We start from the raw sequence: 57,671 nt of genomic DNA on the forward strand, positions 1-57,671 counted from the left end.
TTTTTCTCCATAATCCCACATTTTTACCAAAGGATAAGTTTTTCTTGTAAAAAGAAAGAATGCTTTTCTATTGGTCTATTACACCCATATAAATTTTATGTTATTAATTTCAGTTGCAGGATGGATGCTTATTTCTCTACCTATATCATTATAGAACTTGAATTTCATTGAGTTCACTCCTTAGAATTAAGTCTATCAACTACATTGAATTAAACAATTTATTTTTTCATTCCTTATACTACTAAACTGCAATTTTGTTCTAGACCAGATATAAATCCTTAGAAACTGCTATTCATTGGTAAAAATATCCTTTCTCTAACTAACACATCAATTGATATGATTCTTTTAAAAGAACTAAAAACTCTTGATTTAGATCGTCTACACTATGGAATCTAAAATTATTGTGAAATCGATTTTTGGAAACTTGTTCAATTTTAGTAATCTTTTCGTGTTCAATTTGGTGGTTTGTAACTAAATTAAAATCTAACCATTTCTTTTTTGGATGAACTCCTCCAAAAGAAGATTTATTCAAAAGATGAATAGAGGTCTTTTTAAACTCAATTTCAAATGCACCTATTTCTTTCAATAAATCGAGGATTTTTGAATATATTTCATAAACATTAGATGCCTTATTTGAGAATAATTCATCTTCTGACATATTGTCATCTCCTTATTTCTTCGTACCATAGAAGATAGTATTAACAGTTATTTTGCCTCTTTTTACATCTAAAATCAACAATATATCTTAACAGAGCCTAAAAAAACGCTATCTCATAATGAAGATAACGTTTTAGACTGATTTCAACTTTGTTCATTTAAAACTTGTGCCAACCCGGTAAAAAACTTTAATGAATCCGGATTAGCCATTGAACCTTGATTGACAACTTTTTCAGGAGAAAACCCTAATAATATTTTACGTATTGGAACTTCTAATTTTTTGCCACTTAATGTTTTTGGAATTTGTTCAACTTCATAAATTTCATTAGGTACAAATCGCGGTGAAACCTTCTGTTTAATTTCTACTTTTATTTTTTCCTTTAATTCATTTGTCAAAACAACCCCATGTTTAAGTACAACAAATAATGGCATAAATGACTGACGGCCTAGTAGTTCTAAATCGATTACTAAACCTTCCATTATCTCATCAAGTGACTCAACAACTCGATAGATTTCGCTTGTACCTAGACGTACTCCATGTCTATTTATTGTTGAATCTGATCTCCCATAAATGACACAACTACCTTTTTCATCAATTTTAATCCAATCTCCATGTCTCCAAATCCCTGGATAAACTTCAAAATAACTTTCAAGATAACGCTCATTATACAAATCACCCCAGAAATAAAGCGGCATGGACGGCATAGGAGAAGTAATTACTAGTTCTCCCACCTCATTAATAACTGATTTTCCCTCATCATTAAATGATTGTACATGAGCACCTAATGAACGAGCTTGAATCTCTCCAGCATAAACAGGAAGAATCGGTGAGCCTCCAACAAAAGCTGTGCAAACATCAGTACCTCCACTAGTTGAAACAAGCCAGATGTCATCTCTTATATTTTCATATACCCAGGAAAATCCTTCGACTGATAGTGGGGATCCCGTTGAACAAATAGACTTTAATTTAGAAAAACTATGTCTATCTTTTAGCTTTATTGCGTGCTTCTCACACACACTTAAGAATCCTGCACTTGTGCCAAAAAATGTTACACCTACTTCTTCTGCAAGGTCCCATAAAACATGTAGACTAGGATAAGTTGGGCTTCCATCAAACAATAATATCGTACTGCCAGATAACAAGCCTCCTACTAATTGATTCCACATCATCCAGCCAGTAGTAGTAAACCAAAAAATGACATCATCTTGATTTATTCCTTGTTCAACTACTAATGTCTTAAGTTGCTCAACTAATATTCCACCTTGACTTTGTACAATTGGTTTAGGCAACCCTGTTGTCCCCGATGAAAATAGAATCCATAGTGGATGATCAAAAGGAACACTTTCAAAAGTAAGTTCACTGCTTCCCACTAATAATTCATTCCAAAAAACTGTTTCAACTTCCATTTTCGATTCATCAAAATTTACATAAGGCACTAAAATTGTCTTCTTTAATGTAGGTAATTCAGACTGTAGCTCGTCAACGCTTGATAGCCTATTTTGAACTTTTCCATTATAAGAATAACCATCCACTGCAAATAAAATAGTCGGTTCGATTTGTTTAAATCGGTCAATTACACTACTCGTTCCAAAGTCTGGTGAACAGCTAGACCAAATCGCTCCAATGCTTGCACAAGCTAAAAAGGCAATGATCGTTTCAGGGATATTAGGCATATATGCCACAACTCGATCCCCAGATTTAACACCTAATTCCCTTAAAGAATTTGCGACCAAGCCTGTCTTTTCCTTAAGCTCTTTCCAACTTATTTCTGTTTTTGGAGTAATTTCTGATTGAAAAATTAATGCAGGTTGGTCTCCTTTATCATTTCGAAATACATGTTCTGCATAATTAATTTTAGAGCCGGTAAACCATTTTGCGCCTGGCATTTTTCGCTCTTCAAGAACATGATCGTATGGTGCATGTGAAATTACATTACAATATTTCCAAACGCTTTCCCAAAAGGACTCTAATTCATCGACTGACCATTTCCATAACTCACTTTGTGTATTGAAAAATAGATTTTTTTCATTTTCGAGCCAGTTCATAAAATGGCTAACCCCAGCATTTTCAATTTGCTGCCTAGTTGGTTCCCATAATAAAGCACCTTCAGTAATCGCTTTCATTATTACTCCTCCTAAATTTGCAATCTATTTATTTTAAGGACACAGTAACTGCGTATAACTCAAACCTTTTGATGAAACTCACTATAATCTTTCCATTATGTATAAGCCAAATCTATTTTTCTAAAAATACTTAATATTTAAAAATTAACTATTATACTATTACACACTAAATTCACTGTCAATATCGAAAATGAATCATCGCTCAACTAAATGCACCTTTATAAATTGAGCTTTCATATAGCGTTCTAGTTAAATTAACCCAAAAAACTTCATACTTTATCCTCATATAGACACTGTTGATATTTAATTTGATTGAATGTAATATATTAATTGATAATTCTGCAGGTTATTATTTCCAATTTTACCATTAGTTACCATAAATATATTATAGCTCGTATATCCCCAGAAATATGGTCTGGGAGTCTCTACCTAGTTCCCGTTAAGAATTAGACTACGAGGTAATTTTTACTTTATTAGTAAAAAAAGCTGAATTTCGTAAAGGATAACTATGTCCTTTTGAATAGATCCTTTTAAATACTCTATTAATCTTAGACTATTTAAAAGTGCGTATTCTTCACCTATTTGAAGGGCTTTATATCCCTTTAAAATTTCAACTTTTTTTGCGAACCAAGATAAAGTAGGACTTATCTCTTAAGTGGAGATTATGTCTTACTTTATCTTGGTTTTTTTATGTCATTTAAATGTTTTCTTAAATTACTGTTTATTGAAGGGGTTTATTGATATGTATAAGGCCATGTATCATACTTTTGACCACCAAAGATTATCTGACAAGCAAACGCAAGTAGAGAATATTGCTTTCTTACATGACTTTAATGCAGTTTTAGAATCCCCCCATTTAAAAAAATTAGCAAAAAAAACACAGTTAATTCCCAACTCAGAGCATTGCCATAATCGTTTGTCCCATACTATTGATGTTTGCCATGTTTCAGGCTTAATCGTGGAACATCTTAATCATTATTTTCAAGAGAATAATATAACACCCATAAATAAAGATTTAGTAAAGGCTATTAGTCTAGCTCATGATATTGGTCATCCACCATACGGACATACCGGTGAACGAGCGCTAGATGAAATGATGAAAACCATGGGTGGATTTGAATCGAATGCACAGAGCGTTAAAATTTTAGTTAATAGTTCGGATGATTTTAAATCCAGAACCCTTACAGCCTTAATGAAATACAAAACCAAAATTCCTTTAATTAGAGAAGAATATAACGGTTTAATCAAAGGCTATTACGGGTATATGACAGACTATTTAGAACCCTTATTTTTGACATATCAAGAAAATGTCATTGAACAATCGATTGTAGACATAGCAGATACATTATCCTATGCCCTATCAGATCTAAAAGATTTAATTCAATTTTATGGAGAAAATAGATTTGCTCAATTACTTAACAAATATTTTACTGAAGGCGCGATGCTAGAAGAGGCAATGCTTTTTTTCCCTGAAATTAGTAAATCTGAATTACTTTATTTCATTCCAAAGATTATGGAAGACATTAAAAATAATATACTTGGGAAAATTTTACAAAATTACCGTAAGTACATATCGGAACCACTACAATCTATTATCCATGATTTTATAGATACATTAGTGATCAAGATAAACTATGCACAGCCAATGTATAGTAAATTGAGTCTCCCAATAGAAAATGAATTAAAACTTTTTCTATTAAATCAAATTACAAAGAAATGTTTCTTAGAAAGAAAAGTTAATAGAGAAATAGATAAAAAGATTACTCATAATATACAGCTCACCTACGATTATCTTTTTAACTTAAATAGTGAGGATTCTTTGTTGAAATTAGATAAGGAAGTCTTACAACAGTTGATCAATATCTCTAATGTTATTGAGCGTTCACGTTTTGTTTGTGATGTAATATGTCATTTAAGTGATATGGAGATTGGAAATTTTGTAAGAAAATCTAACAAAAAAATAATTGTAGTATAACAGGAGGAAATAACATGAGTACAAATGTAAAACAATCTGTCGAGCAGTTCAGTTTAAATAGTAAAGAGTATTATGAAAACAGATACGAATTATATGAAAGATTACGAAATGATGCACCTGTTTTTTGGCATGAAGAAATGCAATCCTGGTTTATAACTAGGTATGAGGATGTGTCCAAGAATTTACTAGGAGATAAATTTATTTCAAGTAATGTAATTCCGAATAAAATGAGTAATCTCGCTGAAGGAGAAGATCAACATTTTAAAGATATAATCGATATCATTAAGACTTGGATGGTCTATAATGATCGACCAGTTCATTCACAATTAAAAGGTTATATGAACAGAGCCTTTTTAGTTAATGAAATCGATCTTATTGCTCCGGAAATTCAGAAAATCGTTTCTACAATCGTTGATAAAGTTCTTGAAAAAAACATAAGTTCATTTGACTTTGTAAAAGAGATCGCACACCCTATTCCTGCGATGGTACTTTGTAAAATGTTAGGAATTCCTGGTGAAGAAGTTGATAGATTCATTAAGTGGTCTGATGATATTGCATTATTTATGCAAGATTTCGTTGTGTCTCATGCTCCTAGTAAAGAAATTAGTGAACAAGTTAGAGGAAGTGTAAGAGAAATTTGGACATACCTTTCAGATGCGATTGCGGAAAGACGAAAAGAAAAGAAAAATGATTTATTAAGTAGGTTAATATCTGAGACTCCTGGTGAAGATGGTGAACTTACTGATGATCAATTAATTGCTCAAACAATGCACTTAATTTTCGGTGGACATAAAATTCCTCAATTTGTGTTAAGTAATACATTACATCTTCTATTTAAGAATCAAAATGTTCTAGAAATGCTTAAAAATGATATGTCTCTTCTTCCAAAAGTATTAGATGAAACAATGAGACTAGAAGGGCCAATCCAATATATTGTTAGACATGCTTCAAATGATATCGAATTACACGGACAGCAAATCAAACAAAATGATTCTGTTTATTTCTTCTTAGCTTCTGCTGGCCGAGACGAGCGAGTATTTGCAAATCCTGACAAAATGGATATAAGTAGAACAGGTTTCCGTCATGTAGCTTTCGGTGGAGGTTATCATACTTGTATAGCTGCTGCTTTCGCTCGTGTAGAGATCATGGAGATTCTTAAGGAAGTAATAACTCGTTTTCCAACAATCGATTCATTATATGATTTAGAAAATCCAGAGTGGACTGCAAACCCTACTTTCACTGGAATGATCCAGATGCAAGTAAAAATTTAGCAGTCTGGAACTCAAGTTTTTGGACTCTGTTACATAATGATAGGAATAGAACAAAATTCTATTCCTATTTTTTCTAAGTTAGAGGTGATTAAAAATTGAATAATTGCGAGTTTCATAATACCACCATTTTAGTTGTTCACGAAATTTATGGTATTAACAAACATATAAAAGATATTTGTGACAGTTTAAATAAGTTAGGATTTACAGTTGTATGTCCAAATTTATTAGGTAATATTGAGAACTATTGCTATAAGGATGAAAACAAAGCTTATCAGCATTTTGTTCATGAGATTGGGTTTGAGTTAGCTACTAATAAAATGATCACTCTTGCAAAAGAACTTCGAACTAAGTGTGCTAATTTGTATATTTTGGGTTTTAGTGTAGGTGCAACGATTGCATGGCTATGCAGTAAATATGACGGGTTATTTGATGGAGTAATTGGATTTTATGGTTCGAGGATTAGGGACTATTTAGAGGTTAGTCCAAAATGTGAGACCCTACTAGTTTTCCCAACGAAAGAAAAATCATTTGCCCCCGAAATTGTCATAACTGAATTGAAAACAAAAGATAGGATTCAAATTATAAATGTAGAAGGAAGTCATGGTTTTACCGATCAATCAACTTCTAATTATGATCAGTATGCTACTGAATATTGTTTTCAAAAAATGCGTGATTTTATTATGAAACAAAATAATAATTTTTCCGAAACTGGAGGAATCAAATGACCGCTCAAAGATGGATGTCTTTACAGTTTTTTGGGTTTTTCTTCACTTTCGGAATCTTCGTGCCCTATTGGTCTACTTGGCTAACAACAAGTAAAGGTTTTACAGCTGAAGAAGCTGGACTAATCATTGCTTTAGGATTAATAACAAGGTCAATAACAACCTTTTTTATTTTTCCATTTATCAGTAGATACCTAAATTTAGCAAGATTAAATCAAGTAGTTTCCTTAACTTCTGTTACGCTATTAATCATATTAATCCCGTTTAATAGTTTAATTGCAGTAGCTTTTATTACAGTTTTACTAAGCCTTGTTTATCCAATGCCTTTAGCTATGTATGAAGCTATGGCATCTATCCTTATTAGGGAAAGCAAAATAGAGTATGGAAAGAGTAGATCATATGGTTCGATTGGCTATATTATTTCTCTATCATTAACTGGAATAATCATATCTTTAAAAAGTGAAAATGTAGTTATTTACTTTTTGATCATTGGATGTGTTCTACTCTCTTTCTTAACATCCATTAACGCTCCTTTACCATTAAAAGCAAAAATAACATCAAAGAAAGTTCAATTGTTTAAGTTGTTTAAATCAAAAGCATTTTTAATAGTATTAGCGATCTGTATCACCCTTCAAGCTGCACATGCAGCATATTATAGTTATGCTGTACTTTTTTTGAAAAATATTGGGGTGAAAACTAGTTTAACAGGATTCATCTTAATCATTGCAGTAATATCAGAAATTGTTTTCTTCTATATATCAGACTCTCTATTTAAAGGACGATCTGTTCCAGTTTTATTACTGTTTAGTGTAAGTGCATCCATATTAAGATGGGTATTGATCTTTTCGTTTAACAGCATTTCAGTTTTTGTATTGTCTCAATTATTACATTCTATTACGTTTGGGCTTACTCAATTTGCCTTTGTGAAATACTTAGATGAAAACATTGAAAATAAGTACTTCCCCTTTGCTCATGGAATTTATGCAACTCTAGGTTTAAGTTTAGGTAGCGGTATTTTAACATTAGTAAGTGGTTACCTCTACTCTATATCTCCATCTTTTGCTTTTTTAGGTATGGCATTAGTCTGTATCCCCTGTTTAGGATTGTGTTACTTTTTGAAATTTACATTAGGGGATCAAAATAACTTAACAGGAGAGATAAGTGAAAATGTTACTAGTAAAAGAAAAAGTGTATAGTACAAACAAGTCTGTAAAATCCGATGAAACGATTCATACAGAAGTATTTCAAATGAATGAAGAAAAAGTGATTAAGTTAAAATTTTTGAGTTCAAATTCTCCTAGAAATCAAGGTATCGGATTTATTTCAGAAAATGGAATATCAATCAACGATACCCCAAAACAAAAAACAGTGATTATATGGAAAAGTGAAACTCAATCAGAACTGATCTTAAAATGCTCTAGTGGCTTTTTAAATGTTTTTAATGTGTGGGAAGAAGAACGAATGATTGGATTCCATGATTTTCAGTCTGGTATGAGAATCAAAAAGGAGAAAGATGTCATGTTCTATAGTTGTAATGATGCTTTTGCGAATGGTGATTTCACCTCTCTAGTATTCTCGCTTCAAATACTATAAAGCTAAATAGATTGAAAAATTCATTTACAATGGAGCAGAGTTGAATTTTTTCAACTCTGCTTTTTACTAAAAATTTTATATTTTCTTTTCCTTAATCCAATTCATCTTTACCTGTCTATTTTTGGAAAGAATAGGAAAAACTAAATTAAGATTCGATATAGTAAACTTTTGTTCAATCTAGAAAGTAGGTATTAAACATGACTGAAGATTTTTTTGCTGATTATGAAAAATTTGTTGTTCCACCTTTATATCAACATACAGGTGAGAAACGAAAATTTAATCCTAAAGACTATGCATCATATTACATCTTAACTGTCTCATTAAATGACTCTCTTATATCAAATTGGAACGATGCAGCTAAATATAAAATTGACGTCCGAAACTGTATAGATCACGTATTAAATGATTTTAATGAAAAAAAAGGTGGTAAATATCATCTACAATTACTTGAATTTGAAAGTGATAAATCCTATTTTGTCATTGCCTTGTCTATAAAAAATAAAATTGAAAAAGAGAAAATCAATGGAATTATTTCAAAGTATATTGAACAACTTGTTTCAAACTCTTTTTATATTGGACATAGCTGGTACTGGCTAATTGGTCAAAAAGGGAAAAGAGACCGAAAACTCTTCAATATATCAATAAAGGAATACATGCACTAATATTATTCGGCATTGTTATAAATTTTTCTAACCAATTCCCATTCTTACTATTAATATCCTCCTCTCTTAAATTTCCTCTTCTAAACAAACTTTAACAAAGCTACCTAATTGTTCTTTATATAGCACAGAGGGATTCTTGTATTTCAAAGATGTTCTAATCATCTGTACTGAATACTTCCCAAGCTTCTTTAATATACCCACTAAAAGAAAAATGAGCCAATCAACTAATCGGCTCATTTCTAAAACGTATGTCAGCTAATGCCAGTTAATTTAGTCCCTTAAACCCATACTTCTCTAATATCTTCATAGACTCATCATTTTGAAGATATTCATAGAATTTTTTAGCTTCTTTCGGTTGCTTGCTATTTTTTATTACGCCTAACGGATAAATAATTGGATCATGTGTACTTTCAGCTGCAGTTGCTACAATCTTAACTTTTGTTGATGTCAGCGCATCTGTTATATATACAATCCCTGCGTCTACATTATTTGTTTCTACATAAGAAAGTACTTGTCTAACATCCTTACCATATACTACTTTTCCTTCAATTGATTTCCAAACATTTAAATTTTCCAATGTTTCTTTACCATATTGTCCTGCTGGTACCGCTTCTGGCGTACCGATTGAAATTTTATCTGCTTTCGTAAGATCCTCAAAAGAGTTAATTTCTTTTTTTATATCTTTTGGTACAACTAATACCAGTTCATTCCCAACTACATCTTTACCTTGGCTCTTATCAATTAGACCATCTTGTACTAGATTATTAAATTTGTCTTCTGCAGCCGAGAAGAAAAGATCTACTGGTGCTCCTTGAGAAATTTGTTGTTGTAATGCTCCGGATGCTCCAAAGTTAAAATTTATTTTCACATTAGGATTTGCCTTTTCAAAGTTTGCTTTAATATCATTTAGTGCATCCTGTAAGCTAACTGCTGCTGAGATCGTCAATTCCACATTCTTTTGAACAGTTTCTTGTTTCTTGCCTGTAGACTTTGTAGCTTGTTCATTTGTTGAACAACCGGATACTGCTAATCCTAATAACATCGTTATCGATAAAAATAAAGAATAAAATTTTTTCATTATTCATCAGCCTTCCTTTCTAAAACATAACTAGTTATATCTAATTATATTTAGTTATAACTAAATAAGAAATAGAATTTTAAAATTCCCATTAAACTTACTAGGAATATGCTTTTTAAAAGGCATTGAGTTAAAATAGAAAATGGAGGGATGTAAATGACGATGGAACTTTCCTATACAATCGAAGAAGTGTCACAGTTTTTAAAAGTATCGAAATTAACCATTTATGACCTTGTCAAAAAAGGTGAATTACCTGTATTCCGTGTAGGAAGACAGATGAGAATAGCAGCAAATGACTTGGATAATTACATAAAAAACAATAAAACAAATCAAAACACCACATTGCCTGCCTCTGTTTCTGAACCTCGCAGAAGCGATCCAAAAGAATCAAATCATGTTGTTATTAGTGGCCAAGATTTAGTTTTAGATATGCTCGGTAAACAGATCGAGAAAAACTCATCCTATAAATCTTTAAGATCTTTTACTGGAAGCTTAAACAGTCTTATTTCTATGTATAATGGCGAATGTGACATCGTTAGCCTTCATCTTTTTGACGGAGATACAGGAGAGTATAATCTTCCATATCTTAAAAAAATTTTAGTGGGACATCCTTTTATTTTATTCAATCTGCTATCTAGGAAAGCAGGTTTATATGTTAAAAAAGGTAACCCTTTAAAGATTACATCTTGGAAAGATTTAGAACGTGAAGATATAAAGATCATAAATAGAGAGAAAGGTTCGGGTGCACGAATTCTTCTCGATGAACAGCTCCGTATCAAGGAAATTTCTTCTAAAAAAATTAACGGATATGAGCATGAAGAAAGCAATCATTTAAGCGTGGCCTCAGCTGTCTCTACCGGGGTAGCAGATGTTGGAGTCGGAATTGAAAAAGCTGCTAAAATTGTAGGAATTGATTTTATTCCTCTAATCACAGAACAATATGACCTTGTTATATTAAAAAAACCTGCAAATGAACGACTGATCAGAATTGTCACAGAAATTTTATCTTCAAATCAGTTTCAATCAGAGGTTGATTCTTTAGGAGATTATGATACTTCCAGGACCGGGAAAATTATATATGAGACAAATTAAAAGAAGAAGGCTACTGAATTTGTAGCCTTTTTTTTGCCGTTTATTTGAAAAGCAAGAGTTATTCAAAAAGACCAAATCAATTATGATTTGGTCCTATATTTAAAACTCTAATGAGTTAAAACATACTCACATCATACATTGTATTAACAGAAGATTTTTTATGTAAGGATTTAATTTCCTCTTCAATTTCTCGACAATTCCTTACGATTTCCTTTATATATGAAATAATTTGTAAACATCCAAAAGAAGGCACCACTTTAGATTCGTCGTCACACTCAATTAACTTTATGCCGAATTCACTTTCTAAAATAATGATTGATTCTTTCAAGTCAGCTTCATTCATAAAAAATTTCTGTGCTGCAATCGTAAAGGAACCACTCTCTAAAACCCCACAAAGATGACTTAATTGTTCAATTTTCATATTACTTCCTCCATACTCTAAGATGTTCCTTTTCCTGATCTAGTTTTATTATATTAAGTGTTGATGTGATTTTAATTTTGAAAAAAAGTATCAATATTGTTTTTTCTGATTAAATAAAGATTGTTCACTGAATTAATCGTTTATAACTGCGTATGTAATCTCCTTCCTAAAAACCAACTGAACAATTTCAAATGATACCAACTCAATAAAGGAAAAGTTCTACAATTAAAATTGATTTCCCTTTGATTTAAACTTGGGTTATTTTTGCCTTGATTTTATTGAATTTTCCAGTTTGATACCGCTAATTTCAGAAGAAATCTATGTTAAATAGGCCAATATTCTATTACTCAAATAGAAAAACCACCTATAATTGGTGGTTTTCTAAGGGATTCTCTATACTTAAAATCTTTTTAACTATAAATATTCATTTGGGGGAATTGGGTTAAAAGCTATTATTTTTTCCAAAAAAGCTTGTTAACACATTATATTTCTAAGCAAAATTTAATTATTAATAAGGCTTAAATCAAACTATAATTGCATATAAGAAAAGGTAGAAAGATCGTCAATCTAATTAGCACATTCGGGGGAATAACAATGGTTTTCTTTTATCAATTCGGAATTTTAGTTGTTATTATTGGAATCGTTCTCTTCTTACTGTTTTATAAGGTCTTTATCAAAATAGGTAGATTATTTAATAATCATATTAAAAACATTAAAAAAGAAATCGGGAGAGATGAAGAGTGAACGGTGGATTAAGAAGTCTGATTGCAGGCGGAGTTATTATAATCGGAGGTATTATTTACACAATTGGTGGTATGTCACACATTAGTGTTGGTAGTATCGGTATTGAAAAACATATGAGTGGAGAAATTACTGAAGTCCCCCAAGGTTTTCATTGGACTGGTTGGGGAGTTTCAGTCCAAGAATACCCTACATATACACAATCTTTAGTTTTATCAAGTGACAAACACGAAGGTGGTAATTCTGATCAAGAATGGTCAGTAGGTACCGGAGATCAGCAAGAACTACCTGTTAATACAAACTTAACATGGAAAATTACAACTAAAAACGTAGCTAATCTTTATCAATCAGTAGGTGGAAAAGATATTAGTTACATCAAAAATAACATCGTCAAACCTACAATGAAAAATGTTGTGAACAAAATTACGCACAAATATAGCTGGAACGACATTAAAGGTTCAAAACAAGCTGATATTACTGAAGAAATCAATCTGGCACTAGATAAGGAACTCGCAAAACAAGGTATTGAAGTCGGAACTTTTGGATTTACACACGTAGGATCTCCTGCAGGTATGGCACAAACACAAGCACAGTTGGCAACTTCTGAATTGAACGTAAAGAAGGCATTAGCTGACCAAGAAAAAGCAAAAATTGAAAACCAAACAAAAATCCTAAATGCAGAAGCAGATGCTAAAGCAAATAAAATTTTATCAGACTCACTTACTCCAGAATTATTAAAGAAAATGGAAATGGATGCACGACAAAAATGGGGTTGGGTTACTGTTCAAGGCGGGACACCTCTAGTGCAAGCAAAATAAACAAAGAACAATCTAGAAGCTTTCTCCAAAGTGGTCACATTAAATTATAATTTTATTTCTCCCAAAACTTTTTAAAAATAGAATAAAAAAGAAACAATCCTCTTCGCAAATTAAAACTCTTTCTATATTTATAGGAAGGGTTTTTATTTATTTTAAGATTCAATAAGAACTAATTTACAAGTTTCTAAAATTTGACATAAAAATGATGAATGAAAACTATACAAGTATGATATTCTCTAGATGTATAAAAACAATTGGAAACAGAGCTAAATATTGTAGTTGTAATATTCAAGGTTCAGGATCTCTAAGTTATTAAGTCTGCTAATATGAAAGGTTGGTACAATTGATTGTTAAATTTCTTATATCCTAGCATTATCATTTCTACTTTTTTTATCCTATATTTTGGATATCAATTTCTAAAAGGTTCAATAACTCTCCTTAAACTTCTTTATTGGTTAATCTTTGGTATGTACTTTACATGTCTTATTAATTTCACTTTATTTCCTTTCCCCTATCAAAAATATTTAATTCAAGTAATGATAGAAGATCAGTTGGGATCTAATCATAATTTTATTCCTTTTAAATCAATCGTAGATACCATCAATTATGGCTCAATTTCAATTGTTCTAAAACAACTTGCTGGTAATGTTTTGTTATTCCTACCACTAGGATTTGCATTCCCTATTCTATTTTTTAGAATAACAAACAGAAAAACGATTTTAATAGGTTTTACATTAAGTCTAGCAATCGAATTAATTCAAGCTACTTCTGGACTGTTCCTTGGCTATAACTACAGATCATGTGATATTGATGACGTAATACTAAATACAATTGGAACAATTATAGGACTAGCTATTTATAAAGTAAGTTACAGATACTTTAAAAGTTTTGAAAGGTTCAAAGATAAAAATCTAACTTCGTAAATTCCCTGGATTCTTAAGAATACCTACACAAAAAAATAGAGGCTGATTAAAGCAATCAACCCCTTCGTTAAAAAGTAATTCTTATTTATGCTACAATTTCTTTTTTGCTTTGAACCGCTATATTTTTAGTAAGTAAGCTAACAACGACTAAAAATACAAGATTTACAACTAAGCCAATTACACCGATATTCAAATCTTTAATATATTGAGGCAGTGCTGGAAATAATGATCCGATTGTTGTATTACTTATAGTGACATAAGTAACTGTTGCAACTCCAGTAAAAATACCAGCGAATGCACCTTGCTTCGTTACAAAGTTCTTTTTCATTAAACTAAAGACAAGTGTTGGGAACAATTGAGTAACTAGACTGTATCCCATTAAAAGCAGAGTTACTAATGTAGTTCCACCATTAAATGTGAAAAAAACTGCGAATAATGCAACTACAGGAACTAGGTATTTAGCTAAAACTGCAACTTGCTTTTCTGTTGCAGTTGGTACAAATACTTTATAAATATTTTTTGATATTAAAGTAGCAGATGCCATTAGAATCATCGAACCTGGCACGATTGCAGTCAATACCCCTGCTCCACCAATGATTCCAACAAACCACGGGTTAAAAGATTGTTTACTTAATTTTAATAAAGACAGATCGGCATCCGGACCTTGTAGTCCAGGAACTTGAAGAATTGCTGCAAATCCAACGAAAAACACAAATAGCAACACAAGTTGGTATAAAGGCATGATAATCGCATTTTTTCGAAATACATTTTCACTTTTAGCTGAATAAATAGAGCCAAAAGTATGCGGCCACATATAAAAGCCTAAAGCTGTTAGAAGAACTGTAGAATTAAACCAAGATACACTTAAACCCTCTTTTGGGAGACTTAGAAAACCTGGTTTAGCTTTATCAACTGCTTCAAACATCGCTTGGAATCCACCATAATAATGAAATGGTAGATAAGTTCCTAGAAAAAGAACAACACCAAGAATCATAATGTCCTTTAATGCTGCAGTCCATGCAGATCCATGGATACCAGAGATCATTACATAAATAGTTACTGAAATAGCACCGATCCAAATCGCAAAAGTTGGTGAAATCATTCCATAAGAAGCCTCCGAAACGATGCTTCCTAATCCTTTTAATTGTAGAACTAAGTAGGGAATTACAGCAGAAACACCGACTAGTGAAACTAAAACGCCAAGGGCTTTACTTTTGTATTTACTTGTAAAAAAGTCCGGTTGAGACATTAAATTATTTTCTTTAGCATATTTCCATATTTTTGGAAGCAACCAGTAAGACATAATGTAAGCAAGTGCACCGTAGGCAGTGATATAGTATGTTGGACCACCTTTTCCATAAGCCCAACCACTTCCACCTAGGAACGTAAAGGTTGTATAGATTTCACCTGCCATTAAAAGAAAGACGAAAATCGTACCAAATCCTCTTCCACCAACACTCCATTGCTCAAGATTCATGTCTTTTCCTTTCCTAGCTTGTACCCCTAGAAAAATCGATACTGCAAGAAAAAGAAAAATGATAATTAATGCACTATTCATCTTATCTGTCCCCCTTATTCGCCGTATCTAATTTAAAGATAATCCACATAACTGGTGTTGATAAAATAGTCCAAAGTACAACCCAAAAAAGTAGAAAAGGCATTCCTAATACAAATGGCTCAACCTGGTTTGCCCAAGATGAAAAGCCCAGAATAGCAATAAATGGAATAAGTGCTAATAAATGATAGATTTTCAAAAATTGTTCCCCACTTTCAATTTAAAATTTATATTAGTTTAAATATTCAGAAAATAAGAGTTTAGATTAAGTAGATCCTTATAAAATAAGGTCTACTTAACCATAAGTCTATTAATCTAAAAGCTTAAATGTTGCATGAACAAATAATTTTACACCAATTTCCAAAGCATCCTCGTCTATTGTAAAACGTGCATGATGATGCGGATAAGTAATATCTTTTTCTTTGTTTCCTGCTCCCACATAGAAGAAAGTTCCTGGTGCCTTTTGTTGGAAAGCAGAGAAATCTTCACCGCCCATGTTTGGTTTCATAAGGTCGAGAGTCTTTTCATCAAACACTTCTAGAATCGTTTCTTCAATAGCCTTCGTAATCTGCTCATCGTTGATTACAGGGCGATATCCAAACTCATATTCAAATTTGTATTGTCCACCATGAGCCTCAGTTATTCCTTTTATAATTCGTTCCATAAGGTCAGGAACTGATTTCCTAAGGTCGGCGTTGAAACTACGAACTGTTCCACAGATTTCAACTGAACCTGGGATTACGTTATGAGTTGTACCTCCAATAAACTTGGTAACAGAAACTACTAGATTATCAAGTGGATCAGTATTTCTAGAAACGATATGTTGAAGATTCGTTACAACTTGGGAAGCGATCGCAATTGAATCGATCGTGTCATGAGGAAGTGCTGCATGTCCACCCTTACCTTCAACAGTTATATAGAAAGTATCTGGAGCAGCCATCATCGGTCCATAAGCTACACCTACTGTACCTAGTTTCATAGGAGCCCAAAGATGAGCACCAATTACCATATCAACTCCATCCATTACTCCTGCTTGTACCATTTCCTCTGCACCACCAGGAAACAACTCTTCGGCGTGTTGAAACAAAAAGCGAACTTCACCTTTGATTTTATCTTTTAAACTAGTTAGAATTTTTGCTGTACCTAGAAGCATTGCTGTATGACCATCATGCCCACATGCATGCATTACACCTGGATTTGTAGAAACAAATTCAAAAGTGTTTTCTTCCTCAATGGGTAAAGCATCCATATCGGCACGAATTGCTAACACTTTACCGGGCTGAGAACCAATCAGACGAGCCATAACACTTGTCTTTGTTGGACGAGTTATCTCTAAATTCCCAAAAGTTTGAAGTGTATCATACACATATTGAGCTGTTTTTTCCTCGTGAAAAGATAACTCTGGATACTGATGGAAATGCCTTCTCCACTTAATTACTTCTTCTTTTGTTTGCTCTACTAAACTATCTAATGATATTGTTTGCATTATTGTATCTCCTTCTATTCGTTATTCGATAACTGAAGTACAGTATGATAAAGTACATTAGCACCGTCTGTACAATCTTCCTTTGAACTCCATTCAGCAGGATTATGACTTATTCCATCTTTTGAACGGATAAAAAGCATCCCTATAGGACATAAACTTGTAAGCTGCATGCAATCGTGCCCAGCTCCACTTGGGAGAAAAAATGGTTCTATACCTATCGTTTCACAAGCTAGTTTTGCTATATCTTGAATTTCATTAGAGCATAATGAAGGTGCAATACGTTGCAAAACTTCAACTTGCAATCCTACACTACGTTGTTCACATAAAATTTTAGCTCCTTCTATAATTCGGTTTTCCACCCCAACCCGAATTGCTTCATTTACATCACGCAAATCCAACGTAAATTCAACCTTCCCTGGTATAATATTGATTCCTCCAGGAAACAGTTGCAATTGACCAACTGTTCCAACCGTTGAACCAGTCTTAGCTGACTCAGTTTCAATTAGTTGAACAATCTGGGAAGCAGCAACTAAGGCATCGTTACGGTCATTCATTGGAGTTGTCCCAGCATGCCCTGCTTTACCTTCAACTGTGAATTTAAGCCACAACGGGCCTGCGATTCCTGTAACAATACCAACCGATAAATTATCGTTTTCAAGCACCTTACCTTGTTCAATATGTAATTCTACATAGGCTTTTACTGATCCAATACTTCTGACTGACTGATCAATTAATAATGGGTCATAACCTGCCTCGCTCATCGCTTGAGCTACAGTAATTCCTTGTTGATCCTTATTTTGGAGTTCCTCCAAAGTGAGTGTTCCAGCAATTCCTCGACTCCCAATCATTCCAAAGCTAAATCTTGCTCCTTCTTCATCTGTAAATACAATCACTTCAATAGGATGTACTGTTGTAATTCCCTGTTCATTCATCGTCTGGAGAATTTCAATCCCAGAGAGAACGCCAAGTGGACCGTCAAAATTTCCGCCATTATATACAGAATCGATATGGGAGCCTACGAGTACAACAGGTGCGTTTTGATTAGTTCCTTCTTTACGTCCAATAAGATTTCCAACGGTATCTTCGTAAACTTTTAATCCTGCTTCAACCATATAGGAAGTAACTAATTCTTTAGCTTTTCTCTCATTTTCAGTAAAGGACAAACGAGTAATTCCTCCAGACTCTTGTTTTCCGATGGACCCGAGTTCCATAAGGCGATTCCACAATCTATCCTGATTAATCATTTTTCCTCCCGTTACAAACTAGTATTTAAGGTCTATTTATGGCTATGACCATAACTATATCACTAATTATTTATTTTGTTAAGAAATAATATTCAGAATATTAAATTTTCATTTTTAATCTAATATCAAAGGCTAATTTTATAAATATTTCTAGGCCTTCCACGCGAATAAGGTGTTTCCTCTCCAACAACTTGAGCAATTCCTTGTTCCTCTAATTCTTTTAAAATTCTACGCGCGCTTCTCGGCATGATTTGCATATACTGTGCTAGTTCATGAGCTCCAATCTCACTCTTTCCTATTTTTTTAAGAATAGATTCTAACTTACTAAGTGTCGAAATGCTTAAAGACGTTTGTTCGCTTATTTTTTGTAGTTCTTTTGAGACATAAGAATATGTAATTTGTTCCTCTCTTCCCAATGGACCCGCTATCGTTTGATTATCGAGAGTAACCATCCAACTTCCTTTTCCATACTCCCTAGCATGAAATAACGCTCTTCCGGCATGAATTTCTGCTTCGTAAGCCGTTTTACCGATTCCAATTCCACTAGTAATGACTTCTTTCTTTAATTCTTCGAGATCTTCCAAATTCGGTATAATAGAAAATTCATTCGTTATATCCTGTAAAAGCCCTCGGGTTGTAAAAATGACATATCGACCAGGACCAGCAGATTTAAGTGATCCTTGAAGTTTATTTGCGTAAACAAGAAGCTTCTCTGCCATTTTAATTTCTATTTTGTAAATTTCATCAGTTGAAAAAGTATCCTTTGCCAGTCCAAAATAAGAGTCAATCTCTATCATTTGAACTGCAATTTGACTTTCTTTAAAATGTAGCATCTCATAAGTTCGAAGTGCTAAATTTAGTACAGACTCAATAGCTGACTTTGCAGGAAGTACGCGATAAACGGGGACTCCCATCTTCTCAAGTTCAATATGTGCCGACCTGAGACATGTAACTGCTGCTTTCGTTTTTCCACTTTTCCATAAATCATAGTGGTATCCTGCAAGTACATTTGCATCAACTTCCCCTTCATAATATTTCAAAAATAAATGATCAGCTTTAATTTCTGCTTCATCTAAAATACTTTTGAGTTCATCATAATGGAAGTTATCAAAGCTGATTTGCTCCATTGCAATCTGGTTATGATAGAATATTTGTAACAAAGTTTTATAGAGACTCGGTCCAGTGTGGGGCGTAAAAAACATGGGTTTTGTAATTCCACCCCAGCTTTTTGCTATGGCATAAGGGACCTTTCCTGAAAAGAGCCAAATATCAAAATCATTTGCAACTGGACTTAAAAGATCGGGTATTTCCTCTTCTCTCCAATAGATAATAGGAGTACATTCAAATTCAGGGTATGCCTTTATTACAGATTGAATAACGTCAATCGAATCATCAGATCCAAGTAAACCTAAACGGATTTTTTTCATCGTTTCCTCCACTACTCTAAAATAAATAAAATTCCTAAAATGGTAATGCAGCAGGCAATCAGCTTAGCTGCTGTAATTTTTTCTTTATAATAAATTCTTGCTAAAAACAATGCAAATATTGGTGAGGTATAAGCTAAAGCTACAACTAGCGTCCCATTGGCAATCTTTAAGGCTGCAAACAATGCGATCCATTGTGAAATCGCAAGCACCCCACGAATCGAAAGGTGCATATTCAGTTTAGGATACCAAATTTTCGGACGATGTATTAAATAGATTATTAGGGCAATCCCACTCGCTCTGAAAAAATAAAGTGTGGGGGCGTTTATCCATTGATGAACGAGCAATTGTTGTGTAGGAACCATGCTGAGTCCAGCAGTAACTGCAGCTGCAACTCCTAATAAATTACCTGGTTTTTTTATTTCTACTAATGGAGATAACATGTTTCTACCTCTTACGTTCAGGAAATATACACCAAGCACAATAAGCAATACCGGAATTAAAATATGTATATCGAATCCGTGCAATATGCTATTTGGAATAAACGTGAATAATGGAGTTAATGCAGTATACACTGCTAGTTGAGATACTTCTATTCGTCCTAGTGCTAAGAAAAATGTTACATTAGACAATGCATCTAAAATAATTACAATGATTAATAAACCTATTGTAGCTGGGGTAACAGAAAAGGAATAATACCAAGGCATTACGCAACCTAACAAAATGGTGACCACTAGAAAAGATGTTACAATAAAACTATTATTATCCTTCATTTGCATTGTTATTTTTTTGGCATACAACGCATTTACTGCATTCAAAAAAGAACTAATTAATGCAAGAAAAAACATACTCTATTCCCCTCTCCTCTAGTTCATTATCTGGCTAAATGTACAAGTAAGTTTCCATAAACTTCAACTGCATACGCGATTGTTTTTTCGTTAAAGTCGAATGCACAATTATGATGGCCTGCAGCCAATTCAGTCCCAAACAATAGATAAGTAGCCATCCCACCATTTTTTTGAACCTCTTTCATCATATACGTTACATCTTCTGAAGCAAGAAAAGGCTGAGAAATAACAATTTCACTGGTTTGTTTAACTTTTGATCCTATATCATATACAAGTTTCGCAAGATCAGCGTCACAATCTGCTATAATCGAACGTCCAACTACTTCTGTATGTTCCTTAATCCCATACAACTGAGCCACGGATTGTATGATCCGCATTGATTCATTCTTCATATATTGATCAACCTCATTGGTCGTTCCTCTTGTTTCAAATTTTAGCTTAGCATGTGCCGGAATAATGTTTCGACCTTCTCCACCTTGAATAACTCCAACATTTATTCTTGAATCTCCTAATCCATGCCGGGAGATTGCATACAATTGCAATGTAATAGTAGATGCCGCAAGTAATGCATTCCTACCTTCATGTGGTACTAATGCAGCATGGGCCTGCACACCTTCCAGTTCTAAATCAAACTTGGTTGACGCGAAAAAATCTGTTACGCCACAGACAAGTTGATTTTGTTTTGTTGCTGTTACACCAATATGACCACTAAAGAAATAATTAACATCATCTAAGACCCTCGAATCAACCATTGCTCTCGCACCACGCGCACCTTCTTCAGCAGGTTGAAATATGAGTTTAATTTTTCCTGAAAGCTTCTCTTTTATTTTTGAAATCAATTGTGCCGTTCCTAACCCAATTGCGATATGACCATCATGTCCACATGCATGCATATAGCCTTCTACTTTCGAATGAAAACCTCGATTCCATGGAACATGATTTAATCCTTTATCCTCAGCTATTTCCAATGCATCAATATCAAATCGGAAGGCAAGTGTTGGACCAATCCGCCCTGTATCCCAAATGCCTACTACACCAGTTAACCCGTCTTCCATTTTCTCAAGCCAATACGAATTTGCCCCAAAAGACAATGCCCGCTCTTTTGCTTCTTCTATCGTTTTTTCATCCGGGACACCCATTCTCGATTCAGGTACAATGATTTCCCTTCCTATTTTCACTTCAAATCCTAATTCAGACAAGGAATCTGCTATGAGAGATGAGGTTCGGAATTCTGTCCATCCTATCTCAGGAAAACAGTGGATATCACGCCTAATATTGATTAAACTCCCTTTCATCTTATCAACCAATTCTGAAATTAATTCTTCCACGTCGTTTGCCTCCTAATAGAATTATTAAATTAAACAACAAGCCAAAAAATACTCACCTTTCACTTTTCTCATTATTTACGGTTGAATTCAGGTTACGACCATAATTATAGACTATTCTGACATTTTTGAATAGAAACCTAAAATACTACTTTATTAGATAATCAACTTAATAAGGTTTCTTACTTAAGTAGTAAAACAATCGTAGAGAATGATTTCTTTCTAACACAAAAAAAAGGTGCCCCTTAAAAGTTTTACTTTTGGGACAACCTCTTTATTCGTACTATTCATATCGAAGAGCTTGAATTGGATCAAGCTTAGACGCTTTATTTGCTGGAAAAACACCAAATACGATTCCAACTAATAAAGAGAATACAAATGATAACAGCATAACTGGTACAGAATATGCAATTGCTGTTCCTGTCGTTATAGTGAATATTTTTGCACTTATAACGCCTATTACAACGCCTATTATTCCTCCAAGTGAACTTAATACCATTGATTCTATGAGAAATTGAAGAAGAATACTTCCACGCTTTGCTCCAATTGCTTTTCGAATACCGATTTCTTTTGTACGTTCTGAAACCGATACAAGCATAATATTCATTATACCGATACCACCAACAATAAGTGAGATCGCAGCACTTCCACCTAGCATTAATGTCATCGTTTTATTAACAGATGAAGCAGTTTCCATTAAATCCTCTGGACTCGAAACGCTATAGCTATCTTCATCACCAATAATCGTAAACATCTTTTGTTCGATTCTACGTAATGTAAAATTAATCATATTTTCATTTTCTACTTTTACATAGACAGATCCAATTGAAGTAGTAGATGCCAAGCGCTGAGCTGTGCTAAGCGGAACAAAAATCGTACTGTCCCCACTTGAACCTAGTGAACTACCAACTGAATGAAGTACCCCAACAACTCTAAATGATGTTCCATTTACTTTAACGTATTGACCAACTGGATTTCCAAAACCGAATAATGTTCGTGCTGTGCTTGAACCAAGTACTGCTATTTTTGAGTGACTATCATTATCCAAGTCTGCGATAAATCTGCCTGATTGCAGCTCCAAATCACGAACTTTTAAATAAGGTGAAGTTGTTCCTGTCACTGACACTTGTGCGTTCGTTTGTCCGTTTTTTACAGTTACTCTTCCAGAGACAGTAGGAGCAATTGCTTCTACACCACTAACGTCCTTAAGTTGATTGGCATCATCTTCTTTAAACGTTACATCTGAGCCAGTAACACTTACTGTTAATACATTTGTACCTAAGCTTCCTATTTGATTTTGCACTTCTTTCGTTGATCCTTGTCCAATCGCAACCATCACAATAACGGAGGATACACCGATAATAATACCTAGCATCGTTAGGAATGCTCTTACTTTATTTCCTTTAATGCTCTTAAGCGCCATTCTCAGTGTCTGCAAACCATTCTCCTCCATTCTCGTATAACTGGCCATCGTGAATTCGTACAACACGAGTTGCTTGTTTTGCTACTTCTAAATCATGAGTAATTAAAATAATCGTATGACCTTGCTCATTTAATAAATTCATAATCTCCAAAATTTCCTTACTTGTTTTACTATCAAGAGCACCAGTCGGTTCATCTGCCAGTAAAATAGGAGGGCTTCCAGCAAGGGCACGCGCAATTGCGACACGCTGCTGCTGCCCCCCTGATAATTGTGTAGGTAAATGATTTGCTCGATCGACTAATCCTACTTTTTTTAACGCTGAAAGAGCAATTTCTCTTCGTTCAGCTGTTTTCATCCCTCTATAAATGAGAGGAAGTTCTACATTTTCTACCGCAGTTAACTTTGGTATAAGATTGAAATTTTGAAAAATAAATCCAATTTTTTCATTTCGTATAGTCGCTAGTTGCGAGCTCTTCATTTGCCCTACATCTTCATTATCAATCAAATATCTCCCAGAATCGGGTCGGTCTAAGCAACCAATCATGTTCATAAATGTTGACTTCCCTGAACCTGAAGGACCGATGACTGATATAAAATCACCCTTTTGGATATCAAGGGATACACTCTGAAGAGCGATTACCGTTTCTCCGCCAAGTTCATACATTTTCGTCATGTTTTTTATTTGAATAATCGGCTCAAAGTTAGTCATTATTTACCTCCTTGTCCGCCACCTGTTTGATTTCTACCTCCGAAGTTTCCGCTACGTTCGAATCCACCACCGGAGAATCCGCCGCTAGAGAATCCACCACCTTGGAAACCTCCACCTTGCATCATAAATCCACCAGAACTACTTCTAGATTGAACGCTCGGAATTTCAATAGACTCTCCTTCACTTAATCCACTTGTAATCTCTACATTCGTATCATTTGAAATACCAGTTTTTACCGTAACTTTCTTTGTAGATTCTCCAGAATCATCTGTAGATGAAGGAACTAGTACATATTTTTCATTTCCATTTTTATACACTGCTTCTACTGGAACATATAGCGCATCTGCTTTACTTTGTATTAAAATACTTGCTTCTGTTGACATACCAATTTTCAAACCTTTTGGATTTTTAATTTTTACAGTTACATCAAAAGTTGAGACGCCATTTGTCGATGTGCCTTCATTTGCTACTTTCGTTACAATCCCATCGAATGTTTCACCTTCAAAAGCACTTGCTGTTATTTTTACTGACTGTCCAACTTTTACCTTAGTGATATCTAATTCATCTACACTGATTGTTGTTTCCAAAGAACTGAAATTTGTTATATGCGCTACTGTCACAGAACTTTGTACCGAATCTCCACTATTAACAGCAAGACTTGTAATTGTTCCTGCAACTGGTGCCTGTAAAATACTACCATCTGTAAATTTCACAAGTGTTGTACCTGCTTTTACAACTGAGCCTTCCTTCACATTTACAGTATCGGCTACTAAACTACTACCCCCAGTATTTCCTGTACTAGAATTATTTGTGGAACTGCCACCATCTTCTCTTGTAATCGGTAATGTAACTCCATCTTCATCCTCCATACGAATTAGAACTTTTCCTTGCGATGCTCCGCTACCGCTACTTACATAAACCTTTGTAATTTCTCCATCTTTTGGAGCCGTAATAACATCACCATTTTTAAATGTCACAAGAGTATCACCTTTATCTACTGATTCTCCAGATGAAACACTCACACTATCCACAACAAGAATTGTATTTGCCGCAGTAACATCTTCGTCAGTATTTGCAGTTACCGAACCCGATCCAGTAACAGCTACCTCTAACTTTCCTTTTTGTGCAGTGATTGTTTGTGCTGTAGCCATCACATTTTGGGCTTGATTTGCTTGACTCTTACTATAAATGAACCAACCACTTCCTCCTCCAACAGCAACAACAATAATTGAAATAATAACCCACTTTTTCAATTTTCTTTTCTCCTCTCCATTATTGAGATTTTGTTACGCTTATTTTGGATTGTGTACCTTAAATTTCCCTTAATAAAAAATCAATTAATGAGGAGAGAATGATGGTCATATTCAAAGCCATTTAAAACTCTTAATTTTCGAGCAAATAAATAACCCCCTTCTATGTTATTGAAGGGGGGGTTACTTGTATTTATCGATATATAAATCTACAAAAATATTGCTTATTTACACTTTTCATATTTAATCTTTAGTACGATTGAGAAGAAAATACCTATACGTCCACCCTTAGTTCCGTCTTTTCCCCACAAAAATTAAACTATTCTTATTCAACGAATCTGCATTTTAGTACAATAAAAAAATCGACTATTTGGCCGATTTTTTATACAACATACGCATGTGTTAATTTAATAACTTTCAGCAATATGAACTATTTTTTGAATAACTAAATTAACCTCTTCGTTAACTTTAATTACGAAAAATTGGTTCAATACTTGGAAGAACGCCACTTGTTCGATATCTCCTCAATGTGATAAGGTGTCGTTCTGCAGCATCCACCTATTAAACGTGCACCTGCTTGGTACCATTCTTCAGATTGAATATCCAACACGTTACATTGTTCATGACCATGCCATGTTTTTGTTTCTGGATTATAAGTTTCACCAGAGTTTGGATAAACAATAATCGGTTTTTTTGTGTTTGCCCTCAACTCTTGTATTGCACCAGTCACAACGGTTACTGGCGCACAATTGATGCCTATCGCTACAATTTGTTCACTTTTCTCAAAAACTCTTGCACACTCTACGAGTTTCACACCTTCACTAATCTCTTTCTCATTTTTTAATGAAAAGGAAAGCCACGCATATGTTTCTGGATACTCACGTAATAATATATCTAATACTCTTGCTTCTTGCAAGGAAGGGATCGTTTCAAATGCCAATAGATCTGCACCTGCTTCTATTAACGCTGACATTCTTAAACGGTGAAAGTCTGCTAATGTTTTATCTGTCACACCATAATTGCCTACATACTCTGAACCATCTGCAAGGTAAGCCCCGTACGGCCCAACCGATGCAACAACCAATGGTTTAGGCCTATTCGTTTGCTTATTTTCCTTCCAAAAATCATCTCTTGCCCTTCTTGCAAGTAACACCGTTCTCTTAATTAATTCCAAAGCTTCCTGTTCTTGTATTCCACGCGCGGATAAACCACTAATAGTAGCTTGATAGCTTGCTGTTATGGCACAGTCCGCACCAGCACGAAAATAGTCCGAATGAACCTGATAAATCAGTTCCGGATTTTCTAGTAACACACGTGCCGACCAAAGGGGATCGTCCAAATTACATCCATGCGCCTCCAATTCTGTAGCTAATGCTCCGTCAAGAAGCATAATGGGATGTTGGGATAATATAGCATCAATTGGATTGACTTTGTTCGACATAATCTACGCCCCTCTTTTTAAAATTTTTTGTTAGATAATAACTTCCATAGCAAAACAAAATAAACGGTATGCCGCAATATAAGGCAATTCTCTGTGTTGGATCGAATGCAATTCCTATACACGATGCCAGACAAAGGATAAAAGAAGCAATTGGTACTAATGGATACAGTGGTGTCCGATAAATCAAGTCCTTTTCAGAATTTCCTTCTTTCAAAAATTGTCTGCGAAATAGGAACTGGGAAGCACTAATACTCATCCAAACTACAACTACTGCTAGACCTGAAATGGAAACAAGTACGATATAGACAGTATCTGGTGCACAAATACTTGAGAGCAAAGCCAAAGCTCCACCCACCATGCTGAAAATGACGGCGTTGATTGGAACACCTTGCTTCGTCATTTTTCCGAAAATCGGAGATATCGTATTCTTATTAGCAAGCGACCAAAGCATTCTAGAAGAGGCATAAAGGCCTGAGTTTGCCGCAGATAAAATAGCTGTTAAGATAACGAAATTCATTATGTCAGCTGAATATGGCACCCCAATTCGTTCTAGAACTGCAACAAAAGGGCTCTCTAATACACCAGCATCGGAAATAGGCAATAATGCAGATAAAACAAAAATCGTTCCTACAAAAAAGATGATCAATCTCCACAGAGTAGTTCGAATGGCCTTCGGTATCATTTTTTCCGGGTTCGCGGTTTCTCCCGCTGCAATGCCTATTAATTCTGTTCCCGAAAAAGCAAAATTAACCGCAAGCATCGTTGTTATAATACCCGTAGCACCATGAGGAAATAAACCTCCACTTGTAAAATTAGAAAATAATGGTGCTGCTTTTGAATGACTCATCGGAAGAAACCCTAGCATTGCCGCTGCTCCTAAAACAATAAAAATCACAATAGCTATAACCTTTATCGATGAAAACCAAAATTCGGATTCGGCGAAAAATTTAACAGTCATGACATTTAATACAAAGATCAAAATAGCAAAAATAGCACTCCATATCCAAACATTAATCGATGGAAACCATCGCTTCATAAGTAATCCTGCGGCTGTAAATTCAGAACCTAAAGCAACAGTCCAAGTTAACCAATACAACCAGGCTACTGTATACCCTGTACCCGGTCCAATGTATTTAACTGCATAACTGTGAAATGAGCCCGTTTCAGGCATATGTACGGAAAGCTCTCCTAAACATAGCATAACTAGATAAACCACTAGCGCACCAATCAGATAGGATAGTATTGTTCCAAACGGGCCAGCTTGTTGAATAGTGTAGCCCGAGCTTAAGAATAAGCCAGTTCCAATCACCCCACCAAGTGATAGCATGACTAAATGACGTGCTTGCATGTTCCTTTGAAATTCTTGCCCATTTTTGTTCCCCATTACTACTCTCCTTTAGTTACTATCCAGAAAAAACAAAAACGCACTCTAAAAAAGAGTGCGCTACTGACAAATAAAAACGGAAGCTCTCATCTATCAGGTTATCACCCGCTGGAATTAGCACAGTGTCTACTTAAGCAGACCTGTTGCTGAGGCTTCAAAGGGCCAGTCCCTCCACCTCTCTGGATAAGAAATATTTTTTTTATAACCATATCAATCCATTCAATAATTGTCAAGATAATTCTGTTTTTTTAAAAAATTATCTATTATTGACTTACTGTTTTATCATTTCTTATGAACGAAACTGTCAAACCACCAAACCCAAAAGGTTTTAATTTAGGTTTTTTTCAGTTTTTAGACAGACAAAAATTAAGACTACCAACCTAGAATTCAAAAAATTAGATTTTCTAAGTCTGTGAATGGCAACTCTATAATAGTAGATATTTTTAGTTTCTAAAGATAAGACAATGTCTTAAAAGCTTGGCACGAAGGCGATTCTCTCATAGACTTTACTTGAATATTTTCAATTTCTTTAAAAAGAGCCTTTTGTTCTTTTTTCAAAATTAATCCACACCTTATCTCATTTAATTCTTTAAATAAACTCTATTTAAAACCTCATAAAAGTAATAATATTTTAACAAAAATTCGCTTCATTACCACATACCCACAGAACGAAAGATTCTCCCAACTATGCATTTTTGACTTAAATGGTATTTTTATTTTTGGGAACTTATAACAGGTCATAAGGTGGCCATTTGAGTATACTTTAACAAAATTCTTTTTCTTTTGTTCTGCTAAGAAGTAACCATTTAAGGCATTGTTGTCTTTATCTACAGATTTCCCTTTATATGGCGCGTCTTTAATCCACGAAAGAATTAGTTGCAATACGATCCCCCCTACAAAAAATATAAAATATGTATTATTAAATTCTAAAATTCTTTCTTTTTCAAGCTCCTAATAAATTGAATTTCATTTTTATATAAACATGATAAGGAGCGTTTTTGTTTAGTTCGCCTAGTTTTTTATCAGTATTTCTATTACGATTAAAGAAGATATAAATTCGATACGAAGGAGAAAAACAATGGAGAAAACATTTGTAGTGTATGCGGGTCCAGATATTTGTGTAGCTGTCAATGCTGAGTCGGAAGAACAGGCATTTGAACGATTTGCTGAAAATAGAATTATGGATGAAACATTTAGAGATCACGTAGACCATTTTATTGTAAATTTTAGTTTATTAGAGGAATTTTATAGTGATGATAAAGGTTTTCTATTGGATGAAGATGGTGAATTTAAAGAACACATTTTAAAAATTGAAAATGATAAAGAATGTATCAAATATATTAATAATTGCATTGAAAATAATGTCAAAAAATTCTGGTCTGACGCTCCACAATTTGCTGAAGAATATATGCGCGAATATCGAAATAATAAAAATATAGATTTTTATGAAACAAATTTTTCAAGAGAGTTTTATATTGATACATTTAAGAGAGTAGTTGCTCTCGGTGATTGGTATGATGACTTAGTAATTAAGGAAATTGATCTTTCTACAAGAGATGTCCAAGTAATTTTTAATAAATAGGATCTGTTAAATTTAAATATTGATTTTTGAACTAAAAAGGTTGTCTAATTAGACAACCTTTAGGAAATTTTATTCAAGCTTCAAATAAAGCTCACCATTTTTTAAGTAATCGCCCTCTTGAACAACGATATATGGGAATCCGCCATTTACCCGACTAACAACAAGTTGGTCTCTTACATTCTCCCATGCTTTATCAGTAACTTTATATTCCTTACCTTGTCGCTGGAATAAATACATGTCTTCTCGCATGACAAGATCTTTCGTTAAGTAGTTTCGTATAAATGAACTATCAGATTCTAATTCTCGTACTTCAAACATTTTATCTCTTCCGCTGCCAGGTTTAACACCCAACTCACGCATTTCTTTTGTTGGATTATTATATCGCTCTTCAATATCTTCAAACATTCTTAGTCCTAAGTAGTATGGATTAATACTTGTTTTAGAAGGTTGAACTACTCCTGCGTTTAGTTTCCCATATTCTATTGCTTCATTTGAATCGAGATTTAGTTCACGCATGATGCGAATGTGCCAAAAACTTTCCCAGCCTTGTTTCTCTCAACGATCTTCTTTTTGATATTCTGCATGCTTCTTTGATACTTCTGCTACCACCCTGACTACTTTAGTCATAAGACCATAAAAAAATTGGACAACTAGTAATTTAACTAGTTGTCCTTATAATACGAACACATGCGTTAGTCATAATGAACTATGAAATGCCCCCCAATTGTTGACTCAACTAACCTTTATAGTGAATTTCAATTGGCTTCCATGAATTCACTATTGATCCAAAGTTTAGGCAGGATATCCTCCGGTTGGTGGTGGCCAAGCACTAAATAATCTGCGTATTAGTACGATTTCACCTAAATGATAGGAGTTGTGAGATGCAATATTGCGTAGTACACCACCTGGGGATTCGCCTGGCCATTTCTCTAATGATTTGTCCAATTGAACAGTTTGAGCAATCGTACATGCCTGTTCTATTCCTTGAAGAAAATACTGAATAATCTGTTTCCACTCTTCCTCATTACTAGGTCCTTCTTCAACAGGCCAGCTTTCTTTCACATCAGAAGGTAATTCAGGCCTCTCTCCTTGTGCGAATAATAAGAGGAATTCTTGCCAGTATGTCATGTGTTTGACTAATTGATAAATAGTATAAGGTAGCTCCTCTATTCTTTTTCCAGCAAGATCCATGTCTATATCCAACAAAGCATTCTTGATAGGAAGATGACCACGTTCTCCTCTTAATGATTTTACTAGTGTGTCACTAAATGCTTTATTTGACTGCTCCATATTACCGACTCCCAACATTTTTATTTCTATTTTACTAAATTTATTGTTCTATCCCTTTCTATTATCTAAATATTTAATAGAAAAAATCACTGTTAACATTAATCAAATCGAATTTTCCATCTGAACCATATGATGATAAAGACCCAATTTTTTACTAATTACAGTACTTTTTCATATCTTTTTTTAATTATATTGTTTTGAGTAAACTCTAAGTCAATAGATTATGGGAGGATTTCTTTTTAATAGTAGAAAACGTAAGAACCCAAACAAAAATTCTACAAATAATTAAAAAGATATGAATTGAAAATGAATACTAAGATTAATAAATCTTTTATGCAACAAACGCATGCGTTAGTTGCATAAGTAGGTTTTATTAATTAGTTATATAAATTAGGAATGTCCTTTTATTTAGGATAATTTGATTATCACTAACTATTATGTTAATATTGAAATATTAATGTGTGTAAATCGCACTAGGAGGCAACAAAAATGGAACATGGTAAAGTAAAATGGTTTAATGCAGATAAAGGTTTTGGATTCATCGAGCGTGAAAATGGAGATGATGTATTCGTACATTTCTCAGCTATTCAAACTGATGGTTTCAAATCATTAGATGAAGGCCAAGCTGTTACATTTAATGTAGAGCCAGGTCAACGTGGACCTCAAGCGACTAATGTAAAAAAAGCATAATTAACTAAAATTAGTCAGATTCTACTTGATAGAATCTGACTTTATTTATGTCTTATAAAATTAAAAACCCCTATTCGAAAATAGAATAAGGGTAAAATCAAACGTGGATCTCGGTAAAGCAAATGGTTAAAGCTATTATATCTCAAATAAAATGAAGTTACAAATTACTAATAAATTTCTTCTAAAAAAGACAGATTGGATAAAGTTTAATTAACTTAGATGATAGATTCCAATTCAACTTATGCATGTGTTAGTTAAATAAGACCACTTTAAAAGCCATATCAAATGATATGGCTTTTAAAGTGGTGAAACGTCACCTAGTCTTATTATTTATTTCGTTGTTTTTTATTTCGTTCTACAAATAAATGATATTCTTGAAATTCTTCTTCAAGTTTATCTAGTATTCTACCAGTTGTATGTTCATCGGATAATTTTTGACAATACATTTCTAATAAGAATTTTCCTGCTTTATAATTTATAAGAAAAATCGGATAATCAGATTCATATCTGTTATTTTTTTTCCCTTCTACTAAAAAATGTTGAGTCATCTTTTCACCAAAGATTTTTATATGAAGTTTTACTAAATCATCATATTTTTCTTTCTCTTCCTGGTTAAACATTTGTATTTCCCCCTATGTGTTCTTATTCAACTACTATGGAAGTGCGACATAAACTTCCCTTCACTGTGGTGAATCTGAGGATTCATGGATGGCTAACGCATTAGTTAGTTACATAAGCCTAGTTAGAATTTTTTTCAAGAACTTCAATTAATTTGTCCAATTTATACTCTATATTTTGTAATGATTGTCTGCTCTTAGCTTGATTTCTACTTCTTCTTTTAAAAAATAATACTATTGCTGTAATAATGCCAATTATAATTATCCAAAAAATAATTGGGGTAAATGCAAGGATAGGGTCGTAGATATCTTTTGTATCCGTTATCGTGTGAGAAACATTTCCTGTTAAGAAGTTCATATTTTTTCTCCTATTAATTTTTCTTGATAATGTGATAATTCGCTAGAAACTTATGATTTCCTTGTTCAACTAACCTGCCATTTAGTTGCATAAGGTTCACTTACCAAAAAAGAATTTTATACTTTCTAATCCATTAAGAAAACAAAACCACCTAAAAAGGTGGCTTTAAATATACTTCCGATGAATATTCTTCCCATCATAACTAAACAACACTGACTTATTCTCAATATTAGTCTCTAAATGAACCCCTCTACCCCACAACTGATGAATATAAGGCATAACTTTCTCAACATACTTCACATCAAGTTCCATATGTTCATAGGAATGCTTCAAATAAAGCTCCCCATTTTTTAAGTAATCCCCCTCTTGAACAACGATATATGGGAATCCTCCATTTACTCGACTAACCACAAGTTGATCACGTACATTTTCCCATGCCTTATCAGTGACTTTATATTCCTTACCTTGTCGCTGGAATAGATACATATCTTCACGCATGACAAGGTCTTTCGTTAAGTAGTTTCGTATAAATGAACTATCTGACTCTAACTCTCGTACTTCAAACATTTTTTCTCGACCGCTGCCAGGTTTAACACCTAACTCTATCATTTCTTTGCTTGGATTATTATATCGCTCTTCGATATCTTCAAACATTCTTAGTCCTAAATAATACGGGTTAATGCTTATTTTTGATGGCTGAACTACTCCTGCATTAAGCTTTGCGTACTCAATCGCTTCATTAGAATCAAGATTTAGTTCGCGCATAATTCTTATATGCCAATAACTTGCCCAGCCTTGTTTCTCTCAACGATCTTCTTTTTGACTAAAAATCTCTATTCCTTATTTAACAAAAATGGCAGTATAGTTGAAGGAGTATTAGATGAAATTATTTTAATAATAATCAAAAAAACCATCACATACGACTTTTATTTTACTTTTAATATCGCCTCTTCTGCATTTTCACTTGTTAAGCCTCGAAAAGAAAGACATCGAGTGGTTAACCAATTCAATATTTCTTTCTCCCGCAAATCAGGTTTCATAATCGTATTAATAACAGGTGTGATATCTAGCAAAATATTGGTGTCTAAATTGTTCATTCTAACTTGTTTGTCCGTGTTTAAAACACCATCGATATCTAAGAAATTTTCATGCTTCCCTTCTTTGGAATCATAATTCACAGCTTCACTCTATTAAAATATTCACCTTTAAATTATCATATATCGATTGAATAGTTGGCTAGTTTTTTCAATCTCGAAAAGTGGCACAATTTAAGAACCGTCCCTTTGACAAAAAAACACCCCGCCCAAGCTTTTTGCGGGATGTTGCTTTTACTATTATTTTTTTGAAAATTCTGCATTTGGATCAGTTTGCTTAGCTTGGACCTTAAAGCTGACTTTTAAGGCAACTCCTTGCAAATTGTTGTCCGCACTATCTTTTAAACGTAACTTTAAATCAATCTCGATTTTGTCGTTCGCTTTGAAGCGGTCTGAATCATCCTCTCCCTGACCTGGAAGCAGGTTATCTAACGTCGTCTGTAGATCGTCAAGGTCAATCCAGTCAAGGTCTGATATGGTCTCGCCGTTATACAGAATAGTCGGTTGCACTTCATAATTGCTCAACAGCTTTTTGATCGAAACCTCAGTCGGTGCATTGTCAATCATAAAATTGACTTTACCGCGGATAAACATATCATAGTCGCCTGTATTCTTAATCAAGATCGGTGACATTTCACTTATTTGGGAAGGAGCAAGCTTATCAGGAGAAAACGTCAATTGCTGCTCACTTTGCCCGTTATTTATCTCAAACGTTCCGTTTTGGACCATTCCGCTTGCTGTCATTTGTGCGGTAAACCATGAATACGTTCCGTATCCAGCTCCGACCACTAAAGAACCTGCCAATGAAGTTCCGATTAACGCTTTCTTCACCTTATTCATTTTCATTTTAAGTGTTCCTGCCTTTCTAGTTTTTTAATGCTGAACGCTCGTTTCATTTTGATTCCCAATAATACCGAGACGTTGAAAGATTTCGAGTATCACCACTAATAAGAGCGGCAGTACAATAAGAAGGAAAAATCCAAACCAACTGGAGAAAAACTTGCAAATATATCCAACGTTCGGGATAGAAAAGGTTTTTACCCCCAAAATATGTTCCTTACCCACGTAGCCATCATCTTCTAGATTGTTGCCGTCACCCTTCGTAACAAAGAGAGATTTTCCGTCTTTCATTATCGTTCTCACAATTCGGTGTGTAATGAATGTGCCATCCGTTCTTTTATATGTCACAACATCATTTACTTTAGGCTCCTGATTCACCTTGATTAACACCAAATCACCTGCTTGGAAGGTCGGCTTCATACTGTTAGAAAGCACGATTAACGGCTTGTAACCGAGAATGCTTGGGACTTTTTCCACATTCCCTTTTGACTTGGCAAAAAAATAAATGACGGTTCCCGATCCGATGAAAAGCATTGCGACTAGGATGAGGAAGAACAATTTCCAAATTTTCTTCATGCTTTAAACACCTATCTTTAGTCATAATCTGCCGGCAGGGTTGATCAAAATCGCCGCCGGCTTATAGTTCTTACAATCCTAATTCTTTCTTAATATCAGCAAGTGTTTTTCCATTTATTTTCTTCACAGGCGCAGGTGCATCATCTACGGTCGGGTTCTGTAGGCCAAAGTTCCCTTCGACATAAGAGAAATCTTTTCCATCAATAACGCCGTCAAAGTTAATGTCAGCACCTCGGTTGTAATTTCCGTCGGCTGTATTCGCCCCGAAGCTTCCCTGGATTGCGAGTGCATCATTAATGTCGATGACGTTGTCTTTGTTGACGTCTCCTGCTGTGGCATTCTCGATGTCATTAGGGTAGCTTAACGTTATATTGTCCCCGTATTCCAGTCCGTCTAGTGTTCGATATTCATTAAAAGTGTCATACATAGTGAAGTGTCCAGGAAAATCTTGGATAAAGGTGAAATCATCATGCGTAACTGGAAGTCCGTTTATAGTAAACCCACCGAACTTGTTAATGACCCCAGCATAGGTGTTTCCTTCACTGTCGACGACAGTTACTTTTCCCCCAAATTTCGTATAGTCGCGTGAAGCTAGATTTCCTTTCGCATCCAGTAGCTCTTCTGGACGGATCATCCCATAAACGGATGAGAAATTTGGTAGAATTCCAGTCGGTGGAACCCAACTGTAAGGTCTAGTCACCGTACCGCTCACACTAGTAAATGTCGATGATACTGCGTTCGTCATACTAGATGAATCCGTATAATCGGTCGTATTCGGAATTTGGACCGTTACATCGACCATCGGTATGGTTCCGTTTACACCAGTTGTCGGGTTAAAGTTGACCGTTACATTGTTGGTTACCTGAGTCGATGATGGCGTTTTCGTGTAATTGAGCGTTGCGCCTAGTGCTGCAGCTGCTGGATTCAAGGTAACATTGGTTACAACTGTATCGGCGTTTCTTGTGACAAAGCGGTATACCGCTGTTTTTAAGTTGTTTACATGGTTAGCTGTTAATGTATACGTGATCGTATCGCCTTTATGGGCGAAGACCGTACTCCCACGCATCGGCACATTAGGCTTTCCGTATACATAGGTGTAGTTGTTTGGAACAAGGAAGTAGTAGTTTCGGCCAAATGTGTTACCAGAATGGTCAATTCCTTCTAATTCAAAATCTACTAAACTTCCGTTTGGATTCGTATTGACTTGACCTTGAAAGTTTCCTTTTGAATCCAATTTATATGTTCCGGTTGGACCTTGCATGCTGTTATAAAAATAGTAAAGATAATTTTGTCCCTGATCGACTTTCTGTCCTGGTATCCCATTGTCATGGACAAATGCGGTAAACGGAATCGATTTCGTTCCCGGCTCATATTCCACAAACGGATTGTTCGGCTGTTCCCCCACTAAATGAGACTCGAATGCATCCGGCATCGTGTTGTCAATATTCATTTCGGCCGTTTGTGAAATAAACGCCTTTCCTTTATCATTGAATCCGATCATTTGCAGCTTATAATGGCCTTCCTCCGCTTTGACATATTTGTCTGAGATTGGGTTGTCGTCATCGCCGGTGAACGGATAATACATTCCGTCAAATCCAGTATTATACTGGACGCCTTCATTGACCATCATTCCGTCCCCGTAATTCGTTAACCCGAGTTCGTTTCCGTTTTCATCAGTGATGACCTCGTATAGGTATCTCATATGGGACTTTAAGATGAAGTGACCAGATACCGTTGGGTTAAAGATCAACGTACTCAGATGATTTTTTGCTGTTGTGGTGCTATCATAATCAAAAAAGTAACTTTGGATTCCTTCTTCTACATAATGCACCGCAAATGGCACACGGTACGTTTCATTTTTGTTGCCACGGTTGATGTACGTAATATATCCTTCAAAGATCCCTTTTTGAGCTTTTTTCGGAATATAAAGACTCGCTTTACCATTAAATTTACTGTTTGCATTCATTTTTACAGACGATGGCGTAATTAGTTTCACCCCATTTTTACTAGCATCGAGCGAACCTCTTACTCCGGTTTGGAAAGTAACTTTGACGTCAAACGTCTTTGTTTTGCTTCCATTGTTTTGAATGGAATAACTGCGCGTACTTAAAATGTCTTTTCCAGTGAAGGACAGATTTCCGAAGTTCATTGCGCCTGTCTTTTCACCGATTTGTGAAAGGTCTCCTTTTGGTGTTAACGTTGGCGTTGTTTCTTTCACTTGGAATTCCATTGTAGAGTGGATTGCTTTGAACGGATCAACGCGTCCTGCTCCTTGTTCAAAAACGCTATACGTTCCATTTAAAGGATCTGCCGTATTCATTAATATCGTTTTGATATCCTCTGGATTAAGATTTGGCTTTGCCTGTAAGAGAAGCGCTGCAATACCAGTTACATTCGGCGTTGCCATGCTCGTTCCGCTCATTCGCTCATATGCGGTGCTGTAATCGGACGGGTTGTCAGGTGTATGCACAAATCCTGGCACAGTTGAAAGTACATTTACACCTGGTGCTGTCACTTCCGGCTTAATGTCATACGTCGTACGGGAAGGACCACGGGAGCTGAAAGACGCCAAGTTATCTCCTGAAGTCTTATATGAACTTAAATTCGCAAATGAAAATTGAGTCATACCAGATGCGATTTTCGCCTTTAATGCAAGCCCGTCTGCATTGGTCAAATTAAATGAAGGAATAAAATCGCTCCCTTCGCCTAAATAAAATGGCATATACCCTTCTGTCGGATTGTTGTTCCATATAAGGATTGCCGCTGCGCCTTTTAGTTTCGCTTGAAGGATTTTATCATTAATGCTTTGATTGTTTCCGCGTTGAACAAGAGCTACTTTTCCAGTTACATTGATATTCCGGTAGTCGTTTGCTCCCCCGTAATTTGGAACGTCTACAATGGAAAGCTTTTTATCTTGGAAACTTACGAAATCGTCATTCCACCCCTTTGCTAATCCGCGCATGGTAGAACTCACGCTGTCCAAATTCCCTTTTATAGTAGGGATCACCTGAGGCACATCACTTGCACCAACGGTCAAGGCAAGTTGCGCATTTCCTGGTGAACCTAACGTATACATGCCGTTCCCTGAATTTCCTGCTGCGATCACTGCTGTCACGCCAGTTAGTACTGCGTTGTTGATTGCGATGCTTGTCGGATAGAACGGGTCATTGTAATTTGTCCCGAGTGACAAGTTCATGACGTCTACACCGTCTGCGACTGCCTTGTCGATCCCTGCCATCACACTTTGGTCACTACCGCTTCCACCAGGACCAAGCACGCGGTAAACATAAAGACTGGCATCCGGTGCGATTCCATTTGTCGCATAAGGACTGTTGTTTTTCCCTTGACCGACAATCGTTCCTGAAACGTGTGTGCCGTGTTCAGTTTCATAATCACTTGCTTTTAGGGTCGTCGTTGGATTTACCTTTTTATAATTCAGGTAATCCTGATAAGTCGTTTCCATTGGATCAGAATCGTTGTCCACGAAATCGTATCCGCCTTTAAATGCCGCTTTGATGTCCGGGTGGTTATAATCGACACCTGTGTCGATGACTGCGACTTTTACACCTTTTCCGGTGTAGCCTTCTTTATGAAGTTTGTTGATATTTAGGAAAGTATTCTCTGCTGCCATTCCTTGTCCTTGAGGATCGCTTGATGCCATCGCATCTTTGATTTTGACAGGTGGATCTGCCATGATCTTGTTGTTACTGTATATCGCTTGTACGGCTTTTGATTTCATGATTTCCTGAATTTTATTTGCAGGCAAGGTCAGTGCCACACCATTGAAAGCATATTTATATTCACGCTTCAATTTATAAGTACCATCTTGTTTTTGGTTAAATGCCGCTTCTAAATCCTGTTTGAATATTTCATGGTCACCACTCGCTTTACTTTTCGCTTCAGCATTCGACAATGTTTTGCCTTTTACTGCTGCTTCTAGTACAGCGGTCTTTTCTGGCTTATTTTTAAACTGAACGATGACAGAAACGTTTGCTGTACTGCCAAGATTGACTTTTTTGTCTAAAAACAGACCGGACTTTTCATTCGCAGTTAGCTTTTGCAGAGCTTGTCTTTGCACTGTCGTCAGTTTGGATAGAATCTGCACCGCCGTAGGTTTAGTTTCAGCATGCACAGTAGTTGGCGAAGATGGATAGAAAGCGTATGGATTGCTTGTGATCAAGCCTGCACCAAGCGCTAAGGTTGTTGCTTTTTTCAACATTTTCTTTTTCTTGTCCATTCTTTTTACGTCCTCTCTTTTTCCTAACTATGTTTAAATTGATATTCTGGAATAATGTGAAGGCTTTATATAGTGAATTAACTTCACAAGTTAAATCCATTGATTTCTTTTTCTACGTTTGGATTATAAGTGCGAAAAAATAGTTCAAAAATACAAAATATTCTGAAATATCAATCTACCAAAATTATAGTCCATTGCTCCTAATCTTGTACATTGGGGAATTCTATCGATTTTTATTTCGATTTTTATTTCTATTTTTCATCAAAATTCTACAAGAATATAAAAACTTAATGTTGTAATTTATCTAATCTAGTAAAAGAAACTGGTATTACGATGTAATTTATCGTTAATTTCAGAGAATATTTTCACTGGATTTGGGGGAATTTGAAAAGATTTACCCTTATAAAAGAATGAACTAAAAAATGAGGGATTCAGAAATGTAATATAATCATTAAGTTGATCATTTTGTTCCAAAATATTAATTGAATACTGTCTAGTCTTATCATTAAAGTACTTGGGGCAAACGAATCATTCGTGGGACTTAGACCCCATCAACTAAATAGTTCACTCCCTACTTATAGAAACATGCTTAGGTTGGTTGAGACAAAGATCCAGCATAACAAGCAAGCCAATGACACTATAAGGGAGTATTAGGGCAACCGATAAATTTTACTGGCTTTAAGTAAAAATGAATACACACAAAAAAACACCCAATAAAGGTGGTCTTAAATATACTTCCGATGAATTTTCTTCCCCATAAACTAAACAACACTGACTTATTCCCAATAATAGGCTCTAAATGAACTCCTCTACCCCAATAATGAAATTACAAATACTATTTAGATCAATATCATTTTTTTGTATGTAAAATAAAAAGGAATTGCTCTTGAGCAACGCCTTTTTCTCATATTATTATCCCTTAAGAATAAGCATGTTATTTTAATTTCAATCTAAAAAAAATTTCATATTTATTCTTTATAAAAGCTTTTAATAGCTCCATCTTCTCTTTTGAATCTATGATTTCAAATGGAACATATACTTCATGTTTTTTTAGAAGAAAATTTCTCATTTCTTTAATTTCAAAATTTAAAATTTGTTGAACTTCTTTTTGAACAAACTTCCCTCTAGTAGATTCTGGATTACCTGGCTCAACATGAAGAATTAAGCAATGGTATTTTTTATCTCCATATAGGGTCGCAAATTTTTTAAACGCGCCACTAAAGGAAATAGGTTTATACCCTAACGACAGGCTTTTTGCTGCCATTGTACATTTCATTGGACCTAAACTGTTTAAATATTTATGAAGTTCACTAAATACAATTAACTCATTCATTCTTATTTTTCTCCTTCTAAACTATTATTTTTGCAATTACTCTTTTATAAGGAAAGGATTGTATAGTTTCCCTGTGATTTCAAGCAAGCTTTGTTAACTCAACTAGTCGAGTAGAATGGAGCCTTTCTACCACCTTATTTTAACATTTCTAATGCAACTAAACTTCCATTATGTTGAATAAGCATTAACAAAATTCTGATCAGATTTACAGGTTAAAGTAATAAGCAACTCATACAAAAAACCACCTTTTAAAGGTGGCCCTAAATATACTTCCGATGAATATTCTTCCCATCATAACTAAACAACACAGACTTATTCTCAATATTCGTCTCTAAATGAACCCCTCTACCCCACAACTGATGGATATAAGGCACTACCTTCTCCACATACTTCACATCTAGTTCCATATTTTCATAGGAATGCTTCAAATAAAGCTCTCCATTTTTTAAGTAATCGCCCTCTTGCACAACGATATATGGGAATCCTCCATTTACCCGACTAACTACAAGTTGATCTCGTACATTTTCCCATGCCTTATCAGTGACTTTATATTCCTTACCTTGTCGCTGAAATAAATACATATCCTCACGCATGACAAGATCTTTCGTTAAGTAGTTTCGTATAAATGAACTATCAGACTCTAACTCTCGTACTTCAAACATTTTTTCTCGACCGCTGCCAGGTTTAACACCTAACTCTATCATTTCTTTGCTTGGATTATTATATCGCTCTTCTATATCTTCAAACATTCTTAATCCTAAATAATACGGGTTAATGCTTGTTTTTGATGACTGAACTACTCCTGCATTAAGCTTTGCGTACTCAATTGCTTCATTAGAATCAAGGTTTAATTCACGCATAATTCTTATATGCCAATAACTTGCCCAGCCTTCCGTCTCCTTAAGATTTTAAAGACCTACCTTATTGCAATAGAAAAAGGATCTTACTTTAAGACCCTTTTTCTATTTATATCACTGTTACTATTATACTTATGGAAAGTGTATTTGAATAAGGAACATTATTATTTTCAGTAAATACATATTAATTTTAGCGGCAATAAAAAAAGTCAAAAAAAGATTAATCAATCAATGATTTTTCATAATATAACAAGCTTAGTGCATTTCTTATATCTATTTAATTAAACTTTATTAGTAACTTGTTTTGTATCTTTTTTATAAATTTTTTCCCAAGGCGTCCCTAAAAATGGAAGAGCCCAACGATCTAAACCATACCATCCCGCCACTTTCCACCCTAGAACTAGCCATGTAGCTAAAATAAACAATAGTGGATTAGAACTAAGTGTTCCCGCAAATAAGTAACTTACACTCATTAAACTACCAAAAAATGCAGCAATTCCTGTAAGTAATCCTAATATTAAACCTAATCCTACAAGAACTTCACCATATGCTACTAAATAAGAAAAGAATTTAGCATTTGGAAGTACCGTATGCTTTAAAAAACTAGCATACCAACCTGTTACATCTGGGTGCAGCATATTAGAATTAGCTTTTGCTAAAGCTCCTTGAGTAAACCCTTTTACTACAACACCAGCTTTTGATCCAGTCCAAACATCTGAATTTACTTTATCCCATCCAGCAGAAAGCCACTCATACCCCAAGTAAAAACGAACAAGTAACCAAATCCAAGCAGATTTACTACTATTAAATAAAAAATTAGAAACGGGATTATCAGAAACAACAACATCATATCCGTCTACTTTTTTATTTACCATTTATTTTCCCCCTCTTGTACGAATTACTATTATATATTTATTAACAATTAAAAATATGTACAATGTGAAATTTAATGTTTCGGTGGAGGTTAAAAAGAAATTTATTATTTATTTTTCTAAAGTTGATATCTTTTAATATGTCCTTAAATACCATTTCTTTCTTTATTATTGGTATGATATTAATTTATATGAAAATTGTATTCTTAATTTTAATCCTATATCTAATCGTTTAAACAATGAATCCAAGCCTTTTTGCTTCATATGTCAGCTTATCACAAAATTTCGGATGAGCTACATTGATTAATTCTTGTATTCGTTGAGATATGCTCTTTCCTCGTAATTTAGCTATACCATATTCTGTTACAATATGATCTACATCATATTTGATGTTATTTCGACTGATCTAAAAGATAGGTAGCGATTAATTTTTGAAACAGTCCCATCCTTTGTTGTCGTACTTTACAATATTTGTAAATTTTAAAGAAAAATAGCATCAAGTTAAACCAAAATTACCAAGTTATTATTTAACAATGAATACTGGACAAGCAACTTTTTGCACAACATAATGACTGACGCTTCCTAAGAACAACTCTTTCAGTTTACTCAATCCACGACTTCCCATTACAACAAGATCGGCTTTATTTTTATTGATAAAATCAACAATCGTACCAGAAGGGATTCCTTCCAATACAAATGTTTTTGTACTGTTAGGAAGTTCTTTCAGCTTTTGATCTACTGCATTAAGAGCTATTTTTGCTATATCGTATTCTATTTGGCGAATCTCTTCCACATTCAAAGTACCATAGTAAGTAACATCAACAGGTACATGAAATACTGTAATTACATTCAATTCGATACTTTTATCTTGTTTTGCCATCGTAATTGCCATTTCCAAAGCCTTTTTACTTAGCTCAGAATTATCATACGGAACTACTATTCTTGAACATACATCTAACATCTATTTGATCCTCCTATATTAATTTCTATTATTATTTTTAAATAAAATTTTAGTAAGTTCATAATAAAAATATATTTTATATTAGATACTCACCCTACTAATTTCACAAGCTTTGGAAGTAAAAAAATTTGTAAACCTTGCTTAAAGTAAAATTCAATCATTTAACGATTAATACTGGACAAGTAGATTTTTGCAATACATTATAACTGACACTACCTAAGAAAATTTCTTTTAATCCACTCAAACCACGACTTCCCATCACAACCAGATCGGCGTCTTCCTGCTTAACGAAATTCACAATCGTTTCAGTAGGGTTACCTTCCAAAACAAATGATTTTGACTTGTTTGGTATTGAATTTAACTTTTTCTCAATTTCATTAAGTATTTCCTGAGCTGCTGAGATCTCTGCCTCAAGCATCATTCGGTAATACGGGACGGTATAAGGAATATTTACAACTATAATAACTATCAATTCTATCTCTTCATCTTGTTTTGCTATATTCATTGCAGTTACTAAGGCCTTTTTGCCTAATTCTGAATTATCATATGGAACTACAATTTTGGAACATACAGTTAACATATCTTTCAGCTCCTTCCAGTAAATCCTATTCTCACGTTTAAATTAATATCACATGATAGTTTTTAATAGGCAAAAATATGTTAACTTTTTTTGTTAAATTGAAAACACCATTCAAATCGAATGATGTTTTAGTCTAATCATATTTGTACTACTTATATATTGTTCGTCTTTCGTAACATTTTTTATCCATCTAAAAATCTAGTATTAAATATACTTCCGATGAATATTCTTCCCATCATAATTAAACAACACTGACTTATTCTCAATATTCGTTTCTAAATGAACTCCTCTACCCCACAACTGATGAATATAAGGCATAACCTTCTCAACATACTTCACATCAAGTTCCAAATGTTCATAGCAATGCTTCAAATAAAGCTCCCCATTTTTTAAATAATCCCCTTCTTGAACTACAATATAAGGGAATCCCCCATTTACTCGACTAACCACAAGTTGATCTCTTACATTTTCCCATGCCTTATCAGTGACTTTATATTCCTTACCTTGGCGCTGGAATAAATACATATCTTCACGCATGACAAGGTCTTTCGTTAAGTAGTTTCGTATAAATGAACTATCAGACTCTAACTCTCGTACTTCAAACATTTTTTCTAGACCGCTACCAGGTTTTACACCTAATTCTCTCATTTCTTTTGTTGGATTATTATATCGCTCTTCTATATCTTCAAACATTCTTAATCCTAAATAATACAGTTTAATGCTTGTTTTTGATGGCTGAACTACTCCTGCATTAAGCTTTGCGTACTCAATTGCTTCATTAGAATCAAGGTTTAATTCACGCATAATTCTTATGTGCCAGTAACTTGCCCAGCCTTGTTTCTCTCAAAGATCTTCTTTTTGATTAAGATTCTTTTATTCCTTATTCAACATAATGATCATTTAGTGCAAAAGTAGTCTAGAAATGAAGAGGAACTGATTAAGCTTCTGCTTTTTTCACCATAAAACAAACAAGGAGACAAGGTGCATTCGTACGATTAATGCACCAATGCTCTTCACCGGCAGGGATAAAGGTTGCATCTCCCGCTTTTTCCACACTGTGGACACCGTTGGAATAGGTATCAATTTCTCCTCTAAAAATATAAGAATACTCGTCTTCTTCGTGGCAACTCATACCAACAGCTGGTACACGTTCACCAGGGGTTAGAGAAATCACACTCATGCTCACTTCTTTAAAATCACCTTGTCGCGTGAAGAGTTTTTTCATTTCATAGATTGGCATGCCGATTGGTTCAACTTGATTCGAAATGATTTTTTCCATTTGATTACCCCTATTCTTTTTTTAGTTTTGGATCTAGAAAATCGCGTAGACCATCGCCTACGAAGTTCGCACCAACCGATACAGAAAAAATGGCTAAGCCTGGGAAAGTCGACACCCACCAATTTTGAATCACTTTCGCTCCGCCAGATACCATCGAACCCCACTCAGGTGTCGGAGGTTGAGTCCCAAGACCAAGAAAACTGAGCCCTGAGAACATCAAAATGGCGTTACCAAGGTCCAGTGTTGCCATCACAAGCAATGGTCCGAAACAATTCGGTAAAATTTCCAAAAAGAGGACACGAATGTGAGAGGCACCTATGACGCGAGAAGCCGTCACATACTCGCTTTCTTTTAATGAAATCACCATAGAACGCATGAGCCTTGCATAATTCGGCCACCAAATGATGGCCATCGCAAGCACAGAGTTTAAGATACTTGGTCCAAGTGCTGCTGCAATCACCATCGCCAAAATAAGGGGAGGGAACGCCATGATGAGTTCGGAGAAGCGCATCATCACTTCATCCACATACCCGCCTTTATAACCTGCAATTCCCCCGTATAAAATACCGAAAGCAAATGCACAAACCACTGTAATGACCCCAGCCGTTAACGAAATACGAGAACCAACGATGACACGCGAGAAAACATCTCGACCAAGCTCATCCGTTCCAAAAAAGTGTGAAGCACTAGGGGACTCGTACCGGATGCTTAAATTCTGCGTCGTGACACTATGCGTTGCGATGAAAGGTGCAAACAAGGCAACGAGAAACCAAACAAGACAAATGACTAAACCAAGTTTAAAAAGAAATCCTTTTTGACGAAGAAACGATACAATTGTTCGCATTATCGGTGCCTCACTCTCGGATCAATGACACCGTATAAGATATCAATGACTAGATTAATCACAACATAAATCAATGCAATTAATAACGAAACACCACAAATTGCCGGGAAGTCGAGTGAAACAGCAGACAAATAAGCATATTGACCAATCCCTGGCCACGCAAAAATATTTTCAACAAGCACCATTCCACCAAGTAGATTACAAAATCCCATTCCAGCGACTGTAATGACCGGAATCATGGAATTTGAAAGGGCGTGTTTAAAAATAATCGCTGATTCTTTTAACCCTTTTGATCGCGCTGTTCGAATATAATCCATTGACATCACTTCAAGTAAGTTTGACCTTGTTTGACGAGCGATTAACCCCATCGTAAAAAGACCAAGTACAGCGCCAGGGAGGATCAAGTGCATCGCCACTTCACCAAATAATTGGAAATCACCTCTTAAGAGTGAATCGAGTAGAAATAGACCCGTTCCACCATCTGGTGTTGCCGTACGTGCATCGATGCGTCCTGGTCCTGGTGTGATCCCTAAAACAGACGTAAACACATAGAGCAGAAGAAGCGCAAACCAAAAACTTGGGATCGACACGCCACTAATGGAAACCGTTCGGATGACATGGTCAATTGCTTTGTTCCGAAAGATGGCAGAAATAATGCCAAAAAGTACGCCGAAAACTAAGGCAATCATCATGGCCACGACCGATAGTTCAAGAGTAGCCGGGAAAAACTGCATTAAATCCTCCAGTACCGGTTTACCGGTCCGTATGGACGTACCCAAATCACCTGCGAATAGGTGCTGGAAATAGAGAATTAATTGACGGAATAATGATTGATCAAGTCCCCACTTTGCTTTAAAAGCAGCGACGATTTCGGGATTGTTCATGGCGCTTTGGCTTAAATTCGCAGCAACTGGATCGCTTGGTACTAAATGCGAAAGGATGAAGACAAACAGCGCCACGCCAACTAATAAGAAAAGAAGAAATAATAAACGTCTACCGATAAATCGAAGCAATTGGCACAACTCCTTTCAAAAACAGATACGATGGATGCAACTATGTAAAAGATGGTAATCGAAAAGCTAGTCATAGAGGAGTTCACCCTACGACTAGCTTTTTATCCTGTCAGTGATTATTTAGACAGCTTTAATTCATTTAAATGCAATTTACAAAAATCGTTATACACAACACCTTGTAATTTTTGGCTAACCGCAAATGTTTTTGGGTGTTGAACTAAGAACGCGTATGGGCTATTTTCAGCGATGATATCTTGCATCTGACCTGAAATCTCTGCACGTTTTGTTTGATCGATTTCCACCTTCGCTTGATTTGCTAAGTTAACCAATTCTGGATTTGCTGACGCTTCCCAGTTCGCGCGTTTTCCAACAATATCACCAGGAATAAACGCTAATTGGTTGCTTAAATCGTAGTAGTCAGGTGACCAATGCATCACAAGGAATGGTGATTTACCACTACGGTAATCTTCGATGACTGCACCAATTTCACCTGTTTTGATGTCAACATTGATATTGATTTTCGCTAAATCTTCTTTTACTTTTTCAGCGATTGTTGTCCATGAAAGACCTTCTGATTCGAAGTTAGCAGCTGTTAACGGAATCGTAAATCCTTTTTCATAACCAGCTTCTTTCATCAATTCCTTCGCTTTATCGATGTTTTGATAATTCTCTGGTCTTGATTTAGCGCCGACAAATCCTTTTTGAACAAATGATTCAGGAAGGAGGGCACCTTTTCCAGCTAATTGTTGGAATCCTTTGTAGTCAAGTGCATAACGAACAGCTTGTTGAACTTTTGGATTTGAGAGTTCCTTCCCAATACTTGCTTTGTCGTTCATCATTAAAAATGAAATCGTGGAAGTTGGGGAAGAAACAACTTTTGCGTTTCCGCCTGATTTAATGGTTTTCACTTGGTCAGGACCAACGCTAAGCGCTACGTCAATCTCACCATTTTCGAGCGCTTGAATTTGTGTATTTGGATCTGGCATTTCTTTGATAATGATTTTGCTTGCATTCACAGTGCCCTTGTAATTCGGATTCTTTTCAAGCACCATTTCAGTATTTCTTGTCCATTTTTTCAACACATACGGACCACTTCCAGCAGAGGCACCGTCAAGGTAAGCTGTTGCTTTGTCAGTTGTGCTTGCATCTGCAGCATCCGTTCCGCCTTTTTCTTTGACGACTTTACTATCCACAACAGCAAAAGCGTTTCCTGTGATTTTTGACAAGAAAGACGCATCTTTTTCTGTCAACGTCACAACAACTGTGTGGTCATCTTTCGCTTCGACTTTCGCCACACCAGCCGCTAAAGCTGACGCATTGTCTTTGATATTTTTTGTACGATTGAAACTAAAAACAACGTCATTTGCTGTGATTGGGTTACCACTTGCAAACTTACATCCTTCATTCAAATTAAATGTATATACAAGTCCTGAATCATCGACTGTATATGATTTTGCAAGAGCTGGTTTTGGGGTAAGGTCTGTACCTTCTAACATGTATAAGTTCTCATACGTTGCATAGAAATAGAAGTTTGCATACACTTCGTACGCGCGAGCGGGATCCATTGTTTTCCAGTCAGATGCTACACCCACAACAATGGTATCGGCATAAGATGATGAGCTGCTCGTATCTTTCTTCCCACAAGCGAAAAGTGAGAACGCCATCAGCGTAACCAAGGCGAGTAAACTGAATTTTTTCATCTCGTAAAACCCCTTTTTCTCTTAAATTTATAGCATCACTTTGTCGTCAAATGACACGCTGCAAAGTGGTTACTACCTGTTTGGATGAATGCTGGTGCGACTGTTTTACACTGTTCCATCGCAGAATGACATCTGGTGTGGAACCTACAACCGGCTGGTGGATTCGATGGGCTAGGTACATCCCCTGTAAGAATGATTTTCTCTCGTACATCCCCGTTTGGATCAGGTATAGAAGAGAGGAGTGCCTTTGTATACGGATGTTGTGTGTTGCCATACAACTCATCGCGTGAAGCGAGTTCAACCATTTTTCCCAAATACATGACGGCAACCCGATCACTTATATGGTGAACGACGCTTAAATCATGTGAGATAAAAAGATAGGTAAGATTCAATTGTTTCTGCAAGTCTTCTAATAAATTAATGACTTGAGCTTGAATCGACACATCAAGTGCTGAGACGGGTTCGTCACAGATTAAGAGTTCTGGTTCGAGCGCTAAGGCCCGCGCAATACCAACCCGTTGTTTTTGACCACCAGATAGTTCATGAGGATAACGTCCTAAAAAGCGACTTGGTAGGCCAACCATCTCCATAAGTTCAGTGATTTTACTTTCACCGTTTGCTATTTTGTGGATCTTGAACGGTTCCAATAAAATTTGTTTGAGTGTTCGACGTGGATTCAAGCAAGCAGAAGGGTCTTGAAAGATCAACTGCGCTTTTTTCGCGAATTCTTTTTTAGACAGCTTCGTGATATCCTCGCCATTAAACAAAATGGTGGAACCAGGGTCGGTTGGATAAAGACCAAGTAGGGTTTTGCCTAACGTACTCTTGCCGCAGCCACTTTCCCCAACAAGACTAAAGGTTTCTCCTCGTTTGATTGAAAATGAGACATCATCAACGGCTGTTAAGACACCTTTTTTGCCATTCGGTTGTTTGATTTGAAACGTTTTGGTTAAGTGTGAAACGTCTAAAATCGTGTCAGACGATGACGAATTTGAAACCGAATCGAGTCGACTAGTTTCAATTTGCAACATGTTGATCACCGCCTTTTACTGCCACATCATAAAGGAAACAGCGAACTTTGCGACCATCACTATGTAAAAATAATGGCGGTGCTTCGTTTTTGCATCGTTCCGTTGCAAATAAGCAACGAGGATGAAAACTACATCCACTTGGCATGTTCAGCGCATCTGGTACAGACCCTTCAATAGCTTCGAGCCTGTCCACCTTATTAGAAATTTTCGGAATGGCATTCAGTAATCCTTTTGTATAAGGATGAAGTGGCTCTGAAAAAACAGATGCCGTGGGGCTTTTCTCCACAATTTGTCCGGTATACATGACGACGACTTGATCACACATTTCTTTCACAACGCCCAAATCATGCGTAATCAAAATCATACTCATGTCTCGTTTTTTCATGAGTCGATTCATTAAATCAAGGATTTGCGCTTGAATCGTTACGTCTAGTGCGGTGGTTGGTTCATCCGCAATTAATAGTTTTGGTTCACAAGCGAGTGCGATAGCAATCATGATGCGCTGGCGCATTCCACCAGATAGTTGGTGCGGGTATTCATGAAATCGTTGTTCTGGAGAAGGAATGCCGACCATTCTAAGTAATTCGATGGTGGTTTGTTTCGCTTCGTTTTTGCTAACTTTTTGATGAAGTAAGATTGGTTCCATGATTTGCTTTCCACAAGTATGAAGGGGGTTCAATGACGTCATCGGTTCTTGAAAAATCATCGACACAGATTTGCCTCTCATTTTTCTCATGTCTTCAGGCGAAGAAGTTAACAAATCGACGTCTTCGAACTGTATTTTTCCAGTGATATCAGCAACAGCGTTTTGCAAAAGACCCATAATTGCAAGAGATGTCACGCTTTTGCCGCTTCCACTTTCGCCTACGATTCCGAGCGAATGTCCTTGTTCAATTTCGAAACTTACCCCCCCAACTGCTTGGACAACTCCTTGGCGAGACTTGAATTTAATCGACAAATCTTCCACTTTCAGTAATGTCATAAGCCTCACCCCTTTACCTATTTAATTGACAATAACACGTAATTTTTTCCAATTTTTATAATATTGAGATTTTTCTTATTATTCTAAACTACGTGTCAAAATATGTCTAGATACTTTGGAGAATTCGATTCGAAAGAATGAAAGGTTTAATAAACAAAACCACCCGTGAGAACAGGTGGTTTATTCTTAATCTATTCCTCCAAAAAATCTACTTTCCTTTAAATTGAAAAACCACCTTCAAAAAGGTGATCCTAAATATACTTCCGATGAATATTCTTCCCATCATAACTAAACAACACAGACTTATTCTCAATATTAGTCTCCAAATGGACCCCTCTACCCCATAACTGATGGATATAAGGCATTACCTTTTCAACATACTTCACATCAAGTTCCATATTTTCATAGGAATGCTTCAAATAAAGCTCCCCATTTTTTAAGTAATCGCCCTCTTGAACAACGATATATGGGAATCCGCCATTTACCCTATTAACAACAAGCTGATCTCTTACATTTTCCCATGCCTTATCAGTGACTTTATACTCCTTACCTTGTTGCTGGAATAAATATATATCTTCTCGCATTATGAGTTCCTTAGTTAAGTAGTTACGGATGAATGAACTATCGGACTCTAATTCTCGTACCTCAAAAATTTTTTCAGTTCCAGAACCAGCTTTCACCCCATATTGTTTCATTTCTTCAGATGGATTGTTATATCTTTCTTCAATATCCTCAAACATTTTTAGTCCAAAATAGTAAGGGTTTAAACTTGTCTTCGAGGGCTGTAGTACACTTGCATTCAGTTTTGCAAATTCAATTGATTCACCTGATGTTAAATCTAACTCTCTCATAATACGTTGATGCCAAAGACTAGCCCATCCCTCATTCATAATTTTTGTTTCGAGCTGTGGCCAAAAATAAACCATTTCCTCTCGTAACATTGTTAAAATGTCTCGTTGCCACTCTTCTAATTCGCGACTAAAGTGTTGAATAAATAGTAAAAGATCCTTTTCAGGTTGTGGTGGGAATTTCTTTTTTCGAGGTTTTACAGGAGCAATGTTTTCTTTTTTATTATCTAAATTCCATAAATCATCATATAGGCCTACTCGAGGAACGGGGGGGATCATATCATCTTCTAATTGCCACGATAATTTATTTCTTACAATTGAAGGGTCAATATGTTCTTGAATAGCTATAACCGCATTCAAAAATTCTTCCACTAGCTTTTTTCCATATTTTTGTCCATATTGATTAATTCTTTCAGCAGTTGCAGTCATGCTTTCGACCATATCTCGTTTTGTATTACTAAATCGCACATTATTTTTAAAGAAATCACTATGAGCGAGTACATGGGCAACGATTAATTTATTTTGTACGAGGCTATTGGTATCAAGTAAGAATGCATAACATGGATTAGAATTAATCACTAATTCATAAATCTTACTTAATCCTAGATCATATTGTAACTTCATCTTATAAAATTTTTTTCCAAAGCTCCAATGAGAATATCTAGTAGGCATTCCGTACGCACCAAACGTGTAAATAATATCGGAAGGGCATATTTCATACCTCATCGGAAAATAATCAAGTCCAAATCCTTTTGCAATTTCAGTAATTTCGTCTATTGCATACTCTAATTCACGAAAATTATTTGAGTTCATTATTATTCCCCCTACTATGTGTATTGACAATGTATGAGATTTTTTGACGTTATATACTATGGGGATTAAATTAATAATCTTACAAAAAATTTGTAATAATTGAATTTACAGGACAAAACCTCTTTTGTGTCGAATTAATCTAATTTAGAAGGGGGATGGGAAAATGAGTAAAGAGAATCTATTAAAGAACCTTCGACTTGCAACAAGAGGAAATTTCTTTTTAATCAACATTAAAAATTCATTGGAAAATGATACAAAAATGATTGAAAAACTGGCTAAGGAACTAGAACTAGATGGATTAATCAAACTAAAAGAGTGCACACAATTAGAAGATTCACTCTTTTTAAGCGGAATACTTAAATATGCATCCAATTAAATTGGATGCTTTTTCGTCGTTGAACAAATTGAATATTAAATAGATACAAATGATTCAAAAAAAGTCTTCTTTCTTTTTATAAAAGTAAAGTCCTTTTTAAAATGTCGATCTTAGGACATGGCAAATACTAAAGAAGACGTATTCAATTAATTATATAAAAGAAAGCGTCTTAAGTAATAGAAAGTTTAGTATTGGTCATGTAAAATATGTTAAGTCATTTATATTTAATTAGGTTAATTTGATTATCTTTATTTTAAATGTTATTATTGGAATATTAATGTGTGTAAATCGCACTAGGAGGAAACAAAAATGGAACATGGTAAAGTAAAATGGTTTAATGCAGAAAAAGGGTTTGGATTTATTGAGCGTGAAAATGGTGATGATGTATTCGTTCACTTCTCAGCAATTCAAACTGACGGATTCAAATCATTAGATGAAGGTCAAGCAGTAACATTTGAAGTAGGACAAGGGCAACGCGGACCACAAGCAACTAATGTTAAAAAAGCATAGTTAACTCAAAGAAGTCGGATTCTATCAAGTAGAATCTGACTTCTTTTATAACTTATAATATAAAAAACCCTTATTCATAAATAGAATAAGGGTAAAATTTAACGTGGATCTTGGTAAAGAAAATGGTTTAATGTATTATAGCCCAAATAAAATGAATATACAAATATCCACTAAATATCTTTTAAAGAAGATAGTTTGTTTAAAATAGATTAAGCTTGCTTAACTGTGATGTAGTAATAAAATGTACCTTATGCAACTATCCTGCATTTAGTTGCATAAGGTACACTTCCCGAAAAAATATTTTATACTTTCTAATCCATTAAGAAAACCACCTAAAAAAGGTGGCTCTAAATATACTTCCGATGAATATTCTTCCCATCATAACTAAACAACACTGACTTATTCTCAATATTAGTCTCTAAATGAACCCCTCTACCCCACAACTGATGAATATAAGGCATTACCTTCTCTACATACTTCACATCAAGTTCCATATGTTCATAGGAGTGCTTCAAATAAAGCTCCCCATTTTTTAAATAATCTCCTTCTTGTACAACGATATATGGGAATCCTCCATTTACCCTACTAACTACAAGTTGGTCTCTTACATTCTCCCATGCTTTATCAGTAACTTTATATTCCTTACCTTGTCGCTGGAATAGATACATATCTTCACGCATGACAAGGTCTTTCGTTAAGTAGTTTCGGATAAATGAACTATCAGACTCTAATTCTCGTACTTCAAACATTTTTTCTCGACCGCTGCCAGGTTTAACACCTAACTCACGCATTTCTTTTGTTGGATGATCATATCGCTCTTCAATATCTTCAAACATTCTTAGTCCTAAATAGTATGGGTTGATGCTTGTTTTCGATGGCTGAACTACTCCTGCATTAAGCTTTGCGTATTCAATTGCTTCATTTGAATCGAGATTTTGTTCACGCATGATACGGATGTGCCAATAACTTGCCCAGCCTTCCGTCTCCTAACGATCTTCTTTTTGACCAAGAACTTCAATTCCTTATTCTTATTCTTATTCTTATTCTTATTCTTATTCTTATTTATCATCGCACTTGGCGATTAAGTCTAGAAACCATAGATTATTAAGTTTTATTCAACTAAAGCTAGCTTTTGTAGCATAACATGATCGGCAGTCGATTTTCTTATTCAACATAATGGCAGGATAGTTTAATAAGAAAATTAATAATCCTTGTAAAACTGTTATAATAAGTAGAATAAGAATTTTTATAATGATGGGAAGTTTATTAATATGAAATTAAAACTAAGTACAGTACTTTATATACTTTCTTTTATGGTTGTTTTTCCTTTGAGTTTACCAATAAAAGTGCACAATTTATTTATCCCTATTTATTTTTTAGATAATTATTAGAATTAAAATAAATGAACTGAGAAGGTGCACGACATGGCAAAATTGAATGCGGTCGAAAAGTTAAAAAGGGAATTAGTAAAGACTCGCGAAGCGATCGACATTGCTAAAACCATATTAGATAAAAAACATGATCCTCAACTGGCGGAACAGTTGAAGAAATTAATCAACGAACACAATGAAATCGTGACAAAATTAAAGAGCATCCATTAAAGATGCTCTGTTTCTAGATAATACCCTCTTCATATTATTATTGTTTTTGTCCAAGAAATATAGATTTGATTGAAGAACATAAACTAAATCAAGTTATTAAATGATTAACTGATATTTATAAATTCCTTATGCAACTAAATGCGTTAGTTGCATAAGAGTTTAAATATTTGCGATCGAAATTAATTCATCAACACCAATTAGGTAATCTTCATTTGTTTCCTCATGGAATACAAAAAAACACGTTTCTCCATTTGGATTATTTAAAGAACCAAAAACCATTGAAAACAAAATAAATGAACACCAAAATCAACGGAATAACAGGATGCATCCATTTTGAAATTTTCACATTAAATCTACCCAAAATTCTCGTAACTAAGTTATCAAATAATAGATAAAGATTTATTATCAAAAAATAGATTAATAACGTAAACCATAAAGAATACTTGTGATTAAGTAATTCAATACCAACAATAATCGAAGGTACAAAAATTATCCCTAACAGTAATTCAGCTAGGTCATACCGTCTAGGATTTTTTTTAGAAATCCACTTGCCATACCTCTTTAATAAAGACATTTTCCCAACACCTCAAATGTTACTATTCGCTCACCAATTTCGAATGATAACCCTGTTCCCCAAAAAGGATTTTCTCTGGAATTTCCTTTTTTTGCTACTTGTTCAACTAATGCACTGCGATAGTTATACAAGTTTAATCGCCAATTGCTTCAATAAATTTATTAATTTTAATTGCTACTTCACAGATTTTTTTTAATTTATTTGAAAAGTACCTTACTTGTTGGTCTTTTAAACTATCTGAACTGTATTTTAAATGTAAACCGTCACATATTAATTTTAATTGAATAATTTCTTGAATAGAAAAAACTTTATCTCCGTATTGATCTAGACCGATAAGTAAATCAAATTGTTCTGTTGATCCATTTTCTTTATATCTTTTCCAGTATTGTTCCTTATGGGTAAGATAATCCTGTAACTCTTCGTTAAACTTTACATGACTTTTAGAATGACTGTCTTTAATGTAGAAGTCTATACCTGTACCAGAGGTACATAACCCATCTAAAACTGAAAGATCAAAGAGTGATATCTCCCTATCTAATTCGTCATATACCTTCATACTTTCTGTCTTGAAAAATAAACTTGCTCTTCCACCTTCATGAATTTCACACTCAGTATATAATTCGCCATTTGTTTGAAAATTTATAAATTCTGTACTCCAAAACGTCATATTTAATTTCTTAATCTGTTCTAGGTCCTTTATATGTTCTCCCTTGAACTTAAGGGTGAACTCTTCACATTTTATTAACTCACATTTAAAATACGAAAAATGATAGTACTCCTTGAATTCTGACATGTCGATAATAAGAATTATTTTATTTTCTCTTTCATACACATCGTGTAGTTTCCCTTGGTAAAAAGTGTTTAAAACATCTCTTTGAACTTTTTTATCCATAATTCTCCCCAAATCTTGTATATTAAAATTTCTTTAGAAAAGCCTCTCTGTCACCTCAATTATACCACTTCCTTATTGAACTATACTGCCATAGTTACATAAGGTCCACTTACCGAAAAAGGATTCTATACTTTCTAAACATGAAGAAAACCACCTATAAAAGGTGGCTCAAATATACTTCCGATGAATATTCTTACCATCATAACTAAACAAAACAGATTTCCCTTCAATACTAGTCTCCAAATGAACCCCTCTACCCCATAACTGATGAATATACGGCATTACCTTCTCAACATACTTCACATCAAGTTCCATATTTTCATAGGAATGCTTCAAATAAAGCTCCCCATTTTTTAAATAATCGCCCTCTTGAACTACGATATATGGGAATCCTCCATTTACCCGACTAACTACAAGTTGGTCTCTTACATTTTCCCATGCTTTATCAGTGACCTTATATTCCTTCCCTTGGCGTTGGAATAAATACATATCTTCACGCATGACGAGATCTTTTGTTAAATAGTTTCGGATAAATGAACTATCAGACTCTAATTCTCGTACTTCAAACATTTTTTCTCGACCGCTGCCAGGTTTAACACCTAACTCACGCATTTCTTTTGTTGGATGATCATATCGCTCTTCAATATCTTCAAACATTCTTAGTCCTAAATAGTATGGGTTGATGCTTGTTTTCGATGGCTGAACTACTCCTGCATTAAGCTTTGCGTATTCAATTGCTTCATTTGAATCAAGGTTTAAATCTCGCATAATTCTTATATGCCAATAACTTGCCCAGCCTTCATTCATAATTTTCGTTTCAAGCTGTGGCCAGAAATAAAGCATTTCTTCTCGTAGCATAGTCAGGATGTCACGTTGCCATTCTTCTAGTTCTCTGGAGTACTCTTCGATAAATAAAAGGATATCTTTTTCAGGTTGTGGTGGGAATTGTTTACGTTTAATTGGGATCAGGTTTGAATCATTTTTCTTCTCTTTACTTTGATCCATATTCCATAAATCATCATATGGTGTAACTCTTTTTTTCTCTTTTATTGGGAAGTCACTTTCTAAATCATAAGCCAATTTTGGTCGCATTAATGATGGATCAATATGCTCTTGAATTGAGAGTACTGCATCTAGGAAATTTTCTACCTCTTG

54 protein-coding genes, 5 pseudogenes and 2 riboswitches (1 of these 61 cut by a window edge) are annotated in these 57,671 nt (G+C 34.9%); of the genes and pseudogenes, 15 read left to right on the forward strand and 44 right to left on the reverse strand.

Going from position 1 to position 57,671, the window contains the following annotated elements:
- Nucleotides 1-319: 319 nt before the first annotated feature.
- Nucleotides 320-658, reverse strand: a complete 339-nt coding sequence (locus tag ACFVRR_RS12195; protein ID WP_387328641.1) for a DUF5655 domain-containing protein — start codon at nt 656-658, stop codon at nt 320-322.
- A 143-nt stretch (nt 659-801) separates the two neighbouring features.
- Nucleotides 802-2,781 (reverse strand): acetoacetate--CoA ligase, encoded by a 1,980-nt coding sequence (locus ACFVRR_RS12200; RefSeq protein WP_387328643.1) that lies wholly within the window; start codon nt 2,779-2,781, stop codon nt 802-804.
- 372 nt (nt 2,782-3,153) lie between these two features.
- Nucleotides 3,154-3,255, forward strand: a riboswitch (purine riboswitch).
- 268 nt (nt 3,256-3,523) lie between these two features.
- Between ACFVRR_RS12200 and ACFVRR_RS12205 the strand changes: the two genes are divergently transcribed.
- From ACFVRR_RS12205 to ACFVRR_RS12230, 6 genes are all read left to right on the forward strand, one after another.
- A complete protein-coding gene (locus ACFVRR_RS12205; RefSeq protein ID WP_387328646.1) occupies nt 3,524-4,756 on the forward strand; it encodes an HD domain-containing protein in 1,233 nt (410 codons plus the stop codon).
- 14 nt (nt 4,757-4,770) lie between these two features.
- Entirely contained in the window at nt 4,771-6,027 is a 1,257-nt protein-coding gene (locus ACFVRR_RS12210; protein ID WP_387328649.1) for a cytochrome P450, read from the forward strand.
- A 95-nt stretch (nt 6,028-6,122) separates the two neighbouring features.
- Nucleotides 6,123-6,752, forward strand: coding sequence for a dienelactone hydrolase family protein (locus ACFVRR_RS12215; RefSeq protein ID WP_387328652.1), 630 nt, complete (start codon nt 6,123-6,125; stop codon nt 6,750-6,752).
- A complete protein-coding gene (locus ACFVRR_RS12220; protein WP_387328655.1) occupies nt 6,749-7,945 on the forward strand; it encodes an MFS transporter in 1,197 nt (398 codons plus the stop codon). The genes ACFVRR_RS12215 and ACFVRR_RS12220 overlap by 4 nt, the downstream gene beginning before the upstream one ends.
- Nucleotides 7,911-8,342, forward strand: coding sequence for a hypothetical protein (locus tag ACFVRR_RS12225; RefSeq protein ID WP_387328658.1), 432 nt, complete (start codon nt 7,911-7,913; stop codon nt 8,340-8,342). The genes ACFVRR_RS12220 and ACFVRR_RS12225 overlap by 35 nt, the downstream gene beginning before the upstream one ends.
- A 197-nt stretch (nt 8,343-8,539) precedes the next feature.
- Nucleotides 8,540-9,004, forward strand: coding sequence for a hypothetical protein (locus ACFVRR_RS12230; RefSeq protein ID WP_387328660.1), 465 nt, complete (start codon nt 8,540-8,542; stop codon nt 9,002-9,004).
- A 265-nt stretch (nt 9,005-9,269) separates the two neighbouring features.
- Here ACFVRR_RS12230 and modA read toward each other — a convergent pair whose 3' ends face one another.
- Nucleotides 9,270-10,082 (reverse strand): molybdate ABC transporter substrate-binding protein, encoded by an 813-nt coding sequence (modA, locus tag ACFVRR_RS12235; protein ID WP_387328663.1) that lies wholly within the window; start codon nt 10,080-10,082, stop codon nt 9,270-9,272.
- Between the two features lie 156 nt (nt 10,083-10,238).
- On the opposite strand from modA, the gene ACFVRR_RS12240 reads away from it, so the two are divergent.
- Nucleotides 10,239-11,174, forward strand: coding sequence for a substrate-binding domain-containing protein (locus ACFVRR_RS12240; RefSeq protein ID WP_387328666.1), 936 nt, complete (start codon nt 10,239-10,241; stop codon nt 11,172-11,174).
- A gap of 115 nt (nt 11,175-11,289) precedes the next feature.
- Here the strand turns inward: ACFVRR_RS12240 and ACFVRR_RS12245 are convergent, their stop codons facing one another.
- Nucleotides 11,290-11,595, reverse strand: coding sequence for a helix-turn-helix domain-containing protein (locus ACFVRR_RS12245; RefSeq protein WP_387328668.1), 306 nt, complete (start codon nt 11,593-11,595; stop codon nt 11,290-11,292).
- Between the two features lie 594 nt (nt 11,596-12,189).
- Between ACFVRR_RS12245 and ACFVRR_RS12250 the strand changes: the two genes are divergently transcribed.
- From ACFVRR_RS12250 to ACFVRR_RS12260, 3 genes are all read left to right on the forward strand, one after another.
- The gene (locus ACFVRR_RS12250; RefSeq protein WP_179887080.1) at nt 12,190-12,339 is read left to right on the forward strand and encodes a hypothetical protein; all 150 of its coding nucleotides are present in this window, start codon (nt 12,190-12,192) and stop codon (nt 12,337-12,339) included.
- Nucleotides 12,336-13,154, forward strand: a complete 819-nt coding sequence (locus ACFVRR_RS12255; RefSeq protein ID WP_387328672.1) for an SPFH domain-containing protein — start codon at nt 12,336-12,338, stop codon at nt 13,152-13,154. The genes ACFVRR_RS12250 and ACFVRR_RS12255 overlap by 4 nt, the downstream gene beginning before the upstream one ends.
- Nucleotides 13,155-13,621: 467 nt before the next feature.
- Nucleotides 13,622-14,077 carry a VanZ family protein gene (locus ACFVRR_RS12260; protein ID WP_387328675.1) on the forward strand — a complete coding sequence of 152 codons (456 nt, stop codon included), beginning with the start codon at nt 13,622-13,624 and terminating at the stop codon, nt 14,075-14,077.
- A gap of 85 nt (nt 14,078-14,162) precedes the next feature.
- On the opposite strand, the gene ACFVRR_RS12265 is transcribed toward ACFVRR_RS12260, so the two are convergent.
- The 13 genes from ACFVRR_RS12265 to ACFVRR_RS12325 form a co-directional block, all read right to left on the reverse strand.
- On the reverse strand, nt 14,163-15,635 hold the full coding sequence (locus ACFVRR_RS12265; protein WP_387328678.1) for a sodium:solute symporter family protein: 1,473 nt from the start codon (nt 15,633-15,635) through the stop codon (nt 14,163-14,165).
- A gap of 1 nt (nt 15,636) precedes the next feature.
- Complete coding sequence (locus tag ACFVRR_RS12270; protein WP_387328680.1) at nt 15,637-15,831, reverse strand: DUF3311 domain-containing protein; 195 nt, start codon at nt 15,829-15,831, stop codon at nt 15,637-15,639.
- 111 nt (nt 15,832-15,942) lie between these two features.
- Entirely contained in the window at nt 15,943-17,118 is a 1,176-nt protein-coding gene (locus ACFVRR_RS12275; RefSeq protein WP_387328683.1) for a M20 family metallopeptidase, read from the reverse strand.
- Between the two features lie 14 nt (nt 17,119-17,132).
- On the reverse strand, nt 17,133-18,362 hold the full coding sequence (locus ACFVRR_RS12280; RefSeq protein WP_387328685.1) for a Zn-dependent hydrolase: 1,230 nt from the start codon (nt 18,360-18,362) through the stop codon (nt 17,133-17,135).
- A 125-nt stretch (nt 18,363-18,487) separates the two neighbouring features.
- Nucleotides 18,488-19,789, reverse strand: a complete 1,302-nt coding sequence (locus ACFVRR_RS12285) for an ArsR family transcriptional regulator (RefSeq protein WP_387328687.1) — start codon at nt 19,787-19,789, stop codon at nt 18,488-18,490.
- An 11-nt stretch (nt 19,790-19,800) separates the two neighbouring features.
- A complete protein-coding gene (locus ACFVRR_RS12290; RefSeq protein WP_387328690.1) occupies nt 19,801-20,634 on the reverse strand; it encodes an EamA family transporter in 834 nt (277 codons plus the stop codon).
- A gap of 26 nt (nt 20,635-20,660) precedes the next feature.
- Nucleotides 20,661-21,962, reverse strand: coding sequence for an amidohydrolase (locus ACFVRR_RS12295; RefSeq protein WP_387328693.1), 1,302 nt, complete (start codon nt 21,960-21,962; stop codon nt 20,661-20,663).
- Between the two features lie 280 nt (nt 21,963-22,242).
- Nucleotides 22,243-23,397, reverse strand: a complete 1,155-nt coding sequence (locus ACFVRR_RS12300) for an ABC transporter permease (RefSeq protein ID WP_387328696.1) — start codon at nt 23,395-23,397, stop codon at nt 22,243-22,245.
- Entirely contained in the window at nt 23,372-24,091 is a 720-nt protein-coding gene (locus ACFVRR_RS12305; protein WP_387328698.1) for an ABC transporter ATP-binding protein, read from the reverse strand. Before ACFVRR_RS12305 ends, ACFVRR_RS12300 begins: the two co-directional genes overlap by 26 nt.
- Nucleotides 24,091-25,344, reverse strand: coding sequence for an efflux RND transporter periplasmic adaptor subunit (locus ACFVRR_RS12310; RefSeq protein ID WP_387328700.1), 1,254 nt, complete (start codon nt 25,342-25,344; stop codon nt 24,091-24,093). Before ACFVRR_RS12310 ends, ACFVRR_RS12305 begins: the two co-directional genes overlap by 1 nt.
- 484 nt (nt 25,345-25,828) lie before the next feature.
- Entirely contained in the window at nt 25,829-26,782 is a 954-nt protein-coding gene (mmuM, locus tag ACFVRR_RS12315) for a homocysteine S-methyltransferase (RefSeq protein WP_387328703.1), read from the reverse strand.
- Nucleotides 26,757-28,166, reverse strand: a complete 1,410-nt coding sequence (gene mmuP, locus ACFVRR_RS12320) for an S-methylmethionine permease (protein ID WP_387328705.1) — start codon at nt 28,164-28,166, stop codon at nt 26,757-26,759. Before mmuP ends, mmuM begins: the two co-directional genes overlap by 26 nt.
- An 83-nt stretch (nt 28,167-28,249) precedes the next feature.
- Nucleotides 28,250-28,356: riboswitch (SAM riboswitch) on the reverse strand.
- 422 nt (nt 28,357-28,778) lie between these two features.
- The gene (locus ACFVRR_RS12325; RefSeq protein ID WP_387328708.1) at nt 28,779-29,048 is read right to left on the reverse strand and encodes a hypothetical protein; all 270 of its coding nucleotides are present in this window, start codon (nt 29,046-29,048) and stop codon (nt 28,779-28,781) included.
- 196 nt (nt 29,049-29,244) lie between these two features.
- On the opposite strand from ACFVRR_RS12325, the gene ACFVRR_RS12330 reads away from it, so the two are divergent.
- Nucleotides 29,245-29,748: a hypothetical protein gene (locus ACFVRR_RS12330; RefSeq protein WP_387328710.1), complete on the forward strand. Its 504-nt coding sequence runs from the start codon at nt 29,245-29,247 to the stop codon at nt 29,746-29,748.
- A 78-nt stretch (nt 29,749-29,826) separates the two neighbouring features.
- Here the strand turns inward: ACFVRR_RS12330 and ACFVRR_RS12335 are convergent.
- Both ACFVRR_RS12335 and ACFVRR_RS12340 read right to left on the reverse strand, forming a co-directional pair.
- Nucleotides 29,827-30,297: pseudogene (locus tag ACFVRR_RS12335) on the reverse strand (SpoVR family protein); the annotation flags it as partial.
- 243 nt (nt 30,298-30,540) lie between these two features.
- Nucleotides 30,541-31,038 (reverse strand): DinB family protein, encoded by a 498-nt coding sequence (locus ACFVRR_RS12340; protein WP_387328713.1) that lies wholly within the window; start codon nt 31,036-31,038, stop codon nt 30,541-30,543.
- A 489-nt stretch (nt 31,039-31,527) separates the two neighbouring features.
- On the opposite strand from ACFVRR_RS12340, the gene ACFVRR_RS12345 reads away from it, so the two are divergent.
- The gene (locus ACFVRR_RS12345; protein ID WP_387328716.1) at nt 31,528-31,728 is read left to right on the forward strand and encodes a cold-shock protein; all 201 of its coding nucleotides are present in this window, start codon (nt 31,528-31,530) and stop codon (nt 31,726-31,728) included.
- A gap of 326 nt (nt 31,729-32,054) precedes the next feature.
- On the opposite strand, the gene ACFVRR_RS12350 is transcribed toward ACFVRR_RS12345, so the two are convergent.
- From ACFVRR_RS12350 to ACFVRR_RS12450, 21 genes and pseudogenes are all read right to left on the reverse strand, one after another.
- Nucleotides 32,055-32,348, reverse strand: a complete 294-nt coding sequence (locus ACFVRR_RS12350) for a hypothetical protein (RefSeq protein WP_387328719.1) — start codon at nt 32,346-32,348, stop codon at nt 32,055-32,057.
- Nucleotides 32,349-32,466: 118 nt separating this feature from the next.
- A complete protein-coding gene (locus ACFVRR_RS12355) occupies nt 32,467-32,703 on the reverse strand; it encodes a DUF4083 family protein (RefSeq protein ID WP_387328722.1) in 237 nt (78 codons plus the stop codon).
- Between the two features lie 165 nt (nt 32,704-32,868).
- A pseudogene (locus ACFVRR_RS12360) lies at nt 32,869-33,501 on the reverse strand (SpoVR family protein); the annotation flags it as partial.
- Nucleotides 33,502-33,629: 128 nt separating this feature from the next.
- The gene (locus ACFVRR_RS12365; RefSeq protein ID WP_387328725.1) at nt 33,630-33,881 is read right to left on the reverse strand and encodes a hypothetical protein; all 252 of its coding nucleotides are present in this window, start codon (nt 33,879-33,881) and stop codon (nt 33,630-33,632) included.
- Between the two features lie 156 nt (nt 33,882-34,037).
- The gene (locus tag ACFVRR_RS12370; RefSeq protein ID WP_387328727.1) at nt 34,038-34,643 is read right to left on the reverse strand and encodes a TasA family protein; all 606 of its coding nucleotides are present in this window, start codon (nt 34,641-34,643) and stop codon (nt 34,038-34,040) included.
- Between the two features lie 27 nt (nt 34,644-34,670).
- Entirely contained in the window at nt 34,671-35,213 is a 543-nt protein-coding gene (locus tag ACFVRR_RS12375; RefSeq protein WP_387328729.1) for a signal peptidase I, read from the reverse strand.
- Nucleotides 35,214-35,283: 70 nt separating this feature from the next.
- Nucleotides 35,284-39,450 carry a S8 family serine peptidase gene (locus tag ACFVRR_RS12380; protein WP_387328732.1) on the reverse strand — a complete coding sequence of 1,389 codons (4,167 nt, stop codon included), beginning with the start codon at nt 39,448-39,450 and terminating at the stop codon, nt 35,284-35,286.
- A gap of 934 nt (nt 39,451-40,384) precedes the next feature.
- Nucleotides 40,385-40,783: a hypothetical protein gene (locus ACFVRR_RS12385; protein WP_387328734.1), complete on the reverse strand. Its 399-nt coding sequence runs from the start codon at nt 40,781-40,783 to the stop codon at nt 40,385-40,387.
- Between the two features lie 260 nt (nt 40,784-41,043).
- Nucleotides 41,044-41,676: pseudogene (locus ACFVRR_RS12390) on the reverse strand (SpoVR family protein); the annotation flags it as partial.
- 245 nt (nt 41,677-41,921) lie between these two features.
- Nucleotides 41,922-42,515, reverse strand: coding sequence for a DoxX family membrane protein (locus ACFVRR_RS12395; protein ID WP_248266899.1), 594 nt, complete (start codon nt 42,513-42,515; stop codon nt 41,922-41,924).
- Nucleotides 42,516-42,744: 229 nt separating this feature from the next.
- Nucleotides 42,745-42,918 carry an acetyl-CoA hydrolase/transferase C-terminal domain-containing protein gene (locus ACFVRR_RS12400; protein ID WP_387328831.1) on the reverse strand — a complete coding sequence of 58 codons (174 nt, stop codon included), beginning with the start codon at nt 42,916-42,918 and terminating at the stop codon, nt 42,745-42,747.
- Between the two features lie 117 nt (nt 42,919-43,035).
- Nucleotides 43,036-43,473, reverse strand: coding sequence for a universal stress protein (locus ACFVRR_RS12405; protein WP_387328736.1), 438 nt, complete (start codon nt 43,471-43,473; stop codon nt 43,036-43,038).
- 157 nt (nt 43,474-43,630) lie between these two features.
- On the reverse strand, nt 43,631-44,053 hold the full coding sequence (locus tag ACFVRR_RS12410) for a universal stress protein (protein ID WP_387328739.1): 423 nt from the start codon (nt 44,051-44,053) through the stop codon (nt 43,631-43,633).
- Between the two features lie 204 nt (nt 44,054-44,257).
- Nucleotides 44,258-44,890, reverse strand: a pseudogene (locus ACFVRR_RS12415) (SpoVR family protein); the annotation flags it as partial.
- 100 nt (nt 44,891-44,990) lie between these two features.
- Nucleotides 44,991-45,332, reverse strand: coding sequence for a cupin domain-containing protein (locus ACFVRR_RS12420; RefSeq protein ID WP_387328742.1), 342 nt, complete (start codon nt 45,330-45,332; stop codon nt 44,991-44,993).
- A 10-nt stretch (nt 45,333-45,342) separates the two neighbouring features.
- Nucleotides 45,343-46,176, reverse strand: coding sequence for an ABC transporter permease (locus ACFVRR_RS12425; RefSeq protein WP_056473555.1), 834 nt, complete (start codon nt 46,174-46,176; stop codon nt 45,343-45,345).
- On the reverse strand, nt 46,176-47,189 hold the full coding sequence (locus ACFVRR_RS12430; RefSeq protein WP_387328746.1) for an ABC transporter permease: 1,014 nt from the start codon (nt 47,187-47,189) through the stop codon (nt 46,176-46,178). The genes ACFVRR_RS12425 and ACFVRR_RS12430 overlap by 1 nt, the downstream gene beginning before the upstream one ends.
- A 116-nt stretch (nt 47,190-47,305) precedes the next feature.
- Entirely contained in the window at nt 47,306-48,889 is a 1,584-nt protein-coding gene (locus ACFVRR_RS12435; RefSeq protein WP_387328749.1) for an ABC transporter substrate-binding protein, read from the reverse strand.
- A 35-nt stretch (nt 48,890-48,924) separates the two neighbouring features.
- Nucleotides 48,925-49,920, reverse strand: a complete 996-nt coding sequence (locus ACFVRR_RS12440) for an ABC transporter ATP-binding protein (protein WP_387328752.1) — start codon at nt 49,918-49,920, stop codon at nt 48,925-48,927.
- Nucleotides 49,907-50,902, reverse strand: coding sequence for an ABC transporter ATP-binding protein (locus ACFVRR_RS12445; protein ID WP_387328755.1), 996 nt, complete (start codon nt 50,900-50,902; stop codon nt 49,907-49,909). Before ACFVRR_RS12445 ends, ACFVRR_RS12440 begins: the two co-directional genes overlap by 14 nt.
- Nucleotides 50,903-51,153: 251 nt before the next feature.
- On the reverse strand, nt 51,154-52,563 hold the full coding sequence (locus ACFVRR_RS12450) for a SpoVR family protein (protein ID WP_387328758.1): 1,410 nt from the start codon (nt 52,561-52,563) through the stop codon (nt 51,154-51,156).
- A 163-nt stretch (nt 52,564-52,726) separates the two neighbouring features.
- On the opposite strand from ACFVRR_RS12450, the gene ACFVRR_RS12455 reads away from it, so the two are divergent.
- Nucleotides 52,727-52,939 (forward strand): hypothetical protein, encoded by a 213-nt coding sequence (locus ACFVRR_RS12455; RefSeq protein WP_056474812.1) that lies wholly within the window; start codon nt 52,727-52,729, stop codon nt 52,937-52,939.
- Nucleotides 52,940-53,248: 309 nt separating this feature from the next.
- The gene (locus tag ACFVRR_RS12460) at nt 53,249-53,449 is read left to right on the forward strand and encodes a cold-shock protein (RefSeq protein WP_056474809.1); all 201 of its coding nucleotides are present in this window, start codon (nt 53,249-53,251) and stop codon (nt 53,447-53,449) included.
- Between the two features lie 347 nt (nt 53,450-53,796).
- Here ACFVRR_RS12460 and ACFVRR_RS12465 read toward each other — a convergent pair.
- Nucleotides 53,797-54,429 (reverse strand): annotated as a pseudogene (locus ACFVRR_RS12465) (SpoVR family protein); the annotation flags it as partial.
- Between the two features lie 444 nt (nt 54,430-54,873).
- Here ACFVRR_RS12465 and ACFVRR_RS12470 point away from each other — a divergent pair.
- Entirely contained in the window at nt 54,874-55,050 is a 177-nt protein-coding gene (locus ACFVRR_RS12470; protein ID WP_387328763.1) for a hypothetical protein, read from the forward strand.
- 159 nt (nt 55,051-55,209) lie between these two features.
- On the opposite strand, the gene ACFVRR_RS12475 is transcribed toward ACFVRR_RS12470, so the two are convergent.
- From ACFVRR_RS12475 to ACFVRR_RS12485, 3 genes are all read right to left on the reverse strand, one after another.
- Nucleotides 55,210-55,338 carry a hypothetical protein gene (locus ACFVRR_RS12475; protein WP_387328766.1) on the reverse strand — a complete coding sequence of 43 codons (129 nt, stop codon included), beginning with the start codon at nt 55,336-55,338 and terminating at the stop codon, nt 55,210-55,212.
- Nucleotides 55,339-55,757: 419 nt separating this feature from the next.
- Nucleotides 55,758-56,516 (reverse strand): hypothetical protein, encoded by a 759-nt coding sequence (locus ACFVRR_RS12480; RefSeq protein ID WP_387328769.1) that lies wholly within the window; start codon nt 56,514-56,516, stop codon nt 55,758-55,760.
- A gap of 168 nt (nt 56,517-56,684) precedes the next feature.
- On the reverse strand, nt 56,685-57,671 hold the 3' portion of the coding sequence (locus ACFVRR_RS12485; protein ID WP_387328772.1) for a SpoVR family protein. The gene runs 435 nt beyond the window's last position; the window shows 987 of its 1,422 coding nt (coding positions 436-1,422); the start codon falls outside the window, past its right edge; the stop codon is at nt 56,685-56,687.

The sequence above is a fragment of the Gottfriedia sp. NPDC057948 genome, from assembly GCF_042887255.1.
GTDB lineage: Bacteria > Bacillota > Bacilli > Bacillales > Bacillaceae_G > Gottfriedia.

Coding starts and splice junctions, on each gene's coding strand:
- ACFVRR_RS12440 (WP_387328752.1), bottom strand. CDS start 49,920: ATGTTGCAAATTGAAACTAGTCGACTCGATTCGGTTTCAAATTCGTCA.
- ACFVRR_RS12330 (WP_387328710.1), top strand. CDS start 29,245: ATGGAGAAAACATTTGTAGTGTATGCGGGTCCAGATATTTGTGTAGCT.
- ACFVRR_RS12370 (WP_387328727.1), bottom strand. CDS start 34,643: ATGAAAATGAATAAGGTGAAGAAAGCGTTAATCGGAACTTCATTGGCA.
- ACFVRR_RS12210 (WP_387328649.1), top strand. CDS start 4,771: ATGAGTACAAATGTAAAACAATCTGTCGAGCAGTTCAGTTTAAATAGT.
- ACFVRR_RS12385 (WP_387328734.1), bottom strand. CDS start 40,783: ATGAATGAGTTAATTGTATTTAGTGAACTTCATAAATATTTAAACAGT.
- ACFVRR_RS12195 (WP_387328641.1), bottom strand. CDS start 658: ATGTCAGAAGATGAATTATTCTCAAATAAGGCATCTAATGTTTATGAA.
- modA (WP_387328663.1), bottom strand. CDS start 10,082: ATGAAAAAATTTTATTCTTTATTTTTATCGATAACGATGTTATTAGGA.
- ACFVRR_RS12245 (WP_387328668.1), bottom strand. CDS start 11,595: ATGAAAATTGAACAATTAAGTCATCTTTGTGGGGTTTTAGAGAGTGGT.
- ACFVRR_RS12220 (WP_387328655.1), top strand. CDS start 6,749: ATGACCGCTCAAAGATGGATGTCTTTACAGTTTTTTGGGTTTTTCTTC.
- ACFVRR_RS12410 (WP_387328739.1), bottom strand. CDS start 44,053: ATGTTAACTGTATGTTCCAAAATTGTAGTTCCATATGATAATTCAGAA.
- ACFVRR_RS12445 (WP_387328755.1), bottom strand. CDS start 50,902: ATGACATTACTGAAAGTGGAAGATTTGTCGATTAAATTCAAGTCTCGC.
- ACFVRR_RS12460 (WP_056474809.1), top strand. CDS start 53,249: ATGGAACATGGTAAAGTAAAATGGTTTAATGCAGAAAAAGGGTTTGGA.
- ACFVRR_RS12205 (WP_387328646.1), top strand. CDS start 3,524: ATGTATAAGGCCATGTATCATACTTTTGACCACCAAAGATTATCTGAC.
- ACFVRR_RS12395 (WP_248266899.1), bottom strand. CDS start 42,515: ATGGTAAATAAAAAAGTAGACGGATATGATGTTGTTGTTTCTGATAAT.
- ACFVRR_RS12285 (WP_387328687.1), bottom strand. CDS start 19,789: ATGAAAAAAATCCGTTTAGGTTTACTTGGATCTGATGATTCGATTGAC.
- ACFVRR_RS12425 (WP_056473555.1), bottom strand. CDS start 46,176: ATGCGAACAATTGTATCGTTTCTTCGTCAAAAAGGATTTCTTTTTAAA.
- ACFVRR_RS12405 (WP_387328736.1), bottom strand. CDS start 43,473: ATGTTAGATGTATGTTCAAGAATAGTAGTTCCGTATGATAATTCTGAG.
- ACFVRR_RS12265 (WP_387328678.1), bottom strand. CDS start 15,635: ATGAATAGTGCATTAATTATCATTTTTCTTTTTCTTGCAGTATCGATT.
- ACFVRR_RS12305 (WP_387328698.1), bottom strand. CDS start 24,091: ATGACTAACTTTGAGCCGATTATTCAAATAAAAAACATGACGAAAATG.
- ACFVRR_RS12260 (WP_387328675.1), top strand. CDS start 13,622: ATGTACTTTACATGTCTTATTAATTTCACTTTATTTCCTTTCCCCTAT.
- ACFVRR_RS12230 (WP_387328660.1), top strand. CDS start 8,540: ATGACTGAAGATTTTTTTGCTGATTATGAAAAATTTGTTGTTCCACCT.
- ACFVRR_RS12380 (WP_387328732.1), bottom strand. CDS start 39,450: ATGGACAAGAAAAAGAAAATGTTGAAAAAAGCAACAACCTTAGCGCTT.
- ACFVRR_RS12480 (WP_387328769.1), bottom strand. CDS start 56,516: ATGGATAAAAAAGTTCAAAGAGATGTTTTAAACACTTTTTACCAAGGG.
- ACFVRR_RS12420 (WP_387328742.1), bottom strand. CDS start 45,332: ATGGAAAAAATCATTTCGAATCAAGTTGAACCAATCGGCATGCCAATC.
- ACFVRR_RS12470 (WP_387328763.1), top strand. CDS start 54,874: ATGGCAAAATTGAATGCGGTCGAAAAGTTAAAAAGGGAATTAGTAAAG.
- ACFVRR_RS12355 (WP_387328722.1), bottom strand. CDS start 32,703: ATGAACTTCTTAACAGGAAATGTTTCTCACACGATAACGGATACAAAA.
- mmuP (WP_387328705.1), bottom strand. CDS start 28,166: ATGGGGAACAAAAATGGGCAAGAATTTCAAAGGAACATGCAAGCACGT.
- ACFVRR_RS12345 (WP_387328716.1), top strand. CDS start 31,528: ATGGAACATGGTAAAGTAAAATGGTTTAATGCAGATAAAGGTTTTGGA.
- ACFVRR_RS12340 (WP_387328713.1), bottom strand. CDS start 31,038: ATGGAGCAGTCAAATAAAGCATTTAGTGACACACTAGTAAAATCATTA.
- ACFVRR_RS12350 (WP_387328719.1), bottom strand. CDS start 32,348: ATGTTTAACCAGGAAGAGAAAGAAAAATATGATGATTTAGTAAAACTT.
- ACFVRR_RS12250 (WP_179887080.1), top strand. CDS start 12,190: ATGGTTTTCTTTTATCAATTCGGAATTTTAGTTGTTATTATTGGAATC.
- ACFVRR_RS12200 (WP_387328643.1), bottom strand. CDS start 2,781: ATGAAAGCGATTACTGAAGGTGCTTTATTATGGGAACCAACTAGGCAG.
- ACFVRR_RS12450 (WP_387328758.1), bottom strand. CDS start 52,563: ATGAACTCAAATAATTTTCGTGAATTAGAGTATGCAATAGACGAAATT.
- ACFVRR_RS12275 (WP_387328683.1), bottom strand. CDS start 17,118: ATGCAAACAATATCATTAGATAGTTTAGTAGAGCAAACAAAAGAAGAA.
- ACFVRR_RS12290 (WP_387328690.1), bottom strand. CDS start 20,634: ATGTTTTTTCTTGCATTAATTAGTTCTTTTTTGAATGCAGTAAATGCG.
- ACFVRR_RS12455 (WP_056474812.1), top strand. CDS start 52,727: ATGAGTAAAGAGAATCTATTAAAGAACCTTCGACTTGCAACAAGAGGA.
- mmuM (WP_387328703.1), bottom strand. CDS start 26,782: ATGTCGAACAAAGTCAATCCAATTGATGCTATATTATCCCAACATCCC.
- ACFVRR_RS12435 (WP_387328749.1), bottom strand. CDS start 48,889: ATGAAAAAATTCAGTTTACTCGCCTTGGTTACGCTGATGGCGTTCTCA.
- ACFVRR_RS12240 (WP_387328666.1), top strand. CDS start 10,239: ATGACGATGGAACTTTCCTATACAATCGAAGAAGTGTCACAGTTTTTA.
- ACFVRR_RS12375 (WP_387328729.1), bottom strand. CDS start 35,213: ATGAAGAAAATTTGGAAATTGTTCTTCCTCATCCTAGTCGCAATGCTT.
- ACFVRR_RS12280 (WP_387328685.1), bottom strand. CDS start 18,362: ATGATTAATCAGGATAGATTGTGGAATCGCCTTATGGAACTCGGGTCC.